The 57,671-nt window shown below is 68.4% G+C and carries 46 protein-coding genes and 1 pseudogene; 23 read left to right on the top strand and 24 right to left on the bottom strand.

What is annotated here, in order from left to right:
• Window positions 1-6: 6 nt before the first annotated feature.
• Window positions 7-1,101: a glycosyltransferase gene (locus GWG54_RS03825; protein WP_167936515.1), complete on the top strand. Its 1,095-nt coding sequence runs from the start codon at window positions 7-9 to the stop codon at window positions 1,099-1,101.
• A 53-nt stretch (window positions 1,102-1,154) separates the two neighbouring features.
• Window positions 1,155-1,868, top strand: a complete 714-nt coding sequence (locus GWG54_RS03820; protein WP_167936514.1) for an AAA family ATPase — start codon at window positions 1,155-1,157, stop codon at window positions 1,866-1,868.
• Window positions 1,869-1,893: 25 nt separating this feature from the next.
• Here the strand turns inward: GWG54_RS03820 and GWG54_RS03815 are convergent, their stop codons facing one another.
• Genes GWG54_RS03815 through GWG54_RS03805 form a run of 3 tightly spaced genes read right to left on the bottom strand, consistent with a single transcriptional unit; the run spans window position 1,894 to window position 5,416 of the window.
• A complete protein-coding gene (locus GWG54_RS03815; protein WP_167936623.1) occupies window positions 1,894-2,976 on the bottom strand; it encodes a glycosyltransferase family 4 protein in 1,083 nt (360 codons plus the stop codon).
• A gap of 41 nt (window positions 2,977-3,017) precedes the next feature.
• Window positions 3,018-3,950 carry an NAD-dependent epimerase/dehydratase family protein gene (locus GWG54_RS03810; protein ID WP_167936513.1) on the bottom strand — a complete coding sequence of 311 codons (933 nt, stop codon included), beginning with the start codon at window positions 3,948-3,950 and terminating at the stop codon, window positions 3,018-3,020.
• Window positions 3,950-5,416, bottom strand: a complete 1,467-nt coding sequence (locus GWG54_RS03805; protein WP_167936512.1) for a sugar transferase — start codon at window positions 5,414-5,416, stop codon at window positions 3,950-3,952. Before GWG54_RS03805 ends, GWG54_RS03810 begins: the two co-directional genes overlap by 1 nt.
• A 333-nt stretch (window positions 5,417-5,749) precedes the next feature.
• On the opposite strand from GWG54_RS03805, the gene GWG54_RS03800 reads away from it, so the two are divergent.
• The 3 genes from GWG54_RS03800 to glyA all read left to right on the top strand — a co-directional run bounded on the left by GWG54_RS03800 (window position 5,750) and on the right by glyA (window position 9,190).
• Window positions 5,750-6,346, top strand: a complete 597-nt coding sequence (locus GWG54_RS03800; protein WP_167936511.1) for a hypothetical protein — start codon at window positions 5,750-5,752, stop codon at window positions 6,344-6,346.
• 448 nt (window positions 6,347-6,794) lie between these two features.
• A complete protein-coding gene (locus GWG54_RS03795; protein WP_312854252.1) occupies window positions 6,795-7,772 on the top strand; it encodes a formyltetrahydrofolate deformylase in 978 nt (325 codons plus the stop codon).
• A gap of 167 nt (window positions 7,773-7,939) precedes the next feature.
• Window positions 7,940-9,190: a serine hydroxymethyltransferase gene (gene glyA, locus GWG54_RS03790; protein ID WP_167936510.1), complete on the top strand. Its 1,251-nt coding sequence runs from the start codon at window positions 7,940-7,942 to the stop codon at window positions 9,188-9,190.
• 50 nt (window positions 9,191-9,240) lie between these two features.
• On the opposite strand, the pseudogene GWG54_RS03785 reads toward glyA, so the two are convergent.
• From GWG54_RS03785 to GWG54_RS03765, 5 genes and pseudogenes are all read right to left on the bottom strand, one after another.
• A pseudogene (locus tag GWG54_RS03785) lies at window positions 9,241-10,377 on the bottom strand (RNA-guided endonuclease InsQ/TnpB family protein); the annotation flags it as partial.
• A gap of 287 nt (window positions 10,378-10,664) precedes the next feature.
• Window positions 10,665-12,311 carry a BCCT family transporter gene (locus GWG54_RS03780; RefSeq protein ID WP_167936509.1) on the bottom strand — a complete coding sequence of 549 codons (1,647 nt, stop codon included), beginning with the start codon at window positions 12,309-12,311 and terminating at the stop codon, window positions 10,665-10,667.
• 186 nt (window positions 12,312-12,497) lie between these two features.
• A complete protein-coding gene (gene ilvA, locus GWG54_RS03775) occupies window positions 12,498-13,742 on the bottom strand; it encodes a threonine ammonia-lyase (protein ID WP_167936508.1) in 1,245 nt (414 codons plus the stop codon).
• Between the two features lie 17 nt (window positions 13,743-13,759).
• Entirely contained in the window at window positions 13,760-16,309 is a 2,550-nt protein-coding gene (locus GWG54_RS03770; protein ID WP_167936507.1) for an FAD-dependent oxidoreductase, read from the bottom strand.
• A 568-nt stretch (window positions 16,310-16,877) separates the two neighbouring features.
• Window positions 16,878-19,445 (bottom strand): FAD-dependent oxidoreductase, encoded by a 2,568-nt coding sequence (locus tag GWG54_RS03765; protein ID WP_167936506.1) that lies wholly within the window; start codon window positions 19,443-19,445, stop codon window positions 16,878-16,880.
• A gap of 286 nt (window positions 19,446-19,731) precedes the next feature.
• On the opposite strand from GWG54_RS03765, the gene GWG54_RS03760 reads away from it, so the two are divergent.
• The 10 genes from GWG54_RS03760 to GWG54_RS03715 all read left to right on the top strand — a co-directional run bounded on the left by GWG54_RS03760 (window position 19,732) and on the right by GWG54_RS03715 (window position 31,878).
• Window positions 19,732-20,796 carry a hypothetical protein gene (locus tag GWG54_RS03760; RefSeq protein WP_245242739.1) on the top strand — a complete coding sequence of 355 codons (1,065 nt, stop codon included), beginning with the start codon at window positions 19,732-19,734 and terminating at the stop codon, window positions 20,794-20,796.
• Between the two features lie 176 nt (window positions 20,797-20,972).
• Window positions 20,973-22,064 (top strand): aromatic ring-hydroxylating dioxygenase subunit alpha, encoded by a 1,092-nt coding sequence (locus GWG54_RS03755; protein ID WP_167936504.1) that lies wholly within the window; start codon window positions 20,973-20,975, stop codon window positions 22,062-22,064.
• Between the two features lie 2 nt (window positions 22,065-22,066).
• Window positions 22,067-22,444: a hypothetical protein gene (locus GWG54_RS03750; protein WP_008425060.1), complete on the top strand. Its 378-nt coding sequence runs from the start codon at window positions 22,067-22,069 to the stop codon at window positions 22,442-22,444.
• A gap of 222 nt (window positions 22,445-22,666) precedes the next feature.
• Window positions 22,667-23,677: an SRPBCC family protein gene (locus tag GWG54_RS03745; protein WP_167936503.1), complete on the top strand. Its 1,011-nt coding sequence runs from the start codon at window positions 22,667-22,669 to the stop codon at window positions 23,675-23,677.
• 98 nt (window positions 23,678-23,775) lie between these two features.
• Window positions 23,776-23,997 (top strand): hypothetical protein, encoded by a 222-nt coding sequence (locus tag GWG54_RS03740; protein ID WP_167936502.1) that lies wholly within the window; start codon window positions 23,776-23,778, stop codon window positions 23,995-23,997.
• 30 nt (window positions 23,998-24,027) lie between these two features.
• Window positions 24,028-26,019 (top strand): serine hydrolase, encoded by a 1,992-nt coding sequence (locus GWG54_RS03735; protein WP_167936501.1) that lies wholly within the window; start codon window positions 24,028-24,030, stop codon window positions 26,017-26,019.
• A 345-nt stretch (window positions 26,020-26,364) separates the two neighbouring features.
• Complete coding sequence (locus GWG54_RS03730) at window positions 26,365-27,165, top strand: IclR family transcriptional regulator (RefSeq protein ID WP_167936500.1); 801 nt, start codon at window positions 26,365-26,367, stop codon at window positions 27,163-27,165.
• 111 nt (window positions 27,166-27,276) lie between these two features.
• On the top strand, window positions 27,277-28,560 hold the full coding sequence (locus GWG54_RS03725; RefSeq protein ID WP_312854248.1) for an iron-containing alcohol dehydrogenase: 1,284 nt from the start codon (window positions 27,277-27,279) through the stop codon (window positions 28,558-28,560).
• A 99-nt stretch (window positions 28,561-28,659) separates the two neighbouring features.
• Complete coding sequence (locus GWG54_RS03720; protein WP_167936499.1) at window positions 28,660-30,171, top strand: aldehyde dehydrogenase; 1,512 nt, start codon at window positions 28,660-28,662, stop codon at window positions 30,169-30,171.
• Window positions 30,172-30,288: 117 nt separating this feature from the next.
• Complete coding sequence (locus GWG54_RS03715; protein WP_167936498.1) at window positions 30,289-31,878, top strand: BCCT family transporter; 1,590 nt, start codon at window positions 30,289-30,291, stop codon at window positions 31,876-31,878.
• 625 nt (window positions 31,879-32,503) lie between these two features.
• Here GWG54_RS03715 and GWG54_RS03710 read toward each other — a convergent pair.
• The 5 genes from GWG54_RS03710 to GWG54_RS03690 form a co-directional block, all read right to left on the bottom strand.
• Window positions 32,504-32,947, bottom strand: coding sequence for a hypothetical protein (locus tag GWG54_RS03710; protein ID WP_167936497.1), 444 nt, complete (start codon window positions 32,945-32,947; stop codon window positions 32,504-32,506).
• A gap of 233 nt (window positions 32,948-33,180) precedes the next feature.
• Complete coding sequence (locus GWG54_RS03705) at window positions 33,181-33,537, bottom strand: hypothetical protein (RefSeq protein ID WP_167936496.1); 357 nt, start codon at window positions 33,535-33,537, stop codon at window positions 33,181-33,183.
• 248 nt (window positions 33,538-33,785) lie between these two features.
• Window positions 33,786-33,977 (bottom strand): hypothetical protein, encoded by a 192-nt coding sequence (locus GWG54_RS03700; protein ID WP_167936495.1) that lies wholly within the window; start codon window positions 33,975-33,977, stop codon window positions 33,786-33,788.
• Window positions 33,978-34,064: 87 nt separating this feature from the next.
• A complete protein-coding gene (locus GWG54_RS03695; RefSeq protein ID WP_167936494.1) occupies window positions 34,065-35,261 on the bottom strand; it encodes an MFS transporter in 1,197 nt (398 codons plus the stop codon).
• A 168-nt stretch (window positions 35,262-35,429) separates the two neighbouring features.
• Window positions 35,430-35,582: a hypothetical protein gene (locus GWG54_RS03690; protein ID WP_167936493.1), complete on the bottom strand. Its 153-nt coding sequence runs from the start codon at window positions 35,580-35,582 to the stop codon at window positions 35,430-35,432.
• Between the two features lie 298 nt (window positions 35,583-35,880).
• On the opposite strand from GWG54_RS03690, the gene GWG54_RS03685 reads away from it, so the two are divergent.
• The gene (locus GWG54_RS03685) at window positions 35,881-36,399 is read left to right on the top strand and encodes a TrmB family transcriptional regulator (protein ID WP_167936492.1); all 519 of its coding nucleotides are present in this window, start codon (window positions 35,881-35,883) and stop codon (window positions 36,397-36,399) included.
• A gap of 67 nt (window positions 36,400-36,466) precedes the next feature.
• Here the strand turns inward: GWG54_RS03685 and GWG54_RS03680 are convergent, their stop codons facing one another.
• On the bottom strand, window positions 36,467-37,366 hold the full coding sequence (locus GWG54_RS03680) for a hypothetical protein (RefSeq protein WP_167936491.1): 900 nt from the start codon (window positions 37,364-37,366) through the stop codon (window positions 36,467-36,469).
• Window positions 37,367-37,560: 194 nt separating this feature from the next.
• Here GWG54_RS03680 and GWG54_RS03675 point away from each other — a divergent pair, with 194 nt between their 5' ends.
• Window positions 37,561-37,743, top strand: a complete 183-nt coding sequence (locus tag GWG54_RS03675; protein WP_167936490.1) for an HVO_0649 family zinc finger protein — start codon at window positions 37,561-37,563, stop codon at window positions 37,741-37,743.
• Window positions 37,744-37,848: 105 nt separating this feature from the next.
• On the top strand, window positions 37,849-38,727 hold the full coding sequence (locus tag GWG54_RS03670; protein ID WP_167936489.1) for a carboxypeptidase-like regulatory domain-containing protein: 879 nt from the start codon (window positions 37,849-37,851) through the stop codon (window positions 38,725-38,727).
• 53 nt (window positions 38,728-38,780) lie between these two features.
• Here GWG54_RS03670 and GWG54_RS03665 read toward each other — a convergent pair whose 3' ends face one another.
• Entirely contained in the window at window positions 38,781-39,140 is a 360-nt protein-coding gene (locus tag GWG54_RS03665) for a hypothetical protein (RefSeq protein ID WP_167936488.1), read from the bottom strand.
• A gap of 193 nt (window positions 39,141-39,333) precedes the next feature.
• On the opposite strand from GWG54_RS03665, the gene GWG54_RS20650 reads away from it, so the two are divergent.
• A complete protein-coding gene (locus GWG54_RS20650; RefSeq protein WP_209438251.1) occupies window positions 39,334-40,725 on the top strand; it encodes a hypothetical protein in 1,392 nt (463 codons plus the stop codon).
• A gap of 70 nt (window positions 40,726-40,795) precedes the next feature.
• On the opposite strand, the gene GWG54_RS03655 is transcribed toward GWG54_RS20650, so the two are convergent.
• Complete coding sequence (locus tag GWG54_RS03655; RefSeq protein WP_167936487.1) at window positions 40,796-42,688, bottom strand: N-acetylneuraminate synthase family protein; 1,893 nt, start codon at window positions 42,686-42,688, stop codon at window positions 40,796-40,798.
• Between the two features lie 51 nt (window positions 42,689-42,739).
• Window positions 42,740-43,675, bottom strand: a complete 936-nt coding sequence (locus GWG54_RS03650) for an NAD-dependent epimerase/dehydratase family protein (RefSeq protein ID WP_167936486.1) — start codon at window positions 43,673-43,675, stop codon at window positions 42,740-42,742.
• A 149-nt stretch (window positions 43,676-43,824) separates the two neighbouring features.
• On the opposite strand from GWG54_RS03650, the gene GWG54_RS03645 reads away from it, so the two are divergent.
• Both GWG54_RS03645 and GWG54_RS03640 read left to right on the top strand, forming a co-directional pair.
• The gene (locus tag GWG54_RS03645) at window positions 43,825-44,529 is read left to right on the top strand and encodes a cytidylyltransferase domain-containing protein (RefSeq protein WP_167936485.1); all 705 of its coding nucleotides are present in this window, start codon (window positions 43,825-43,827) and stop codon (window positions 44,527-44,529) included.
• A complete protein-coding gene (locus GWG54_RS03640) occupies window positions 44,526-45,845 on the top strand; it encodes a polysaccharide pyruvyl transferase family protein (RefSeq protein ID WP_167936484.1) in 1,320 nt (439 codons plus the stop codon). Before GWG54_RS03645 ends, GWG54_RS03640 begins: the two co-directional genes overlap by 4 nt.
• Here GWG54_RS03640 and GWG54_RS03635 read toward each other — a convergent pair.
• Window positions 45,833-46,816, bottom strand: coding sequence for a glycosyltransferase family 2 protein (locus GWG54_RS03635; RefSeq protein WP_167936483.1), 984 nt, complete (start codon window positions 46,814-46,816; stop codon window positions 45,833-45,835). The genes GWG54_RS03640 and GWG54_RS03635 overlap by 13 nt on opposite strands.
• Before the next feature lie 210 nt (window positions 46,817-47,026).
• On the opposite strand from GWG54_RS03635, the gene GWG54_RS03630 reads away from it, so the two are divergent.
• The gene (locus tag GWG54_RS03630) at window positions 47,027-47,926 is read left to right on the top strand and encodes a glycosyltransferase family 2 protein (protein WP_167936482.1); all 900 of its coding nucleotides are present in this window, start codon (window positions 47,027-47,029) and stop codon (window positions 47,924-47,926) included.
• A 49-nt stretch (window positions 47,927-47,975) separates the two neighbouring features.
• Here GWG54_RS03630 and GWG54_RS03625 read toward each other — a convergent pair whose 3' ends face one another.
• A complete protein-coding gene (locus GWG54_RS03625) occupies window positions 47,976-49,763 on the bottom strand; it encodes an ABC transporter ATP-binding protein (RefSeq protein WP_167936481.1) in 1,788 nt (595 codons plus the stop codon).
• Between the two features lie 982 nt (window positions 49,764-50,745).
• On the opposite strand from GWG54_RS03625, the gene GWG54_RS03620 reads away from it, so the two are divergent.
• The gene (locus GWG54_RS03620) at window positions 50,746-51,456 is read left to right on the top strand and encodes a DUF4013 domain-containing protein (RefSeq protein WP_167936480.1); all 711 of its coding nucleotides are present in this window, start codon (window positions 50,746-50,748) and stop codon (window positions 51,454-51,456) included.
• A gap of 56 nt (window positions 51,457-51,512) precedes the next feature.
• Here the strand turns inward: GWG54_RS03620 and GWG54_RS03615 are convergent, their stop codons facing one another.
• The 5 genes from GWG54_RS03615 to GWG54_RS03595 form a co-directional block, all read right to left on the bottom strand.
• Window positions 51,513-52,679, bottom strand: a complete 1,167-nt coding sequence (locus tag GWG54_RS03615; RefSeq protein ID WP_167936479.1) for an ABC transporter ATP-binding protein — start codon at window positions 52,677-52,679, stop codon at window positions 51,513-51,515.
• 40 nt (window positions 52,680-52,719) lie between these two features.
• Window positions 52,720-53,631: a carbohydrate ABC transporter permease gene (locus GWG54_RS03610; protein ID WP_167936478.1), complete on the bottom strand. Its 912-nt coding sequence runs from the start codon at window positions 53,629-53,631 to the stop codon at window positions 52,720-52,722.
• The gene (locus GWG54_RS03605; protein ID WP_167936477.1) at window positions 53,628-54,599 is read right to left on the bottom strand and encodes a carbohydrate ABC transporter permease; all 972 of its coding nucleotides are present in this window, start codon (window positions 54,597-54,599) and stop codon (window positions 53,628-53,630) included. The genes GWG54_RS03610 and GWG54_RS03605 overlap by 4 nt, the downstream gene beginning before the upstream one ends.
• A gap of 12 nt (window positions 54,600-54,611) precedes the next feature.
• Entirely contained in the window at window positions 54,612-55,817 is a 1,206-nt protein-coding gene (locus GWG54_RS03600) for an ABC transporter substrate-binding protein (protein WP_209438249.1), read from the bottom strand.
• 526 nt (window positions 55,818-56,343) lie between these two features.
• Window positions 56,344-57,671, bottom strand: a 1,328-nt coding sequence (locus tag GWG54_RS03595) for a LamG-like jellyroll fold domain-containing protein (protein WP_312854247.1), incomplete at its 5' end; no start/stop codon positions are given.

Raw genomic sequence — 57,671 nt, 5'->3', positions numbered from 1 at the left:
AGTCGTATGCCTCGTGTCCTCGCGGTCCTCGCACACGTCAGCGCGACGACCTTCTCCGCCGAACTCTCCGAGGCGCTGGCGGCGATCGACGACCTCGAGGTGACGATCGTCTCCTACTACGACGCCTCGAGCGCGGAGACGGCGATGGCGCCCGACACCGCCGTCGACCTCGTTCCGCTCGGCGCGTCCTCGCGGTTCGATCCGACCGCGATACGCCGGCTCCGGTGGGCGTTGCGGACGCGGTCGTACGACGTGGTTCACACCCACCACAACTTCATCGGCTCGCTGGCCCGGCTGCTCGCACCCCGCGGGACGCCGATCGTCGACACCGAGCACGCCGACCACGAGCACCACTACTCGCTGCCGCAGGTGCTGGTCAACGCCGCGACGCTCCCGCGGGCGACCCGCGTCGTGGCCAACTCCGAGCGAACCCTCGAGTCGCTGTCCCGGATCGAGCGGCTCGGACGGGACGACGACCGGTTCGCGGTGATCTACAACGGGATCGACACCGACCGCATCGACCGCGTCCTCGCGGAGTCGACGAACCCCTACGCGACCGACGGGCGACGGATCGCGACGGTCGGGCGGCTGAGCGAGACGAAGAACCAGGCGACGCTCCTCCGAGCGTTCGCGGCGATCGCGGACGACGCACCCGAGACGCGGCTGACGATCGTCGGCGACGGTCCCCTGCGCGAGGACCTCGAGTCGCTCGCGGGCTCGCTGGGGGTTCGGGACCGCGTCGAGTTCACGGGGTTCGTCGACCGCGAGGACGTCTACCGCATCCTGGCCGCGAGCGACCTCTACGCTCAGCCCTCGCTGTCGGAGGGGTTTTGCGTCGCCCTCGTTGAGGCGATGGCTTGCGGGCTTCCGGCCGTCGTCAGCGACTTACCCGTGCTTCACGAGGTCGCCGGCGACGCCGGCGTCTTCGTCCCGCCGACCGACGCCGAGGCCTTCGCCGAGCGGACGCTGGGGCTGCTCGCGGACGACGGCCGCCGCGCCGAGGTCGGACGGCGCGCGGCCGAACGCGCCCGCCGCGAGTTCCCGATCGAGGAGACCGCCCGAGCGTACGCCGAGCTGTACGCGGACCTGCTCGAGTCGTAGCCGACTCCGGTGCGACCGGAACCGCTTTCAGCGGGACCGAAAACTAGTCGACCGTGACGGGGGTCGACGACGGCGCGACGGTGGAGTTCTTCGGCGTCCCGGGCGTCGGCAAGTCGACGCTCGCCCGCCGGGCGAGCGAGCGCCTGGCGGCGACGCGGACGGTGACCGAACCGACCTACGAGTTGGCCCACGAGGTCTCGACGGCGTCGCGGTACCGCGGGAAAGGGAGGTACGCCGCCTCCGCCCTCGCCCGCCGTCCGCGGCGAGCCCTCGAGGCCGCACGACTGATCGCTGCCACCGACCAGCCCTCGCGGCGCGCGCTGGGGAAGCTGGCGTTCAACTGGCTGTACGTCGACGGTGCGGTCGGCTCGCGGCCCCAGGGGGAGCTGCGGGTGCTCGACCAGGGGCTGGTCCAGGCGGTCTGGTCCGTCGGGCTCGGCGCCGCGCGGGACCGCACTCCGGAGCTGTGTAGGCTGGCCGTCGAGGCGCTCTCGCGGTCGGGACCCGCGCTGGTCGTGCTCGTCGACGCCGACCCGGAGACGGTTCGCGACCGGCTCGCCGATCGATCGGGCGGGGACACCCGCCTCGAGCCCGACGAGGACTCGGTGCGCACGGCGTTCGCACTCGAGCGACGCATGGAGCGACGGCTTCGCGAAGAAGTCGCCGACGCGCCGACCGTCGACGTGCTCCGCGTCGAGAACGAGTCGCGGGCGGACCTCGAGGACGGCGTCGCCGACGTCTGCGACCGCGCGGCGTCGCTGCGGTGACCGGGCGCTCGCCTCGACCTTCGCGCTACTCCCGGAGCGACCGGAGCGCGCTCGTCGTCGCCTCGACGGTCGTCCGCCAGTCGGCGGCCGGTTCGACGACCCCGCCGTCGCCGCGTGCCGGCCGCGAGAGCTGGTCGCGGATCGCCGCCGCGAACCCGTCGACGTCGCCGACGGGGACGGTGGCGCCGGCGTCGCCGACGACTCCCGAGAGCTGCTCGAGGTCCGAGCAGACGACCCGGACGCCCGCGGCCATCGCCTCGAGAACCGTTCGGGGCACGCCCTCGGTGCGGCTCGGCAACACGAGCACGTCAGCGCTGCGGTAGACGCGGGGCATCTCCTCGTAGGGGAGGTGGCCGAGAAACGTGACGCCGTCGCCGGCTCGCTCCTCGAGGGAGTCACGCAGCGGCCCGTCGCCGCAGACGTACAGCGTCGCGTCCGGGCGGCTCTCGCGCACGCGCTCGACGGCCTCGAGGGCGTCCCCCGGTCGCTTCCCCTCGACGAGCCGGCCGACGAACAGTACGGTCGGCCCCTCGGCGTTGACGCGTTCGCTTTCGGAGCCGCGGGGTCCGAACCGCTCGGTGTCGACCCCGTTCGGGACGACCTCGACCGGGATCCGGACGCCGATCTCGCGCAGCCGCCGTCGGTCGGTGTCGGTGTAACAGAACGCGAGGTCGGCCCGGTTGAACGTCCACCGGCCGAGCGTTCGGAGGTACCACTCGAAGAGTTGCTCGGGCGCGGTCTGGGAGTAGAGCCCGTGGTTCGTGATCGCGAGCGGGGTCTCACCGAGTCGGCGCTTCAGGGCCGCCAGATTCGTCGAGAAGTACAGGTGCGAGTGGGCGTGGACGACGTTGAACCCGCTCTCCTCCCGGAGGTATCGCGCGAGCCCCGCCGAGAGTTCGTTGCCGAGCGGGCTGACTGTCGGCTCGTAGCGGACGACGGTGTAGCCGTCGCGCTCCTCGAGGTGGGGCGCCTCGGGGTCGCGCCGAACCGTCAGCACCGTCACGTCGTGGCCCATCGCCGTCTGATCCCGGCTCATCGCGTGCACGTGGTAGGCGCCGCCCCCGTTCACGTCCGGATAGGCCTTCTGGGCGACCCGCAGGATTCGCATCGGTCGATCAGTTTCTGGTAGGTCGAGCGCCATCCGAACCGTCAGTCGCTCCCCGCGAGTGTCGCGAGTCCCTGTTCGAGCGGTACCGTCGGCTCGTACCCGAGTTCGGTCCGGCCCCGCTCGACGTCGGCTCGACTGCGCTGGATGTCGCCGGGGCGGGGGTCGCAGTGGACGATCTCGGAGTTCGACCCGACGACCTCGCGGATCGTCTCGGCCAGTTCCCGGATCGTCACCGACGAGCCGGTACCGACGTTGAACGCCTCGCCGACCGCGTCGGTCGTCGCCGCCAGCAGGTTCGCCTGCACGACGTCCGAGACGTGGACGAAATCGCGGGTCTGGGTGCCGTCCCCGTCGATCGTGATCGGCTCGCCGGCCTGGGCCTGCTCGAGGAAGACGCCGATGACGGCGCTGTAGTCGCCGCCGACCTGTCCGGGACCGTAGACGTTGAAGTACCGCAGGGCGACCGTCTCGAGGCCGTACAGCTCGTGGTAGAGTCGCGCGTACTCGTCGACGGTCGCCTTCTCGAGGCCGTACGGCGAACTCGGCGCCGTCGGGTGGCCCTCGTCGATCGGCGTGTACTCGGGACGGCCGTAGATCGCCGCGCTCGAGGCGACCACGACGCGGGCGTCTTCGACCCGGGCGCGCTCGAGCAGCGCCAGCGTCCCGTCGACGTTGACCGCGTGGCTCTCGAGCGGAGCGGCGACCGATCGCTCGACGCTGACCAGCGCCGCCTCGTGGAAGATCAGGTCGACCCCGTCGGTCGCCCGCGCGAGAGCGTCGTCGTCTCGGAGGTCGCCCTCGATCAGGCTCGCGTCGGCGGGGACGCGGTCGCGTCGCCCGCTCGAGAGGTCGTCAAGTACTCGCACGTCGTTGTCGTCGACGAGGGCGTCGACGAGGTGGCTTCCGATGAACCCCGCGCCTCCCGTCACCAGAATCGTCTCTCCCGTCGGGGGATCCGGTATCTGACCTGACATTAGCTGCTACGTACCCCTTCGTCGCCCTCGTTATTTAATCGTTCAGACACGAGATCGACGACGTCGACCGCGACCGACCGTATCTGCCGGACGACGAGCTCGAGGTCCAGCCACAGCGACTGGCGGCGGACGTACTCGAGGTCGCACTCGAGTTTCTTCGCGGGTTCGAATCCGGTGACGTCGTTGATCTGTGCGATCCCCGTTAGTCCCGGCTTGACGAACCAGCGCTTCGACCAGTCGATGTCCTCGGTGTCGATCTCGCGGTCGATCTCCGGCCGCTCGGGTCGGGGGCCGACGACGCTCATCTCTCCGCGGAGGATCGCGAACAGCTGGGGAATCTCGTCGAGGTGGGTTTTCCGGAGGACCCGACCGACGCCAGTGACGCGGGGATCGACGCCGCCGGCGTCCTCCGCGCTGAGACGAGCGCCGTCGTCCTCGGCGTCGGTGACCATGCTCCGAAACTTCGAGACGGAGAACGTTCGGCCGAGCGTCCCCGTGCGGATCTGGCTGTAGAGGATCGGCCCTGGGGAGTCCAGCCGGACCGCGAACGCGACCAGCACGATCAGCGGCGCGAGCGCGACCAACCCGACCGCGGCGAAGGCGATATCGAACGCCCGCTTCGCGAGCCGACCGTACCAGGGCCAGGGTCGGAGCCGGACCCGTACCAGCGAGTCACCGACGGACCCGCACGCGAGGACGCAGTCGGCCAGCGAGTCGTGGACGAGCGCGTCGACGCCGTGGTGTCGACACGTCCGCAAAACGCCGAAACACTCCTCGCGATCCCCGCGCTCGAACGCGAGGACGACGGTGTCGACGTCGCGTTCCCGGAGGGTTCGCTCGAGTTGCGAGAGGCCACCGAGGCTGTCGGTGCCAGTGACCATCCCGATTCGGCCCGCGCGCCCGTCACTCGGGAGCCCCCCGTCGGTCGTGACGATCTGCTCGTCGTCCGAACGGCTGGCGACCGACGCTTCGGGATAGGCGGTCTCGATCGGTCGTTCGGTCATGACGGGCGAGAGAAAGCCGAGCGGTACCACGGGGAGCGAGAGAATCGAGGACTTGATCAGGGCGGGATCGTCGCCGACGATTAGCACCCGATCCGGCTCGTTTCGGCGTCGACAGCGTCCGTACCAGGCCGGGAGCGAAACCGCGAGCAGGAGTCCCGCAGCGACCGTCGTCGATACGGGCGGAGCGTTCGCGCCGACGGCCGCGAGTCCGATCAGCGCGAGGCAGGCGAGACAGAGCTGTCGCCAGGTGTTCGCGAGCACCGTCGCCGCCGAGCGCGGTCGGGTGGCGTACAGCGGGATCAGCGCGACGCCGACGATCCCGGCGATCAGCGCTGCCTCGAGGAGTCGTTCGCCGACCCCGATCGGCGTCTCGGTCGGGACGCTCGCGACGAACCCCGCCGTGAACGCGAGCAGCAGCGTCCCCGCCGCTGCAGCGTCTCTGTACCCCCGACCTAGTAACATTCGACATGACTACTCCCCCAGACATCATATTAAAGCTTGTGAGACTGTGTAATATATTATTACGTTACAGTCAAGACCTTCTACATATCGAAAACTGCGGCTTACGTATCAGCGGTCTTATGTCACCGTTAACGAGCGAACGAACCGATCCCGTTCGACACCCGACGACGAACGAGGACGCGACGCCGCCGTCTCGCACGGCTCGAGCAGCGCCGAGCCCCCGTTTCGAGGCCGCGCTGCGAGCGGCGCGAGTCGCGCTGTTTCGGCGGAGACAACTTTCAGTTGCCATGTTATGTGACCATTACTAACCACAGTGCCGACCGACGAGACGGTATGGATCGACGAACGTTCCTTCTCGGCGCCAGCGTCGCGTTCACGACGATCGCCGGCTGCGGGAGCGCCGACGACGCGGACGCCGACGAACCGAACCAGTCGGAGGAGATGGAGGAGTCGCTCGAGAACGAGGCGGAGAACGAGACTGCGGAATCGGCCGGGAACGAAAGCAATGCCCCGGTCGACGATAATTCGTCGGGCGACCGCAACCAGAGCGGGAACGAGAGCGCGACCGAATCGGCGGCGGAGATCCCCGGTTTCGACCCAGCGGCGTTCGCCGTCGACAGCGACGCGCTCACGATCGAGGAGATCACCCGCGACGGCGAGACGGTCACCGTGCGGGCGGAGGCGAACACTCTCGATCGCGAGGAACTCGAGCGCGAACTCGAGGCGGCCGGTCAGACGTTCGTCGACGCGATCGACGACGTCGCGGCGTTCACCGAGGCGGTATCGACCGTCGAGTGGGACGTCCGGTACGGCGGTAGCGAGCTCGCGGAGTTTTATATCGAGTCCGAGTGGATCGCGGCCTACGAGGCGGGGGAGCTCTCGGAGTCGGAACTGGCCGATCGGATCGCCGGAACGGTGTCGATGGCCTGATCGTTCCGGCGGAGCGAACAGTAATAAACCATATCCCGCGATATGAAATCGGAAGGCGTTTCCGATCGGATAGGCACGATCGGCTTCGGTTCCCTCCCGTCGCACTAGCGAGGCCGTTCCGGCTGTGTCCAGGGGGACGGTGGCGAAGTTCTTGCCGCCACCGGGGGCGCCGACGGGGTGGAACCCGAGCGAGCGTCGCGACGCGCACAACGGAGCTCGAGCGCGGTCTCTCCGAGAGCGACCGACGCCCGATCCGTAACCTCTCGGCAATCGGACGGGTCGAGGCCGCCGAAACGCGTCCCCTCTCCGGACCGGTAGGTGGATCAACGTTCATTACCGTCCGGGCTGAACCGTGCGAACGGATGCCACGATACGCCTGCGCCGAACGGCTCGAGAAGCGACCGCAGCGCCCGGAATCGACGACGACCGTCCGTCGGGGGTGGCGGCAGTGACCCGCGACACCACCGAGATCACCGTTGTCGGCGAGGACGTCTCAGGGGTGCTCGCGGAGCTGGCGACCGCCCTGCTCGAGCGCGGTGTCGAACTGCTCGAGCTGGATCGGACCGCCCGCGAGGGAACGTCCCGACTGACCGTCCGGGCCGACGCCGGGTCGATGTCGACCTCGCGGTCGACGCTTCGGTCGGAGCTGCGGGCACTCGGCGACGAACTCGACGTTGACGTGCGGGTACGCTTTCCCTCGAGCTGCGAGGATCGATCGATCGCCGTCCTGGTCACCAGGGAGAGCCACTGCCTCGAGGCGCTGCTCGAGGCCCGGGCCGAGGGCGAACTCGGCGCGGAGATCGGGGTCGTTATCGGCAACCACGACGATCTGCGTCCACTCGCGGCCGAGTACGGCGTGCCGTTTCACGACATCGGCGACGAGGGCGGTACTCCGGACGAGGACGAACTGCTGGAACTGCTCGAGGAGTACGGGATCGACCTGATCGCGCTGGCCCGGTACATCCAAATCCTCTCGCCGGAGGTCGTCTTCCGGTACGAGGATCGCATCATCAACGTCCACCCCTCGCTGCTGCCCGCCTTCCCCGGTGCGGCGGCCTACCGCCAGGCCCTCGAGGCGGGGGTCCGCGTCGCGGGCGTCACCGCCCACTACGTGACCACCGACCTCGATCAGGGACCGATCATCGCCCAGCGCGCCTTTAACGTGCCGCCCGGGGCGACCGAGGCCGACCTCAAGGCGCGCGGCCAGCCCCTCGAGGCCGACGCCTTGCTCGAGGCCGTCCGGCTCCACCTCGAGGACGAACTCGCCGTCGCGGACGGCCGGACGGCACTCGAGCGGCCGGAACGTTCGGGCGCGCAGCTCGGCGCGCCCGAGGAACTGGACCGCGCGAACCCCGACGCGCCGGTCGACGACGGCAAGACGTTCGCCGGCGACGAGCGGGACAGCGCGGCCGTTGCGGACGACTAGCGCCGGTACCGCCGTTCCGTTCTGCGACCGCGTTCGTCGGTCTCGAGCGAGCCGTCTCCCGTTCGGTTTCGGCACCGTCCGCTCCGCGTTCAGTCGGAAATCTTACGTATCGTGGACGAAAACTCACGCTCGCAAGATACTTACTCGGGGTTCCCGCTACTCGTCGTATGGCGTTCGACCAGCCACTCGACCGGACAGCGCCGAGCGTTTCCGACGCCATCGATCGCGAACGCGATCGTCAGGAGTCGACGCTCGGGATGATCGCATCGGAGAACCACGTCTCGGCGGCCGTCCTCGAGGCACAGGGCAGTGCGCTGACGAACAAGTACGCGGAGGGGTACCCCGGCGAACGGTACTACGGCGGCTGCGAACACGTCGACACCGTCGAGGAGGAGGCGATCGAGCGGGCGCGGGACCTGTTCGGCGCCGACCACGTCAACGTCCAGCCCCACAGCGGGACCCAGGCGAACATGAGCGTCTATTTCGCCGCCCTCGAGCCCGGCGATACCATCCTCTCGCTGTCGCTGTCACACGGCGGCCACCTCTCGCACGGCCACAGCGTCAACTTCTCGGGGCAGCTCTACGACGTCGAGCAGTACGAGGTCGACCCCGACACCGGGTACGTCGACTACGACGAGCTCGAACGGCAGGCCCGCGAGACCGAGCCCGCGATGATCGTCAGCGGCTCGTCGGCGTACCCCCGCGAGTTCGACTACGAGCGCATCGGCGAGATCGCCGAGGCCGTCGACGCCTCCCACCTCGCGGACATCGCCCACGTGACGGGGCTCGTCGCCGCCGGCGTCCACGCCTCGCCCGTCGAGCACGCCGACTTCGTCACCGGGAGCACCCACAAGACGATCCGCGCGGGGCGGGGCGGGATTGTCATGTGCGACGAGGAGTACGCCGACGCGGTCGACTCGGCGGTCTTCCCTGGCGCGCAGGGCGGGCCGCTGATGCACAACGTCGCCGGGAAGGCCGTCGGCTTCGCGGAGGCTCAACGCGACGCATTCGAGCGCTACGCCGAGCAGGTCGTCGCGAACGCGCAGCGACTCGCCGAGAGATTCCGCGAGCGCGGACTCGAGCTGGTTAGCGAGGGTACCGACAAACACCTCCTGCTCGTCGACCTCCGGGAGTCCCACCCCGAGCTCACCGGGAAGGAGGCCGAATCGCTGCTGAGCGACGTCGGGATCGTCGTCAACAAGAACAGCGTTCCCGGCGAGACCCGGTCGCCGATGGTCACGAGCGGGATCCGCGTCGGCACCCCCGGACTGACCACGCGCGGATTCGAAGCGCGGGAGATGGAGACCGTCGCCGACTGCATCGTCGACGTCCTCGACGCGCCCGAGGACGAGGCGGTCGCCGACCGCGTCGCCTCGCGGGTCGACGAACTCTGCGAGGCGCATCCGATCTACGGTTGACATCCTCCCCGCCCTGAAGGGCGAGGATTCCCACGTTGGGATATTGTGGTTTACGACGTGACCCGTTCTTGAGGTGCGAACGCACCAGTTTCCTTGTCAAACAGGAACGTCGATGGCTGTGCCAACCAGCCGTTACTCCTATCGCCGCCATCCGTGGCGGGACTCGGAGATACTTTCTGTCGAATGTTCTCCGCACCGTTCACATCTGCGTTCGCCACCATACCACACTCAACGCAGATGTACAGCCCACGTTCAACACGATTCGCGTCGCGCTTGCAACCACAACACGAACACGATTTCGAGGTATCTCGCTCGGATACCTCCTCAACCGAGATGCCTTCCATCTCTGCTTTGTATTCGAGGAGGTCGGTGAATCGCTCGAACGGCCACGAGTGCAGGTCGAGGTTGCCGTGCTTGCCCCAGCTCTTCGACTCACCGTTTTCCTCGTCTTCGCGGATACCGGAGAGGTCGCCAACCACAATCGTTCCAACACCCTCCTCAACACACCGCTGAACGATGTGTTTCGAGAGGGTATGGAAGTAGTGGGTGCGCCGTCGAGACTTCTTCTGGTTCAACCGCGTGGCCTGCTCGGAGTCGGAGTCGTCACAGCGAGCGATACGCTTACTGAAATAGTAGTCGTCCTGCTTCAAGCAATTCAACGGGTACAGCTCGCTGTGACCGTCTTCGTAGGCGAGTGCAGTGAAGTTGTTGATACCGAGGTCAACACTCACCGTCTTCTCACCGGGTGCTTCAGCCACCTCGATTTCAACTTTGCACACGAAGTGTAGTTCCCACTCGTCACCCGTCCAAACTGTCCGAACCTGTTGTATGCTCTCCACGGTAGAGAGGTCAACGTCGGGTCGGGTCTGGTATTCGCAGAGGACGAAATCCGACCAGTACTCTTTCAAGTTCGAACCTTTGGAGAGTCGGACTCGGTTGTACTGAGTATCGAGTTTGAAGCCTTTGTTCTTGAATGTGACCGTTGAACGCGGGTGTTCGTCTCCGTGTTTTCGGTAGCCGGGTGGGTTCGCTCTCGTGTCTTCGTTGCGTCGTTTACCGTACCAGCCGTTGAACGCCTCAGCGAGTTCTTGAAGGACTCGCTGACTTGACTGAGAATGAAGGTCATCGTAGCGTTCGTGCGACTTGAGGTACGCGGTGAGTTCGTCGTGTTCAGGGATGTAGTCGATTCTACTTGAGAGTATGGATTGCGCAGCGTGGAATATCCAGCCGTGCCATCGGGCAGTGGGTTGCGTAGTTTATTGTCGGATTCATCCCCGCCCTGAAGGGCGGGGCTTTCTCCTTGAACTCTCGTAACCGAGGCGATCGCCTCGAGGCACGGTCTCGAGGCGGTTCGCGAGTAGTCTCCGGGGAGCCGCCGAACTCCCGGCGAGTCGTCCACGTCGTCGATCCCGTTTTCGGACGCCGACTCCCGCGCGAAGCGACTGCGCCGGGGATCGTTCGTCCGGTTTCCGGCTCAGTCGTCGGACGGATCCATCGACTCCGTCTCGCTCTCGGGGGCCGTCGCCTCGAGGTCGGAGGTGCCGATCGAGAGGTCGTCCTCCTCGCGCAGGAACAGGGGTCGTCGGGCACCGCAGGCGGCGACCATCGAGACGGCCGCGAGCAGGGCGATGATCGAGAACGGGCCGCCGGTGATGATCGCGGCCTGCTGGAGGGCGTCGACGCCGCCAGTGACCATCAGCAGGGAGGCCAGCGCCCCGATGAGAGCGCCCCAGATGACGCGGTTGATCGTCGAAGGCTCCTCGGCGCCCCCCGTGGTCAGCATGCCGAGCGCGAGCGTCGAGGAGTCGGCCGAGGTGACCAGAAACGTCGTCACGAGCACCAGAAACAGCACGGTCAGGAGCCCGCCGAGCGGCAGCGCCTCGAACAGCGGGTACCCCGACCCCGCCTCGCCGAGCTCGCCGACGATAGTAAGGATGTCGGCGCGACCGCTGTCCTGGAGGAAGATCGCCGTTCCGCCCATCGTCGCGAACCACGGCACCGTAATCCCGGTCGAGGCGATCACGCCCGTCACGGCGACCTGGCGGACCGTCCGGCCCCGCGAGATCCGCGCGATGAAGAGGCCGACGAACGGCGTCCAGGAGAACCACCAGGCCCAGTAGAAGATCGTCCAGTCGCCGACCCACTGGGAGACGCCTGCGCCGCCCGCGGCTCCGGAGCCGGTGTAGAAGCTCATCGTGATGAAGTCGTTGACGTAGGCGCCAAGCGCCTGGGTCCCCATCGACATGATCTGGGTCGTCGGTCCGAGCAGGAACGTCGCGACGGTCACGAGCGCGAACAGCGCCATGTTGAAGTACGAGAGCCGCTGGATCCCCTTCCGGATGCCCAGCGAGACCGAGAGCGTGAACGCGACGGTGAGCCCCGTGATCACCGCCACGGTGCCGGCGTCGCCGACGCTCGCGCCCGTCGTCCACTCGATGCCGACGAGGAACTGGCTCCCGACCAGTCCGAGCGTCGTCGCCACGCCGCCGATCGTGGCGAACACCGCCAGGACGTCGATCGCCTTCGCGAGCGGCCCGTCGAGGTTCTCGAGGCCGACCCACGGCGCGATCACCGTCGAGATGCGAAGCGGCGCGTCGTACCGGTAGGCGTAGTACGCGATCGGCAGGGCCATCACCACGTAGGCGGTCCAGGCGGAGACGCCCCAGTGGAAGAAGGTGTACTGGATCGCGCCGACCGCGGCCTCCGAGGACCGAGCTTCGGCGCCGACGAACGGCGAGACGGTGTCGTAGTGGAAGACGGCCTCGGCGGGTCCCCAGAACACGATTCCGGCGGCGATTCCCGCCGAGTACAACATTGCGAAGTACGCGGGGAAGGAAAACTCCGGCCGCTCGTCGTCGCCGCCGAGTTTGATGTTCCCCCACGGGCCGAAGATCAGGAACCCGACGAACGCGACGAGGACGAACATCGCGACCAGGTACCACCACCCGGCGGTGGTCCAGAGGACGTCGTTTACCGCGGCCATTCGCTCCGACGCGGCGTCGGGCCGCAACACGAACGCCAGCACGGCCGCGGCCGCGATGGCGAATCCGACGACGAACACCGCGACGTCGAGTTCGTCGACGAACCGCTTCAGCGGTCCGGTCGAATCAGCTCCCGCCACGGGCTCTCACCTCCGCCCCCCGGAGCGGTCGGGGTGGTCGGTCGATCGGATCGTTCGTCGTTCGGTGCTCCGCGTCGTCAGCTCGGTGCGTTGGTCTGTCATGCTCGCTGTGTTCTCGTGTTCGTTCGACAGTCGTCCGCGACGCGTCGGTTCCTTCGGACTCGAGGGCCTCGAGGGCGGTCGGGACTACTCCCGGTTGACGTCCTCGACGTCGTACCCCTCGGCCTCGATGCTGTCGATGATCGCCGCGGCGTGTTCGATCCCGCTGGTCTCGATCTGGAAGACGAGGTAGGCCTCGCCGACGTTGAGGTCCTCGACGGCCCGGTCGTGGCGGACGGTCTGGATGTTCGCGCCGTAGTCGGCGATGATCCCCGAGAGCTCGGTCATCTTGCCCGGCATGTCGTCGATCTTCACGCGCAGGCGCAGGATCTGGCCCCGCCCGGTGAGCGCGTGGATCAACACGGTCTGGAGCATCGTCATGTCGAGGTTGCCGCCACACAGCAGGGGCATGACGGTCTCGCCCGCGACGTCCAGATCGTCGCTCAAAAGCGCCGCGACCGACGCCGCGGCCGCGCCCTCGACGACCTGCTTCGCCCGCTCGAGCAACAGGAGGATCGCGTCGGCGATCTGGGAGTCGGTGACGGTGACGACCTCGTCGACGTGAGCCTCGATGAGCCCCAGCGTCAGCTCGGAGATCCCCCCGGTGGCGATCCCGTCGGCGATCGTGTCCACCTCCTCGAGCGTGACGGGGACGCCCTTGTCGAGGCTCTCGTGGACGGTCTCGGCGCCCGTGGCCTGGACGCCGACGACCCGCGTCTCGGGGGAGAGGCGATCGAGCGCCGTCGAAATCCCGCTTATCAGCCCGCCCCCGCCGATCGGCACGATGACGGTGTCGACCTCGGGCAGGTCCTCGTGCATCTCGATTCCCAGGGTGCCCTGCCCGGCGACGATCGCGGGATCGTCGTAGGCGTGGACGAACTCGCCGCCGTTGTCCGCCGCGTAGGACGTGGCGTACTCCATGGCCTCCTGGAAGTCCCGGCCGACGAGTTCGACCGTCGCGCCGTAGCTCCGGGTCGCGTCGATCTTCGCCTGGGGGGCGTGTCTGGGCATGACGATCGTCGAGTCGGCGCCGCACCTCGTCGCCGCCAGCGCGACGCCCTGGGCGTGGTTGCCCGCGCTGGCGGCGACGAACTCGTCGGCGCCCTCGGCGACCGCCTGACTGATCTTGTTGTACGCCCCGCGGGTCTTGAACGAGCCCGTCCACTGGAGGTGTTCCATCTTCAGGTACACCTCGGCGTCGACCAGCTCCTCGAGGGACGTGGATCGCTCGATCGGCGTGCGCTTGACGACCGTCTCGTCGGTCAGGCGCTCGCGCGCCCGCTCGATGTCCTCGTACTCTACTTCGGGTTCGCGTTTCCGTGATTCAGTCATGGTCTGGTATCGACGGTCTACCGGATAATCTTGTCCCGGCCGGGGTCGAACAGCGGCTCGTCGCGAACCGTCGCGTCGTAACTCCTGCCCTCGCAGTCGATCCGGACCGACGTCCCGGCGTCGGCGTACTCGTCGGGCAGGTAGGTGTAGGCGATCGACTCGCCGACGCTGTAGCCGTAGTCGCCGGCCTGGACGTAGCCGAGGGTTTCGCCGTCCTTGGAGACGGGGCGGCCGCCGAGCATCACGTCGCTCGAGTCGTCGAGGGTGAGGGCGGCGACCCGGTTGTCGATCCCCGATTCTTTGGCCTCGAGCAGCGCCTCCTTCCCGACGAAGTCGGTGTCGAGATCGACCGCGAACGGGAGTCCCGCCTCGTAGGGGTTGACGTCCGTGTCGACGTCGGTCCCCCACAGCCGGAACCCCTTCTCGAGGCGCATCGATTCGACCGCCCCGGCGCCCATGGGACGCACCCCGAGATCCTGGCCGGCCTCCCAGAGAGTGTCCCAGAGTTTTTGTCCGTACTCCGTGGGCGCCCACAGCTCCCAGCCGAGTTCCCCGACGTAGGAGAGACGCAGGGCGATGACAGGCACATCGCCGACGTAGATGCGCTTCCCGCTGAAGTACGAGAAGTCGTCGTTCGAGAGGTCCGCGTCGGTCGTCCGCTGGAGGAGCAATCGCGCGTTTGGCCCCCAAAGACCGATCGTACTCCGCGCGGACTCCTCGACGGTGACCGACACCGTCTCGGGGGCGTGGCGCTCGAGCCAGGAGCCGTGGATCCCCGGCGAGTTCCCCCCGCCAGTGGTCACCACGAACTCCTCGTCGTCGAGGCGGACGACCGTGAGGTCCGCGAGGATCGTACCCCCCCCGTTCAACATGGTGGTGTAGCGGACCTGGCCGATCGAGAGGTCCATGTCGTTGCTACAGACCCGCTGGAGGAACTCGTCGGCGCCGCTGCCCTCGACCACGATCGAGCTGAACGTCGTCATATCGAACATCGACACCTTCTCGCGGGTGTGGAGGTGTTCGGCGCCCTCGATCGGGGAGCGGTTGACCCCCTGCCAGCCGTCCTGTTCGGGAATGCGGTCCTCGTACCTCGAGACGAGGTCGGCGTTGGACTCGTACCACTGGGGAACTTCCCAGCCGCCGCTCTGGTAGAACTCCGCGCCCAGTTCCCGCTGGCGGTGATAGAACGGGCTCGTCCGGAGCCCGCGTCGATCGGCGGGCTGCCAGCGGGGCTCGACGATGCTGTAGACCTGCTGGTAGCGCATCCCGCCCCGGTCCGTGAAGTACCCCTTGTTGCCCGCGTGGGGTTCGAACCGGTTGACGTGGATCCCGCTCGTGTCGACGGGCCCCGACGGGAGCCGCGGCACGCCCGTCTCCATCCACTCGGCGAGGATCTTCCCGTAGCCGCCCGAGTGGGTCCACCAGATCGCGAGCCCGGTCCAGAGCCCGTCGACCCCCGCGGTCTCGCCCAGCACGGGCATCCCGTCGGGCGTGTAGACGAAGATCCCGTTCTCGGTGGCGTCGAACTCCCTGCCCGCGGTCGCGGGCAGCAGTTCGTCGAACGCCTGTTTCGGCGACTTCTCGCGGTCCGGGTGGGTCGCCTTCGTCCAGTGTTTCTCCGTGAAGCTGTGGACGGAGGCCTGGCTCTCCGCCGAGTTCGACCCCATCTCGTCGGGGTCGACGACCAGCGGCTCGTGGTTGTACGAGCCCAGCCCGTACCCCTCGCCGTGGGTCCGGAAGTACAGCGAGTTATCCTGGTCCCGGCCGACCGGGCGGTCCGGCGGCTGGGCCATCGACTCGGTGATCTCCCGGTCGCCCGGGATCTCGAGGCCCGTCACCGCGTCGTCGGCCCGTTCGTTGCCCCGCAGCTCCTCGAGGGGTTCGGTGACGACGTACTGGTGTTCGACCGGGGCGATCGGCAGGTCGACCCCAGCCAGCTGTCCGGTCTGGTAGGCCCAGTTGTTCGTCGCGAGCACGCAGCGGTCACAGTCGATGCGACCGCGGTCGGTGACGACCGCCTGCACTTCGCCGCCCTCGACCTCGATGTCGGTCACCTCGGTGTGGCCGAAAAACGACGCCGGGGTCGTCTCGAGGTACCACTGGAGCGCGTCGGTGCCGGCGACCTGGCCGTCGGTCGGGGAGTAGTAGCCGCCGAGGATCTCCTCGGTGTCGACCAGCGGCAGGTAGTCCGCGACTTCGGCGGGCTCGAGCAGCTCCGGCTCGGGCAGGCCGTACGATCTCGCCCACTCGACCCGACGCCGGAGGAAGTCCATCCGTTCCTCCGAGCGGGCGAGCTCGATCCCGCCGGTCTCGTTGTAGACGCCCGCGTCGCTCAACAGCCGGGTCGTGTAGTGGGCGGTCTTCGTCTGGAGCTTCGACGGCGAGGTCTGGAACATGATTCCGGGCGCGTGCGTCGAGGACCCGCCCGTCACCGGCAGCGGCCCCTTGTCGAGGACGACCACGTCCTCGGCGCCCAGCTCGGTCAGGTGGTAGGCGACGCTGCACCCGACGGCCCCGGCGCCGACGATCACCGTCTCGGCGCTCGACGGCAAGGTGTCTGTGCTCATATGCCACACTGTGTGCGGGTCGGTCCCATAAGTGCATCGGTCGCCCGTCGGAAACGCGACGAGCGGGCGGAGCCCGGGGTTCGAACGACCGACGTCCCACAACAGATCAGATATTATATGTATTGCGATCGAGGGGGCGACGCGCGGGTACGACAGCCACGCGGGGCCCGTCTCGAGAACTCGCCGCTGCAACGACGGAAAGCGGCGCGCTCGTCGTCGAACCGGCGTCGCCGGAAGAAGTCGGTGTCTCCCGCGCGTTCCCGGCCTCGAGGCCGCCCGCCGCTTCGAGGTGGAGCCGTGTACCGGCGCAGTTCGCCGATCGCGCAACCGGAGATAAAACCCACCATAATTCCTCGTGAACCTACTTTACGCACGTTCCCCAACAGTCGGCCGGCGCCTGGCGATAGGTGCTCTGCCACGCAGAGGGGATGCGCTCCCATCGCCTCTCACCCATAGCACGGTTCTTGGTCCCGTCCGTTCGGAGCGGCCGCCACCGAACTCGAGCGCATCGATGCACTCGGTAGCGCCGCTACTCGTCGGCGCAGGTCGAAAAGCGTCGGCCGCCGAGTTACAACAGCGGTTCCTCCCGCACCGTCGCCGCGTAGCGCTCGCCCTCGTGGAGGATCTCGACGTCGGTGCCCGGCTCGGCGTACTCCGGGGGGAGGTAGGCGTAGGCGACGCAGGCGCCGACGGTGTAGCCGTACTCGGCGCTGTGGACGTACCCCAGCGACTCGTCGCCGTCGAGGACGGGTCGGTCCTCGAAGACGACCGCGTCCTCGTCGTCCAGCGTCAGGCAGGCCACCTCGTGGTCGATCCGTTCGCCCTCGGCGGCCTCGACGACCGCCTCCTTGCCGATGAAGTCGGTCTCGAGGTCGACGGCGAAGCTCAACCCGGCCTCGTAGGGGTTGTGTTCGGTGTGCAGATCCGCCCCCCACAGCCGGAACCCCTTCTCGAGGCGCAGGGAGTCGAGCGCGCCGTTGCCGTACGGCCGGAGGTCGTGGTCCTGGCCGGCCTCCCAGAGGTGCTCCCAGAGCTGCTCGCCGTACTCGCTCGGCGTGTACAGCTCCCAGCCGAGCTCGCCCGCGTAGGAGAGCCGCAGCGCCCGCACCGGGACGTTCTTCACGAACAGCTCCTGGGTGGTGTAGAACGGGAACGCCTCGTCGGAGAGGTCCGCCCGCGTCACCTCGCTCAACACGTCGCGGGCGTTCGGCCCCGTGAGGACGAACGAGGTGAGCTCGGAAGTGACCTCCCGGACCGTGACGTCCTCGGGAGCGTGGTTCTCGACCCAGGCGACGTGGTTCTGGCCGACCTCTCGACCGGTGGTGAGAACGAGGTAGCGGTCCTCGTCGGTCCGGGTGACGGTGACGTCGGCGCGGACGCCGCCCTCCTCGTTGCACAGGAGGGTGTACCGGATCTGACCGACGTCGATGTCCATGTCGTTGGTACACAGGTACTGGAGGAACTCGTCGGCGCCCTGTCCGCTGACCTCCAGCTTGTTGAACGAGGTCATGTCGTGGATGCCGACCTCGTTGCGCACGTGCAGGGACTCGGCGCCCTCGATCGGCGACCAGTACTTCGCCTCCCAGCCGTCCCGCTCGGGGATATCCTCGCCGTAGCGCGCCAGCAGGTCGGCGTTGGAGTCGAACCACTGGGCCTCCTCCCAGCCGGCCTCGGCCCACAGCTCGGCGTCGAGCTCCTGCAGTTTGTGGTAGACCGAGCTGCGGCGGATGTCCCGCTGGTGGTCCGTCCAGGTCCACTTGGGGTGGACGATGTTGTAGACGATCCGGTACTCCTCGCCGCCGATGTCGCGGGCGAAGTCCCAGCTCCCCTCGTGGCGCTGGAACCGGTTGACGTTGCAGTGCGAGAGGTCGATCGGCCCGTCGGGGAGCTTCGGCGCCCCGGTCTCCATCCACTCGGCCAGCGCCCGCCCCGCGCCGCCGGCGTGGGTGACCCAGATGGCCGCGGCGGTCCAGAGCCCGTCGTACTCTTTGACGGGCCCCATCACCGGGAGCCCGTTGGGCGACTCCGCGAACATCCCGTTGTACTTGTGCTCGAGTTCCTTCCCCGCCGTGGCGGGCAACAGCTCGTCGCTGGCCTGGCGGGGCGCCTTGTCCGGGCGGTCGGGGTGGGTCGGGTTGTTCAGGTGGTAGTCGGAGAACTCGTGGACCGACCCCTGGTCGCCATCCTCGTCGTTGCCGCCCAGCTCCTGGGGGTCGGGGACGAGCGGTTCGTGGTTGTACGAGCCGATCCCGTAGGCGTCGCCGTGGGTCCGGAAGTACAGCGCGTTGTCCTGGTCCCGGAGGATCGGCCGATCCGGGTTCGCGAGCAGGCGGTCGGCCCGCTCGCCGGAGACCTCGCGGTAGTTCTCGTACACCGGGTCCTCGGTGACGTCCCGATCGATCGAGAGCTCCTCGAGGGGTTCGGTGATCGTGTACTGGTGTTCGACCGGGGTCACGGGCAGGTGAACGCCGAGCTGTTCACCCAGCTGACGGGCCCAGATGTTCGTCGCGATCACGACCTCGTCGCAGTCGATCTCGCCGTGCTCGGTGACGACCGCCTGCACCTCGCCGTCCTCGACCGCGACGTCCTCGGTCCGGGTGTGGGGGACGAACCTCGCGCCCCGGTCCATCGAGGCCTTCGCCAGCGCGGCGCAGGCCTTGACCCCCGAGACCTGGCCGTCGGTCGGCGAGTAATACCCGCCCTGGATGACGTCGCTGTCGACCAGGGGGAGCTTCTCCTCGACCTCCTCCGGCGAGAGGAGCTGGGGGTCCGGAGTCCCCCACGCGGTGCCGTGTTCGACCCGGCGCTGGAGGAAGTCCATCCGCTCGTCGGTTCGGGCAACCTCGATCCCGCCCGTCTCGCTGTAGAGCTGGTTGCCGTCCTCGTCCTCGAGCCGGGAGTACAGCTTGCGGCTGTAGTTCGCGAACTTGGTCAGCACCTTCTCCTCGGCGGTCTGGAACATGATCCCCGGCGCGTGACTCGAGGACCCGCCCGTGGTCGGGAGCGGTCCCTGATCGACGACGACGACGTCCTCGCGCCCGAACTCGGTCAGGTGGTACGCCGCGCTGCAGCCGACGATGCCGGCGCCGACGATGACGGTGTCGGCCTCGGCCGGTAGACTATCGTGGGTGTCCATCTCTCGCATCGATATGCCGTCGGGGGTCAAATATAGTTATCGCCCCGCCGCAGTATTCCACCGACTGATACGTCAGTTGATACGTGGAGGTTCGCCGTGCGGTCTCCCGACGCGCCGCGGCGTCGCTCGTCCGCGGCGGAGCCGCCCGTTCCGACGGTGGAGACGTCCGTTCCTCGGCGAACGAGTCGGGCACTTCCTGACGGTCTATATGAAGGGAGGGAGTATTCCCCACTCAATCTTACCCCAAATCGCGTCGAAGCGTAACCAAATCATGAGGGTAAGTGACTTGATTGATATCCTCTCTCAAGTAACCGACCGGTACGAGTCGGATGGCGGATCGATCCGGGAAGTCGACGCGACGGTCTCCGGGGGCGACGACGGGCCGAGCGCCACGATCGACGTCGTCGTTCCTCCCCGCGGATCCGAACCGCGACCCGACGCGGCTCCCGAAGCCGCGCGCCTCGAGGACGACGGAACGCTGCGACTCGAGTTCGCCCCGTCGGCCCTGCCCGCGATGGAGGAGTACGCCCCCGACGGCGTCGCCGTCGCCGCAGACGGCGTCCGCGTAACCGACGACGGCGACGTCGTCGCGACGTTCGCCGTCGGGTTCGAGGACGGAGCGCCGACGGCGAGCGAGGCCGCGCCGTCGGCGGAGCTCGCGACGGCCGACGCCGGGAGCGAGGTCGGGTCCGAGGCCGATTCCGAGACGGACCTCGATCCCGAGGTCGCGCGGGCGCTCGAGAGCGCCCGCGACGAGGACCTGCCGCCCTACGAGGACGTCGCGTACCTCGAGCGGCTGTACGAGTCCTTCGACACGTTCGCCGAGATGGCCGCCGTCCTCGAGATGGACGTCGCCGTCGAGACCGTCCGCCGGTACATGATCGACGCCGGGGTCCACGATCCCGTTTCCTACGACGTCGACGCCGCGGACGAGAGGACGGACCCGACCGAGACCGACCGACCGTCGGCGTCCGCGGGCGACCCGGAGTCCGACCCGAGCCGCGAACCCGACGAGCCCGCCGATCCGATCGAGCGCCTTTCGACGGAGCGACTCGTCGCGGACGGGCTCGGGCTCCCGGAGGGGGTCGACCTCGAGGAGCTGATCGAGGCCGTCGAGTCCGCGATGACGCTGCGCGACGTCTGTCGACGGCTCGAGCTCGAGCGCGAGCCCGCCCGCGAGCTGCTGGCGCAGCTCGATCTGCTCGATCTGGTCGTCAGGCGGGTCTACGCGTCCAGCGAACCCGAGGCGGGGCCGTCCCGGGAGGCGATCGCCGAGCGTATCCGCGGCAGCGCCGACCAACCGCAGACGCGATCGGAGCGACGCGGCGACGCTCGGCCCGCGCTCTCGTAGCGCCGTCCGTGGGCGGATTCGGCCCGAACGGTTCGAATCCCGAAATCCTCCGTCTAGAGCACTCTCCGGACGCTTTTGCCGGTCTCAGTGTCTTTCGGCTGCGGAAGGGGGATACTTATTGATGTTCAGTAGCACGGGTGAACGACTTTCAGTAGTCGTTGTGTTGGTGATACCGTATGTCACAGCGGGACGACTCGCAACCCCCAGCGGCGAGTAAGGACGGCACGGAGCGGTCGAACGCGGTATCGGCACGACGACTCACCGGTCCCGGATCCCTCGAGCGCGAGAAGGAGGCGGTCTTCGGGCGGTACTGGGTGTACGTCGGCCACGCCGACAGCATCCCGGAGCCGGGGCAGTTCTTCACCCGGAACGTCGGCGACCGACAGCTGATCGTCGTCCGCGGCCACGACGGCGCGGTGAAGGCGTTCGACAACGTCTGCGCTCACCGCGGGTCCAAGATGGTCGAGGACACGCCGATGACCGACCCCGGCGGTGGCGGACGGATCCAGTGTCCGTACCACCTCTGGACCTACGACCTGGACGGCGACCTCCGGAGTACGCCCAAGAGCTTCGAGGACGCGAGCCTGAATCCCGACCTCGACAGCGACGAGGTACAGGAGTTCGACTGCGAGGCCAACGGGCTGAACGACGTTCGCGTCGACACGGTCGGCCCGCTCGTGTTCGCGAACCTCGGCGACGATCCGCCGTCGCTGGCCGAGCAGGTCGGCGCCGCCGCGGATCGCCTCGAGGAACTGCCCCTCGAGGAGTACGAGCACGGCCGCCGGATCGTCTCGGAGGTCGCGTGCAATTGGAAGCTGTTCGCCGCCGTCCACTTCGACGGGAGCGAGGAAAGCGACGCCGAGGGCACGCTCGCGGTCGACGATTACGGCTGGACGGTCGAGCGCGCCGCCGACGGGGACGGGAGCGAGGATCGACGCCCGGACGGGCTGGAGGCGCAGTTTCACTACTGCTGGCCGAACGTCGCGATCGACGTCTACGAGGACGTCGACGGCTACGGCACCGTCGTCCTCGATCCGGTCGGCCCAGACCGGGTGCAGCTGATCGCGGACTACTACTTCCGGGACAGCGACCTCTCGGAAGCCGAGCGCGAACTGGTTCGGACGACCCGCCAGCGCCGGGCCGAGGACGCCGAGCGCGCCGAGCACCGGCGGGCGGGTCTCGAGGGCGGCGCGTCGGACCGACTCGGATCGAACGAACGTACCGGCGCCGAGCTCCGACGGCTCGCCCAGGAGGCCGACGAGGCGTAACCATGAGCGAGCAACGACACCCGCCCTACGCCGCGAGCTGTCCGGACTGCGACGTCGACCTCGAGAGCGACGCGCCCAACGAGATCGTCGACTTCTACCGGCGCCACCACCGGGTGACGGGCCACGACGTGGCGTTTACGCGGATCGATCCCGCGCTCGGCGAGGCGGTCGACGAGGACGACCTCGACGAGGTCTACACCCTCGCGGACGTCGTCGCCCAGCTCGAGGGCGAGTACGACGACGGCGCGCCGATCGGCGCCGTCGCGGCGGCGATGAGCGAGCGGGGGACGTCCCTCGGGGAGACCCTCGAGGAGGTCCACGAGATCCGCATGAACGGCGCGCTGTACGAACCGCGAGACGACCACCTGCGCGCGTTCTGATCGTCCCCCGCGTCGGCTCCGCCGTCCTCCCTCGCGGACCGCTTCTCTCGACGACCGTCGATCGCCCCGCGAGCCGCGGGAACGGCGTTCCGACGGCGCGGAGGCGGCGCGGTGAGCGGTTCCAACGTCGGGCCGACCGCCGGTCTCGCGGCGCCCGCCATATAAGGGTACGATATATATCAGGTGAACTTCTTTGGTGGACTCTCCCGATCGTGTGAGTATATGACGCAGTGGGAGCAGGCCAGAACGGAGACGGTAAGCCCGGACATCACCGAACCGACGAACGCCCTGCCGGCGCGGTACTTCACCGATCCCGAGATCTTCGAGCTGGAGAAAGAGAAGATCTTCGGGCGGTACTGGGTGTACGCCGGCCACGCGAACAGCATCGCCGACCCGGGACGGTACTTCACCCGGACCGTCGGCGACCGTGAGCTCGTCGTCCGACGCGGCGAGGACGGCGACGTCCGCGCGTTCGAGAACTTCTCGGCGCGGACGGGCGAACCCGTCGTCGACGAAACCCCGATGACCGATCCCGGACGCGTCGACGCGACCGAACTCGAGGGCGCCGAGGAGGTCCGCGTCGACAGCATCGGCCCCCTGTTCTTCGTGAACCTCGGCGACGACCCGATGCCGCTGGCCGAGCAGGCCGGCGTGATGAAGGAGCGACTCGAGGCGTTGCCCCTCGGGGAGTACGAGCACGGCTGCCGGATCGCCTCGGAGGTCGAGTGCAACTGGAAGGTGTTCGCGGGCAACTACTCCGAGTGCGATCACTGCCAGGCCAACCACCAGGACTGGATCAAAGGGATCGAGCTCAACGACTCCGAGCTCGAGGTCAACGACTACCACTGGGTGCTCCACTACACCCACGACGCCGAGGTCGAGGACGAGCTTCGGATCCACGACGCCCGCGAGGCGCAGTTTCACTACCTCTGGCCGAACTTCACGGTCAACATGTACGGCACCGCCGACGGCTACGGCACCTACATCATCGACCCGATCGACACCGGTCGCTTCCGGCTGATCGCGGACTACTACTTCCGGGACGGCGACCTCTCCGAGGAGGAACGGGAGTTCGTCCGCACGAGCCGCCAGCTCCAGGAGGAGGACTTCGAGCTCGTCGAGCGCCAGTGGGCGGGGCTGAAAACCGGCGCGCTCGCGCAGGCCCAGCTCGGCCCGAACGAACACACCGTCCACAGGCTCCACCAGCTCGCACAGGAGGCCTACGACGCGTAGGGTGGCACGCCGTCGGGGACGGTGACGTACCGCCCCGGTGCTCTCCACCGTGTCGGACGCGTGACATCCCGTGTTTCAGCGAACGGGGTTACGAACGTATGGGTGTAAATAGCAGCGGCAGCCACCGCCCTCGCCCGACCGGTCGGACGGAGCGACCGCGCGCACCGAGGAGTGCCGACGGTCAGAAACGCTGCGGTCGCGTCTGCGAGTGCGGCTGGTATCTGGATCCGAACTGCAGCGAGAACCGCGAGCCGTGCTGCCCGATCCGCGGCGAGGACCGGTGGATCGGCGCGCTCGAGCCGTCGTCCGGGCTCCCCTAGCCTTATTTTCCGGGCCGGTGTTCGTCGGGTATGGTTCGGAGGGTGGTGCTGGTCGGAATCGTCTGCCTGGTACTGGTACACGGCGCCGTCGCTCCGGGCGTCGCGGCGGCCGCGGCCCAGCCCGGCGACCCCGCGACGATCGAGCGATTCGGCGACGCCGAGCGCGCGGCGCCGACGCACGACGCCGTCGGATCGCCCGCGAGCCCGCAGCTCGAGGGCGACGAGATCGACCGACTGATCGAGGACGCGATGGCCGATCACGACGTCGCCGGCGCCTCCGTCGCGGTCGTCGAGGACGGCGCGGTCGTCCACGCCGAGGGGTACGGCACCGCCGACGCCGCGGCCGGGACGCCCGTCGAACCGAACGAGACCTCGTTCATGGTCGGCTCCGTCGCGAAGCTGACGGTCTGGACCGCGGTGATGCAAGGCGTCGAGGACGGCGAGCTCGAGCTCGACGAGCCGATCGGGACCTACCTCGAGAACTACTCCGTCGAGGGCGAAGACGAGATCACGCTCGCGCACCTCGGCACCCACACGCCGGGGTACGAGGATCGGCTCCAGGGGCTGTTCGTCGACGACGCCGACGCGGCCGACGACTGGGAGGCGAAACTCGAGCGCGAGCTGCCGGCGCAGGTGCGGCCTCCGGGGGAGACGGTGGCGTACTCGAACCACGGCGCCGGGCTCGCGGCGCTGGTCGTCCAGGAGGCCGTCGGCGAGCCCTTCGAGGAGTACGTCGAGCGCGAGGTCTTCGACCCGCTGGCGATGGACGGGGCGACGTTCGAACAGCCCGTCCCCGACGACCGGGGGCCGGTTTCGCAGGGTCACGCCGCGACCGACGACGGGTTCGAGACCGACGATCCGACGATCGTCGGCGTTCCGCCCGCGGGTTCGATGAGCGCGACCGCGACCGACATGGGGAACTTCGCGGCCGCGATGCTCGGCGACGGCGCCCTCGAGGACGAACGGGTCCTCGAGGCCGAGTCGGTCGACGCGATGCTCGAGCAGCGGGCCACGAACCACCCCGCCGTCGACGGCGTCGGCTACGGCTACATGCTCGGCGAGCGCGGCGGCGAGCGCCTGGCCTGGCACACCGGCGGCACCGAGTACTTCAACACGCTGTTCGCGCTGTTTCCCGAAAGGGACGTCGCGCTGTACGTCAGCTTCAACACCGCCGGGACCACGACCGCGCTGGCCGACGTCATCGACGGCTTCGTCGAGCAACGCTTCGGCGGCGAGGAGCCGTCCCTCGAGCCCGATCCCGCCACCGTCGACCGCGCCGACGCGTACGAGGGCGAGTACCGCACCACGGCGTTCCGAACGACCCCCGAGAAGCTCGTCGGACTGGCGGAGTCGATGACCGTTGCCGTGACCGACGAGGGCTACCTCGAGGTCGGCTCGCCCCTCGGCGGCGGAGAGACGCGCTGGGTCGAGGTCGAACCGGGCGTCTTCGAGCCCGCCCCCGAGGAGGACGCGGGGATGTCGCTCTCGACGCTGGCGATCGAGGGCGACGCCCTCTACGTGGACGCCCCGACGGCGCCCTACGAGCGCGTCTCGTGGTACGAGACCGCGACGTTCCAGCTCGGAATCGGCGCCGTCGCAGTCGCGGCGGTGCTGTCGGCGCTGGTCGTCTGGCCGATCAGCGCCTACCGGAGCCGCGGCTGGGGTCGAATGCGAACCCACCTCACCCGCCCGCGGCTGGCGGTACTCGGCGGCGCCGCGGCGGTGCTCGCGGCCGTCGTCGGCCTGCTCGCGAACGCTCTCGCGGATCCGATGCAGTTCGTCTACGGCTACTCGCCGTGGCTGCGGCTCGCGCTCGGGTTCTTCCTCGTCGTTCCGCTCGCGGCCGTCGCCGCGCTGGCGCTCGTCGGCCTCGAGTGGCGCCGAGTCCTCGCGGCCCGCGATCTCGAGGGGGGATCGACCGCGCCGCTCGGGTTGGCGTACCTGACCGCGCTCGCGCTCGCGCTGGCGGTCCTCGCCTGGCAGCTGTGGTACTGGAACCTGCTGACGGCGGTCGGATTCTGAGGCGGACGTCTCGCTCGCCCGCGGTTCCGTTCGCCTCGGGGCGCGGGACGCTTGAGCGATCGGCGATCGCCGTCCCCTCGAACTGTCAGCCGGCGCAGCACTCGCCCGACGTCTTGAAGGCGTCGCGGAGCCTCCGCCGGTATAACATTCGTATGTCTGTAATTCCAACCGACAGCGCCGGTTCGGACGCCCGGTGCAGTTCCCGTTCGCCCTTCGAAAACCGCGGGGCGAACGCCCGTCCGTTTCCGGTCCATCGGTCGGCTCAGGTCTCGCCGAGCGCGAAGCGACGCGAGCCGTTTTCGCAGCCGTGAAATAGTTAAGTGAATCGACGGTCTCGTTCGAGATATGCTACGTGATACCCCGAAACACGCGCTCGAGACCACCGAGCGCTCGCTCGAGATTCTGGAGACGATCGAACGGCTCGAGGGCGCGACAGTCACGGAGCTGGCAACGGAGTGCTCGCTCGCCCCGAGCACGGTGTACAAACACCTCGTGACGCTGCGGTCGAGGGGGTACCTCAACGAGCGGGACGGCACCTACCACGTCGGGTTCCGGTTTCTCAACCTCGGGGAGCACGCCCGGCGACGGATCGTGGGGCGACAGCTCATCGAGGAGACGGTCCGGGAGCTGACCGCCGAAACCGACGAGGAGGTCGATTTCACTGTCGAGGACCACGGGCGAGTGATGACGATCATGGAGTCGTACCACAAGTGGGTCAAGTACGGCGACGACGGCGGAGCCGAACGGTACCGCGCGCGGATCGGATCGTACTACCGCATGCACTCGACAGCGACCGGGAAGGCGATTCTGGCGTCGTACCCCCGCGAGCGCGTCGAGGCGATCGTCGACGCGTGGGGCCTGCCCGCGCGAACGGAACGGACCATCACCGATCGGGGCGAGCTGCTCGAGGAGCTCGGCCGAATCGCCGAGCGCGGGTACGCGGTCGACGATCGGGAGTACGCCGACGGGCTTCGAAGCGTCGGTGTCGCCGTCAACGGTCCCGACGGCGGCGTCGTCGGCGCGATCAGCGTTTCCGGCCCGAGCTACCGTCTCCACGGCGAGGTCCTCCGGACGACGATCCCCGACGCGGTCCGCGACGCGGTGGCCGACCTCCAGCGCGGACTGGTCGACGCGCGCTCCGGATAACCCTCTCCGAACCGATCGTTTTCGGAGATCGAAAGCGACGCTCGATCGGACCCTCGGGCCTCGATCCGGCCTCGGAACCTAGTTTTATGTGATCGCTCGAGGTAGACCGGTGTGTATGGTATTAGCAAGCACGACTGCGGTTCGTGCGGGAGCGACGGCACCGGATCCCAGGACGCGCTCGAACGGAGGGAGACGATGAGCGGTCGGGAGTACGCGCTCGCGTTCCCGATCTGGGTCGAGTTCGGCGCCGGCTCGAGCGAGGCCCTCGGCGACCTCGTGGCGTCGCAGGGCTGGGAGAAACCGCTGGTCGTCACCGACCGGGGAATCGTCGACGCCGGGCTGCTCGAGGACGTCACGTCGTCGCTCGCGGCCGCGGGAATCGACCGCGCGGTCTACGACGGCGTCGAGCCGAACCCGACGACGGCGATGGTCGACGAGGCCACGGCGGCGCTCGAGGCCGAAGGCTGCGACGCGATCGTCGCCGTCGGCGGCGGGAGCTCGATCGACGTCGGGAAGGGGGCATCCCTGATGGCGACGAACCCCGGGGAGGTCGCCGACTACGAGGTCAGCTCCCCGTCGGAGGTGGCCGACGCGCCGATCGAGAACCGGCCGCTTCCGCTCGCGACGGTGCCGACGACCGCCGGAACCGGGAGCGAAGTCGACTATTGGGCGGTCATCACGGACGAGGACCGGGAGTTCAAGATGGCGCTCGGCCAGTCGCCGCAGTACCCCGGCGGGCCCTACCTCGGCGCCGAACTCTCGGTCGTCGACCCAGTCCTGACCGAGTCCCTGCCGCCGCGACAGACGGCCGCGACCGGGTTCGACGCGTTCTCCCACGCCCTCGAGAACCGCGTTTCGGCGACGTGCCCCCCGATCGTCGAACCGATGGCCGAGCGCGTACTGGGACTCGTCCCGGAGCACCTTCCGCGGGCCTACGAGGACGGCGACTCCGAGGCCAGGGAGCGGATGCTGTTCGGCTCCCACGTCGCGGGCTTTTGCGAGAACTTCGCCGGATTCGGCGCGATCCACTCGCTGGCGGAGACGACCGGCGGGATGTATCCCTCGATCCCCCACGGGGAGGCGATCGCCGCCTGCACCCCCGCCGTGATGCGGTACAACCTCGAGGCGGTTCCCGAGCGGTACGCCGAGGTCGCCGCGGCGATGGGCGTCGACACCGCGGGCCTCTCGACGAGGGAAGCCGCGCTCGAGTCGGTCGCCGCGGTCGAACGGCTCGTCGACCGACTCGACCTGCCGTCCGGGCTGGGGGAGCTCGGCGTCGCGGAGTCGGACCTGCCGGAGATCGCGACGAAGTCCCTCGACACGATCGAGATCCACGACAACCCCCGCCCCGCAGACGCGGACGACCTCCTCGAGATCGCGACCGCCGCCTACTGATCGATCGCCTCCGAGGCCCGCCTCGGGCCGATAGCGCCGCCCGCGGAGCGACACGCGTTCCCAAAGGTCTAAGTTCTACGGTATCGAATGTCACGAGCGATGGGAAGCGCGTTCAGCGGACAGCTACGGGAGGCGCACGCGACCGCGCGAGAGCGGGCGAACGAACTGAGCGACTGGGACGCCTGGATCGACGGGCGGTCCGTCGAGAGCGATGCGACCCTCGAGACGATCGATCCCGCGGTGAACGAGCCGATCGCGACGGTGGCGCGCTGTGACGCCGCCGACGTCGAGACTGCGGTCGGAGCCGCGGAAAACGCGTTCGACGCCGAGTGGTCCGGGTCGACGCCCCGGGAGCGATCCCGGGCGCTGTCGGAGTGGGCAGATCGGCTCCGCGATCACGTCGAGGAACTCGCCTTCCTCGAGTGTCTCGACACGGGCAAGCCCCGCTCCCAGGCTCGCGGCGAAGTCGAGGGCGCGATCGACACGCTCGAGTACTACGCGTCGCTGTGTCGGGTCCAGGACGGCCGTCAGATCGCGACCGGCGACGACCTCCACCTGTACACGCGCACGGAACCGTACGGTGTCGTCGGACAGATCGTGCCCTGGAACTTCCCAATCTGGGCCGCCGCCTGGAAGCTCGGCCCCGCGCTCGCGACCGGGAACGCGACGGTGATCAAGCCTGCGGCGGACTGTCCGCTCACGACGATCCGGATCGCCGAACTCTCCGAGGGGATCCTTCCCGACGGCGCGCTCAACGTCGTCCCCGGCACCGGGTCGGAGGTCGGCGCCGCGATCACCGCACACGAGGACGTCCGGAAGCTGTCGTTCACCGGGAGCGTCGGCGTCGGCACCGAGGTGATGAAGACCGCCGCCGACACCCTGACGCCGGTAACGCTGGAGTTAGGCGGCAAGTCGCCGTTTCTGGTCTTTCCCGACGCCGACCTCGAGTCGGCGGTCGAAGCGGTCGCGAACGGGATCTTCTACAGCACGGGGGAGATCTGCGACGCGTTCTCCCGCGCGCTGGTTCACGAGGACGTCCACGCGGAGTTCGTCGACCGGTTCGTCGAGGCCGCCGAGTCGCACGTCCTCGGCGACCCGCTCGCCGAGGAGACGACGATGGGGCCGCTGACCTCGCGGGCACAGTACGAGACGGTCTCCGACTACGTCGAGCGCGGGACCGACGAAGGGGCGACGCTGCTGACCGGCGGCGGCCCGCCCGACGAGGAGGCGCTTCGGGACGGCTGGTTCTTCGAGCCGACCGTCTTCGGCGACGTCGACAACGGGATGACGATCGCCCGGGAGGAGATCTTCGGCCCGGTCCAGACGATCGACACGTTCTCGAGCTACGAGGAGGCGATCGAACTCGCGAACGACACCCGGTTCGGACTGGCGGCCGGGATCGGCACCGAGCGAACCGACATCGCCCACGGCGCCGCGGCGGATCTCGAGGCCGGGGTCGTCTACGTCAACGAGTACGGTCCGATCCTGCCGGAAGCGCCCTACGGCGGGTTCAAGGCGTCGGGAATCGGCACGGATCTCGGGACGGAGGTGCTCGAGCACTACCAGCGCACGAAGTCGGTCTACGTCAACCTCGACGAACCCGACTGCTGACGCCGTCGAAAGCTATAACTCTCAATGTGTGTTTGTGACAATCACGTTGGTTGATACCATGATACACATCGGAGTCGATTCTTCGACGGTAGCATCGGCGCTCGCCCGGGCGCGACCATGAACCCGTGGTACCTCTTCGGGCTGGAGGATGCCCGTCGCGGAGAGCGCGGGCTCTTCGTCGTCACCGCGGCGTCGCTCGCGGCGCTTGCGGTCGTCGGCCTTCGGAACCCCCGCGGCCTCAACGAGACGATGAACGCGGCCTTCGAGTGGGTGCTGACCTACTTCGGCTGGTGGTTCATGCTCCTGGGAGTCGTGTTGCTCGTCTTCTCGGCGTTCGTCGTCTTCTCGAGGTACGGGCGGATCCGAATCGGCGGACGGGACGCCAAGCCGGAGTTCGGTTTGCTCTCCTGGCTCGCGATGGTTTTCACCGTCGGGTACAGCGGCTCGATCATCATCTGGGGCGTCGGCGAACCGATATCGATCGTCGCGAACCCCCCGCCGGACCCGGCACCGGTCGCGGGAGCACCGATCGAGTCGCTCGCGCTCGCGTTCATGTACGTCCACGAGGTCTTCCCCGGGCTCGCCATGTGGTACCCGCCGTTCGCGCTGGCGTTCGGACTGATCCTCTACACGCGGGGCATCGAGGAGTACAAGTTCAGCGCGATGCTCGGGGTGGTGCTCGGTGAGGACGGCCACCGCACGCTCTACTGGATCGTCGACCTGGCCGCGCTGATTGCGATCGTCGGCGGCGTCGCCGCGGCCATCGGGTTCTCTGCGCAGGTGTTCTCCGCCCTGCTCGGTTCCGTCTTCGGGCTGCCGGCGACGGCCGTCACCTACGCCCTGTTCGCGCTCCTCGGGCTCGTCTTTCTCGCCGACGTCTGGCTCGGGCTCCACAAGGGAATCCAGAACGCGGCGCGGGCGACGGTCGTCCTGATGCTCGTCTCGTTCGCCTTCCTCTTCGTCGTCGGACCGACGCTGTTTACCGTCGATCTCGGACTCGACGCGGCCGGGGTCTGGCTGGACAACCTGTTCCGACTGTCGCTGTACACCGCCCCGACCGCCGACGGCAACTGGGCCCACGGGTGGACGAGCTTCTGGTGGGCGTGGTGGGCCGCCTGGGGGCTGTTCGTCGGGAGCTTCGTCGCCCGCGTCTCGAAGGGGCGAACGATCCGGGAGACGTTCGTCAGTCTGGTGTTCATCCCGGCCGGGCTCCTCTGGGTGCAACACTCGATCATCGGCGGCTGGGTGCTCGCGCCCGGCTACGTCGGGCCGGCGACGGAGGCGCTGAACAGCGGCGGGATTCCCGCCGCGATCGCGACCGCCGTGACGATCACGCCGTACGGCTCGGTGCTCGGCGTCCTCTTTATTCTCGTCATCGCGGGGTACGTGCTCACCTCGCTCGACTCGGCGGTGTACATCCTCTCGTCGATCACGCTCGGCGACGAAGACCCCAACGCTCGCAACCGGGCGTGGTGGGGCGTACTGCTCTCGCTCCTCGGCGTGATGACGCTCGAGCTCCCCGTCTTCGACGCGATGCAGGCGTTCCCGACGGTGCTCGCGCTCCCGTTTACGCTGTTCCTGCTGGCGATCGCGTACGCGAGTTACGTCGCCGCGCGCGAGTACTACCACGGCGAACTGGACCGCGAACGAGGGGAGGCGTTCATCACGAACTACGATCCGGAGCCGTCGGACGGGGACGACGACTGAAGGGAGTTCGACCCCAACCGTCTCCGAACTCGCCCCACGTCCGCCGCGGCTCGACGGGCGAATCTCGATCTGAATAGCTACCTCATTCACCTATTATACCTCTGTAGAGATAGCTGCCTATTCCAATTGACGAATCGTAATTCGTGTGAGTGTACTCGAGTTCTCCCGTACTGATATAGCTCTAAGAACGAAATACTGGTCCGGATAACACCGGATCGAATGTCCGCGGGCTCCGCTCTCTCGTCTCTCGTTCGCAGGCCCAAATAGGCCCAAACACCTGACTATTGACTACTTCCTATCGTCGCCGAGAACGGCGAAAACGTCACGGCTCGACAGCTGTAGAGTCGATAGTAGTTCTAATTAGGAGCAAAATCGATGCCGTGAAGAAATCATCAGAAATAGTGGACGAGAGGGGATTCGGTCGTCCCCTGTATCGGGCTCGCGTTCGGAACACCGGAGCTGCGCTCGAGGAGTTTCGACTCCACGGGGAGCGAGGTGACTCTCGCCCGCGCTCTCGGACGGCGGGTACCGAACTCGAGCGGTCAGACGGTTTACTGGAAGTCAGTTCCGGCGCAACCGCCAGACGGGTCGCGGTTGCGTCGGAACACCGGTACAGCAATCCGTATCAGAAGGGAATCCCGACCGTTGCGGCGACGAACAACAACCCGGGAATCGACGCGGTCGCGAGCGCCAGCAGGTGGGGCGCGGGCGTCTCGCCGACGGCGGTCCTGGCGTTCGCGACGCCGGCGATCGTAAACAGAGCGCTGGCGACGAGAAACAGCGCGATCGACCAGAAGACGCTCGCGTCGTGACGGGCGCGAACCGCCGGGGCGTCGAGCGTGTAGTGGAAGGCGAACAGGTCGGCCCACTGGGTGTTGTGAAACGCGTACAGCTGCGATTCCGACAGCGGCGCGACGTGGTGGACGTCGGGAACCAGCCCCCAAATCCCGCCGATCGCGACGATCCACAGCGGCACCCACGCGGGGAGTCGGAACCGGAGTGCGATCGGCGTCGCGACCAGGAGCGCGAGCGACGCGCCGAGCAGGAAGTGTGCGATTGCGGGAGCCATCGGAATCGACCGACCGGGGGGCCGGACGAAACGAGGTTCCACGCTCCGAGGCTTCAGTAATCGGCGAGTACAGCGACCGGTCAGACGGCGTACCGAGCGTACCGATCGGTTTCCGATCGGCGCTCGAGGCGACCGATGCGGGGGGCCCTCTCGATCGATCCCTTCTCCGGGCGAGCCGCCGCCCAGTTTCGACCACCGGTAATCGGACCTTGCTCGAGGGCGGGACCGACGAGCTATCGGCGTCGGGACGGACGTTCCAGGGAGTCGTCGGGCGGGAAGCAGTCCAGCTCCTCCGCAACGCCGAACACCCGGTCGGCGTTCGTCCCGTCGGCCAGAGAGACGGTCTCGCTCCAGTCGGAGCCGATCACCTGTCGCTCCGCGAGCTTCGGCAGGTGGATCCGGGTCAGCCGGAACCGGGCGCGCTCGACCGCTCGCTCGTCGAGCTCGGCGGGCTCGAGCTGGTGGCGACGGGCGGCGACGCTCCGCGAGAGCTCCTCGAGCCCGATCGCCCCGTCCAGCCGCAACAGTTCGTGAAGGACGAGCTGGCGGTCGGCGCTGGCAAGTACCTCGAGCGCCTCTGTTCGGTCCATCGCTACGCGAATCCAGCGGCGGTACCCGCAAAACGCCTCGGTCAAATCACGTTGGGTCGGTCTGCAGTCGCAACCCACGGACCGCCGACGCGACGGGACCGGACGCCGGCGTTCTCGAGGAGCCGTCCGGGAACCGCCCTGACCGCGCCGCGTGTCGATCCCTCGAGAAGCGTTCGCGGCGTCCGTACGAGTCGAGCGATCCTGAGCGAGCGGCTCTCCGTCCCTCGAGCCCGGCGCCGCGACGGCGATCAGACTCCGTCCGCCGAGCGATCGTCGTCCTCGTCCCCGACGATCTCGAACGACGTCGATCCGCACCGGCAGCCGTCCCTGGCGCCGATCGGCTGGACGGTCCCGTCGGCTTCGATCCTGGCGGCGTAGGCGGACTCGCAGGACGTGCAGACGGCCATCCGTCGCCGGTTCCCCTCCTCGCCATCCACCATGGGTCGCTCGTACGATCCGCGGCGTAATGGTTGTACTGTCAGCCGAACGACTCGTTCTCGGTCGTCCCGACCGCTACGGGGCTCGAGTCACCCTCCCGCCGGGCTCGCCGTACCGACGGCGGTCGACCAGAGTCCGGCGAGGGCGGCCCCGAACGTGAGGACGATCGCGATCGTGAAGCTCCCGGTGTAGGCGACGGTCGCGGTTCCGAGCGGCGGCATCGCCAGCGCGGCGACGCCGATCGCGACGTTGAAGACGCCGACGACGGCGGTGTCCTTCTCGGGGGAGTAGACGGTCATCACCAGCGGGATGTACAGCGTCGCGGAGCCGCCGAGTCCGAGCCCGATCAGGAAGATCGCGACCGGCAGCGTCGGTGCCCCGGAGACGAACAGCACGGCGATGCCCGCGGCGGCGGAGACCAGCGACGCGAGGAAGGCCCGCCGGGAACCCACGACGTCGGCGAGGTAGCCCCCGCCGATCCGAGAGATGATGCTGACGCCGCCGATCAGGCCAAATGCGGCCGACGCGCCCGCCTGGGTCAGCCCGCGGTCGGCGAACAGGTCGACGGCGTACGCCGCCAGCAGCTGGTACCACGCGAACGACAGCGCGATCCCGACGAACAGCAGCCGAAAGGTGCGAGTGGCGCCGAGTCGGGCGAGCCACGCCAGGAGTTCGTCGGCGCTCGCGGTCGATCGCTCGGCCCACGGAGGACGCCGACAGACCAGCCCCGCGAGCAGGAACGCGGCCGTCGTCAGGGACATGACGAGCAGGAAGCCGGCGCGAACCCCGAGCTCCGCGAGGACGAACTGCCAGACCGGCGGGAGGACGGCCAGCCCGAGCCCGTTTCCGACGAATATCAGCCCCGTCGCGGCGCCCCGGCGAGTCTCGAACCACCGCGGGACGACCGACGCGAGAACCACGAACGCCGTCCCGAGGGCGAGTCCGAGGGTGGCGAAGACGGCGACCAGTCCGACGACCGACTCCGCGACGTACAGCGCCGGCGCCAGCAGCCCCGTCGCGAGCGAGCAGGCCAGCAACAGCGAGCGAGTGCCGAGTCGAGTGCCGAAGACGCCGACGAGCCCGGAGCCGATGAAAAAGGTGAACAGCATGATGGCGAACACGCCCGACAGCGCGAGCGGGGCGACGCCGAACGCGTCGCTGAACGGTTCGCGGAAGATGCCGTACGACAGCGGCGTGCCGAAGGTAAAGACCATCGCGACGGCGCCGGCGATCGCGACCAGCCAGCTGTGGCGTCCGTCGGGGCGCTCGACGCGTTCGGTGTTCACGACATCCCGTCGACCGCGCTCGGTCGAAAGGATTCTGATCCGCGGCCGGGTCGTCGGAGCCGCCTCGAGGGAGAGCGACTCACGCGGGCTCGAGGCGCGGGCCTCGGGACCGGCCCGGCGACTCGACGGCGTTTCCCGCCGCGGGCGAATCGACGCCGGGACCCCGTCTCACTCGTACCACTCCGTGTACTCGGAGCAAGACTCGCACGAGACGTGGGTGACCCACTCCTCGCCCCGCTCGTGTTCGGCCGGCGCGACGCGGGAGAGCTTCAGGTTCGAGGAATCGCACTCGGGACACTGCGGCGGGATCGACTCACTCATTCGAAAACATGTCCAACACAAACAATAATAAACATTGTCATTACCCGGGCGGAACCGTTCGGTCGCGAACGGACCCCGCTCCGACGGCCCCGCCCTCCTCGAGATCGGGCGATCTCGGTCGGTCGGGACCGCGTCGGAAGCGTCCCGAGTAGGCGATCCCCGACGCCCGGGTTTCCCCACCCTACGCCGTCGACGATCGCGGACGGATCCGGTAGCCGAGAGCTACGGCGCGCCGTAGCCCGGGGAAAACGATCGCATCCGGCAATTACCCATATTCCGTGCGGGTGACGGTAGCACGATGACACGCCGTTCGAAGGACGAGGTACGGGTGGTCGAGAACCCGTTCGTCGCCGGCTCCGTCGCCGAAGCGCTGTACGACCTCCTCGGCCGAACCGGGGCGCCGCTGACCGCCGCGGAGTTCGCCGCGCGCGTCGATCGCGACCGCGCCGCGGTCGCCGAGACGCTCGAGTCGTTCGCCGCCCTCGGCATCGTGACCGAGCGAGCCGGGTCCCCGCCGACCTACGCGCGCAACGACGATCACTTCCCCCGGGACCCCGCGGCGGCGCTCGCCCGGGAGCGATCGTTCGCGGATCTCGAGGCCCGCATGGACGAGCTCGTCGACCGCGTGTGGCGCTACCAGCGGCGCTACGACGCCGAGACTCCGCTGGGCGTCGACGTCTCGAGCGCGGACGTAACCGAGGCCGACCTCGCCGACTGGGAGGCCGCCCGCGCGGAGCTTCGCTGCCACGAGCGCGCGCGTCGGATCCGACTGCACGACGCGGTGTCAAACCCACCCGAGCCCGCGGAGCGGTTCTGATCCCGTCGGACAGCGGTACGAACGGGCCGCCACCGGAAGGGGAGGCGACTCGAGGCGGCAGGCGACGTCACGGCTCGTAGGCGTCGCGGTGGATCACGAGCTCCTCGCCGTCGACCGCCACGGCGACGACGATCTCGTCGCCGTCGGCGTCGAACGGGACGGCGAGAAACCGCGTCGGCGGCAGCGTCTCGGCGTCGGCCGACCAGATCCGGCTGCCCTCGCCCAGGCGCTCCGAGTAGGCGACCAGCTCCGCGGCCTCGACGGCCGACGCGTCCGAGACACGGATCGTCGCCATCTCCGTCTCCGAGTCGTACTCGACGCCGTCGACGATCCGGTAGCGCTCGTCGTCGATCGGGTCTCCGTCGGGCACCGCCGCCGTCGGCTCTTCGTAGGGAAGAAATACCGTCCAGTCGCCGCCCTCGGTGAGGACGACGAACCGCTCGGCGATCCGGCCCCCGTCGCCCGCGGTCGGCTCGTAGCTCGCCTCGACGAGCGCGGCCGCCTCGCCCTCGAGGAGCGCCTCGAGCGACGCGGCGTCGAACCAGGACTCGATCCCGGGAACGTCGCGAACGTCGTCGGCGTCGAACTCCCCGTCGACGAGCTCGCGGTCGTAGCTCTCGAACTCGACCGACTCGTACGGCAGCCCCCGCTCGCCGATCTCGTCGATCGCCTCGGGACCGAACGGACTGGCGCTGTGGGTGCGGGTCGCCACCGCCTCGAGATCGCCCTCGATCGCCGCCGCGACGTAGGCGTCGAGGACCTCGAGGGCGGGGTGGTCTTCGCCCGCATCGTCGTTCGCGTCGCGTTCCCCGTTCGTCTCCTCGCCCGTCTCGCCCTCCTCGGTCGCGCTCTCGACGGACGGATCGGCGCCGCGCGCTCCGTCCCGATCGTTCCCGTCACCGAGACAACCCGCGAGCGCGGCCGCGGCCGTCGCAGCCACCCTCGCGACGTATCGTCGCCGTCTCATGCTCGAGGTAGTGAAAATCAGGATATAAATATCTTCTACTCTACCGGTCGGGGCGGGCGTCGATTGCCGTTCGGCTGTCCCCCCGACGCCCGGTTCGGTCGCGACGCGGCGGGACGATCGGTCGTCGCGTCGAACAGTGTCGCGCTCGGAACGGTCGAGCAGCGCTTTTCTACGGCGACGACGTACTGTGTTACATGCCAACACCGCTCGAGAATCTCCGACGGCGGTACGAGACGACCGAGACGAAGTGCCCGGACTGCGGGTACGTCGACGAGGGCCGCAACTGGGAGAGTCGAACGGACGGGAAGCGGGTGGTCTACCGCCACGTCTGTCCCAGCTGCTCGGCGAGCCGCGAGCACACGTTTCGACTAGGGTGAGCGTGTGAGCGAACGCCCCGCGGCGATATAAAGCGTTATGCGCTCGAGGACGCTCTCTAGAGCGTGAATGTACCGGGGCGAGGCCGACGACCGACGGGGGATACGATGGAGCTGAATCGTCGCGAGTTCGCCGCCGCGGGCGTCTCGCTGTCGACGCTGCTGGCGGGCTGTGCCGACGACTCGAGCGCGGAGGACGGAAACTCGAGCGGTAGCGACGGAAACGAGACGGAAGACAGCGGAAGCGAGGGCGACGGAAACGAGTCGGAAGGCGACGGAAACGAGTCGGAGCCCGAACTCGACGACGACGAGAGCGCGGCGTCGGGGGAGGCCAACGAGTCCGACGGAAGCGCCGACGAGAGCGAGGCCGAGATCTACGAGGACGAGTCGATCTCCGGCGAAATCTCGCTCTCGGAGGCCGCGGCACGTCACCTCGAGGTCGAGCGCCACACCTTCACCTGGGCCGACGAGCCGCCCAGCGAGTTCTGCCAGGTTCACGCGATGCTCGGGAACGTCGGCGGCGCGGAGTTCACGGCCACCGCGACCGCCCGCGTCTTCGACGCCGACGGCAACGAGCTCTCCTCGACGACTGACCCCGGGATGGAGGGGCCCGAGCCGGGCGTCGACGACGCGGTCCACTCCTTCGAGCTGAACAACTGCGCGGACGCCGCCGCCTACGAGCTCGAAATCGGCGACGTCAAGGCCAACGGCGACGGGGTCGAGCCCGTGGAGCGACACCTGTTGCGCGTGATCGTCCAGGATGGACTCGGCGACCCGATCGATAACGCAACCGTCAGCGTCGAGGAGCGCGGGCTCGGCGGCTGGGGGGAGACCCGGACGGTCGACGAGCACGGCCAGGCCGAGTTCGAGTTCCAGCCGGGAGCGTACACGCTCACCGCGACCGCCGAGGGGTACCCCACGCTGGAGGACGTCGTCGAACTCACCGGGAACATGCAGTACACGGCGACGCTCCGGGCCAACGGCTGAGAGCGGGCGCCGTAGCGAGCACCGCGAGTCGGCCCCCGTCTCGAGGGAGTGTGTCAATCGCGTCCGGCGACCCTCGTTCGGTCGGCGCCCGCGTCGGTCGCCGGCGCGGGCAGGGACCGTCGGAGTTTCTCGCCGACCCGTTCCGCGATCGGACGGTCGCGCTCGGGGGTGGCCGTCGCCGCCGCGTACCGACACACCTCGTCGCGCAGCCGGCGGCGCTCGCGCCGCGTGAAGCGGGTGCAGCCGTCGTCGAGCTTCTCGAACGCGCGGCGCGCCGCGGGCGGAAGCGGCCCGGTCGCCGCGGGCGCGGCGGCTTCTAGTTCGATCCGATCGAGCAGGACGTGGTGGAGCACCCACCGCTGCGCTCTCGACAGCTCGAGGGTGGCCTCCTGGCGTTCGGTTGCGGCGGTCATGTGGCGTGCTCGGACCGTCGACGGGGACCCCCGAAACGGTGTTTCCAAACCGATTTGGCGGTGGTTGTGCGTGCAAGTCCCGCGTTCGTGACGGTCTCGCGGACGGACTCGACGACCGCGAGCGCCGGGTTCGCCCGGCCGTCCGACCACGAGGCCAAGCTATTTTGTCGCCGGCGCGCCCCCGTCGAGACGAATGGAGTACGACACGGTTCACGAGCGGTTCCTCGAGCTGGAGGCCGAACTCGACCTGTTCGATCGTCGGATCGACGGCGTCCCGTTCTGGGAGCGGGCCCGGTTCGAGATCCACAAGGAGGTCGTCCGGAAGACGACCGCGTTCGGACGGGCTCGCTCCGAACCCGACGTCCGCCGCGGTCGGCTCCGGCAGCTCTCCGGGCTCGCTCGGAACCTCGTCGTCCGCAACCCGTACCTCTCGCCGTCCAGCGAGATCGCCGTTTTCGGACACGCCCGCCGGAAGCGCCTCGCGGACGGCTACTGGTGGGACATCTACACCGATCCGATCCTCGAGGCGCTCGAACTCGACGCCGTCTCCCTCGAGAAACCCCGGAACTACGCCCACCACACCCCGGCGAAGACGGACGACCTCCGGTACCTCGACCTCGTCAAGTACGGCGGCAACCTCCGTCGGAAGCTCGCCCCGCCCGAGGTGTTGACCGCCACCAACGAGCGCGAGCTCGCGTCGGTCGAGGCCGCCTTCGAGGACGCGTTCGACGCCCCGATCGACGTCGTCGACCGCGTTCGGACCGATCTGGTCACGCGGCGCTGCCGACGCCCGCTCTACCGACGCCTGCTCGAGCGGATCAACCCGGAGCTCGTCGTCGTCGTCGTCGGCTACGTCAGGGGGACGGCGATCGACGTCTGTCGGGAGCTGTCGATCCCGGTCGTCGAGCTCCAACACGGCGTGATCAGTCCGTACCACGCCGGCTACGCCTACCCGGGCGAGGGTCCCGAGCGGACCTTTCCCGACTACCTCTTCACCTTCGGCGAGTTCTGGGGACGGTCCGTCGAACTGCCGATCCCCGAGGACCGCGTTTACCCCGTCGGCTACCCCCACCTCGAGGCCGAGGCGGCCGCGTACGACTCGGGGGCGAGCGAGGGGGTGCTGTTCGTCTCCCAGGGGACGATCGGCGCGGAGCTGTCGCGCCTGGCCGTCGAGCTCGCGGAGCTGATCGACGCCGAGATCGTCTACAAGCTCCACCCCGGCGAGTACGACGGGTGGCGCGAGCGCTACCCGTGGCTTGTCGGCTCGGACGTCGAGGTGGTCGCCGACGCCGACCTCTACGCACTGTTCGCCGACGCCGGCGCCCAGGTCGGCGTCTACTCGACGGCGCTCTACGAGGGGCTGTACTTCGACCTCGAGACGTACCTGCTGGACTGTCCCGGCGTCAGCCAGTTACGACCGCTGGTCGACGAGGGGGCCGCGACGGTCGTCGGCTCCGCGCCCGAGCTCGCGGACCGCCTCGGCTCGCCGTCGTCGGGAGGGGTCGACAACGTCGAACGGTTCTTCAGACCGGGCGCGATCGACAACGTCGCCGACGCGCTCGAGCGAGTCCGCGAGCGGAGCTGATTCCGTCGGCTGCGGTCGGCGAACGCCCGATCGCGCCTCGAGAGCCGTCGCCGGAGCCTCCCGCTGGCGGCTACCGAACGTGCTGGCGAACGTCGCTCAACCGCTCGGCGGCCTCCTTGAACCCGGCGCCGCGGCGCTCGTGGCCCCGCCAGATCTCCGTGATGATCGGCCCGTCGAAGTCCTCGTATATCGGCATGAGCCGATCGAAGTCGATCTCGCCGTCGCCGATCTGGAGCCCCTCGCCGTCGACGCCCGCCGCGTCGGCGACGTGGAGGTAGGCGGTGTACGGGCGAAGGGTTCGCGCGTGCTCGAGGAGGTCCTCGCCGGCGTAGTTACACCACAGCTTCGCGTGGGCGGTGTCGTAACAGATCCGGCGCCCGGTGCGCTCGCAGAAGTCCGCGATCTCCTCGGCGCCCATGAAGTTGTTGTGGTACTGCTGGCCGCCGTAGAGCCACGGCAGCGGCGGCATGTTCTCGATCAGCACCTCGACGCCGGCCTCCTCGAGTTCGGCGACGCTTCGCTCGAGGGCGGCGTTGAGCTCGGGGACGGCCTCGCGGTCCATCGCGTCGGCCGTCACCCCGCCGGGATGGACGACGATCGGCGGCCGGTCGGTCGCGGGAAACCGCGGCGCGATCTCCTCGCGGGTCAGATCGATCGTTCGCTGGATCACGTCGACCGCCCGTTCCCGGGCCGCCTCGTCGGTCGCGCTGGGGTTGACGATCTCGTGGCCGACCTGCTCGGGAGCGTGGATCCCCAGCTCCTGTTCGTAGGCGTCGAGCTCGAAGTCGGCCTCGAGGTCCGCGCCGTTGACGCGGAACTCGAAGAGGTCGGGATCGCCCCAGTCGTGGTCGTCGATGTCGGAAAAGCGGACGACGACGCCCCACCCCTCGAGGGAGGGATCGTACGTCTCGGCGACGCCGCTCTCGAGGTCCGTCCACCGGAGGGTCTCGTCGGCGCCGATCGCCCGCGCGACCGAGGCTCCGACGACCGCCTCGTACTCCTGTGGGGAGATCCCCTTCGCGGGGCTCTTCGCGGTCAGGTCCTCGCGGGCGATGGTCTCCCCGGGCTCGATCGCCCGGGTGGTCACGAGGCTCTTCGCGAGCGAGACCCGATTGTTGTACTCCCCGCGGGTCAGGTACCGGCGGTGACTCCCCAGGCTCTCCTCGACGGCCCGCACGTCGTCGACGAGCTCATCGAACTCGTCGGGCTCGAGGCTCGCGTCGTGGTCAGGGCCCTCGAGCTCGCGGTCGAGCGTGATGTGGCGCTCGAGGATCGCCGCGCCCATCCCGACGGCCGCCGTCGAGACGGCGGTGCCGCGCTCGTGGCCCGAGTAGCCCACGGGGACGTCGTAGCGCTCGTCGAGCTCCTCCATGAACCGCAGGTCGAGGTTGTGGTACGGCGCGGGGTAGGTGCTCCGGCAGTGCAACAGCGCGTACTCGGCGCCGCGGTCCTCGAGGAACTCGACGGTTCGCCGGATCTCGCCCTCCTCGGCCATCCCGGTCGAGAGCGCGAGCGGCTTGCCAGTCTCGAGGACTCGCTCGAGGAGAAACCGGTTGGTCAGGTCGGGCGAACCGATCTTGTAGGCGGGCACGTCGAGCGTCTCGAGGAAGTCGACGCTGGCCTCGTCCCACGGCGAACAGAGGAACTCGAGGCCGGCCTCGCGCGCGTACGTCGCGAGCTCCCGGAACGCGGCGTCCGACAGCGAGACGCGCTTGAGGTTCGAGACGGTGTACTCGACGCCCAGCTCGGCCGTCGAGGGGCGGTCGACGACGGCCTCCCGGTAGGTGTCCTCGAGCCGTCGTTTCTGGAACTTGACGGCGTCGACGCCGGCCGCGGCGCTCGCGTCGACGAGCCGCTTGGCCCGCTCGAGACTTCCGTTGTGGTTGACCCCGGCCTCGGCGATCACGTACGCGGGTTCGCCCTCGCCGATCGCCCGGCCGTCGATCGACACCTGGACAGACATGTATTCACCCAGTTATTCAGCCTACAAAACAGTTCTTGGATCCAATGCCGGTCACGGCTCCGCCGCGGTGTCGAGGTAGGGCGCGCAGACCCGCCGGATCCCCTCCCGGAGATCGATCCCGGGTTCCCACCCGGTTTCGGCGGTCATCTTCGAGGCGTCCGCACAGGTGTCGTGGACGTAGACCGATTCGGGAATCGGGTTCTCGACGTACTCGGGGTCGATCTCGGTGCCGAGCTCGTCGTTGAGCAGCTCGACGACCGTCTCGAAGTCGTGGGCGGTCCCGGTCCCGAGGTTGTAGACGCCCGTGAGCTCGTGGTCGGCCGCCAGCTCGAGGCCGCGGACGATGTCGTCGACGTGGGTGAAATCCCGCGTCTGGGAGCCGTCGCCGTAGAGCTTCGGCCGACGGTCGTGGGCGAGGTCGTCGGCGAACTGGGCGATCACGTTGGCGTACTCCTCCTTGTGGGCCTCGCCGCCGCCGTACCCCTGGTAGACCGAGAACAGTCGCATCCCGGCCGTGTTCATGTCGTAGTGGTTGGCGAAGTACTCGGCGTAGCGCTCGCGGGCGAGCTTCGAGGCCTCGTAGCCGGTGTTGGCCGCGATCGACATGTCCTCCGGCGAGGGCTCGGTCCGGCTGCCGTAGATCGAGGAGGTTGAGGCGTAGACGACGGTGTCGCAGCCGTCCTCGCGGGCCTGCTCGACCGTGTTGACGAAGCCCTCGACGTTGACGCGGGCCCCGCGGGCGGGTTCGTCCTCGTGCATCGCGTACGAGGACAGCGCCGCGAGGTGAAACACGACGTCGACGTCGGTCGGGAGGTCGTCCTCGAGCACGCTGCGGTCGCGGAAGTCGACGCTCGCATCGAGATTCTCGGGGGTCCCGAGCGAGCGGTCGTCGACGACGACGACCTCGTTGTCGCTGGCGAGACGGTTCGCGAGGTTCGACCCGATGAACCCGGCGCCGCCGGTTATGAGGACGCGTTGATCGTTCACGATCGTTCTTGTCGGGCGTCGTCGCATAAGCTTCTCGCTCTCGCCCGACGCGTGGGCCCGTCCCGTCGGTCGCGATCCCGCGGTCGTTCGCCGCTGCGAGACCGTTCTGCTGGGGTTTATGTCGCCCCTCGGACAACCGCCTGCAACGCATGATCACCGCCATCGTTCCCGCCCGCGGCGGCAGCAAGGGGATCCCCAGGAAAAACGTCGCGTCCTTCCTCGGCGCGCCGCTGATCGCACACACCATCGAGCAGTCCCTCGAGAGCGACCGCGTCGACGCCACGTACGTCTCGACCGACGACGACGAGATCGCCGCGACGAGCCGCGAGGCCGGCGCCGACGTGATCGAGCGTCCGGCCGAGATCGCGGGCGATCGCTCCCCGACCGAGGCGGCGCTGCTCCACGCCGTCGAGGAGCTCCGGACGAGGGGTGAGGCGCCCGAGATCGTCGTGTTGCTCCAGTGCACCTCGCCGCTGCGGCGCCCGGGCGACATCGACGAGGCGGTGTCGCTGCTCACCGAGGCGGGGTACGACTCGGCGCTGAGCGCCTGCGAGGATCACGCTTTCTTCTGGCGGGAGGGCGACGACGGCGCGGCGCCGATCAACTACGACCCCGCCGATCGGCCGATGCGCCAGGAGATGGAGACGCGGTACCGCGAGAACGGCTCGATCTACGCGGTCCGGACCGACCTGCTCGAGCGCGAGGGCTGTCGGCTCGGCGGCGAGATCGGAATCCACGAGATGCCCCGCCACCGCAGCGGGGAGATCGATACGCCCGAAGACCTCGAACGGCTCGAGGCGATCGCCCGGGCCCGCGAGTTCGAACACCTCGCCGGGGGGATCGCGCCCCGATGAACGTCTTCTTTGTCAACGACACGACGACGAGTTCGAACTGGGGGTGTCGGGGGACGACCCGTGCACTTCGGGGACTGGTCGACGACGCCGGCGGCGAGATCACGCACACGCTGTTCCTGGAGTCGATGGACGACCCGCGCCGCCTCGGCGAGGCCGTCTTCGAACCGGGATCGTTCCCGGCGCGACTGAGCAAGTTCGCGTTCCAGCAGGCCGATGTCAGGGAGCGGGCGCTGCGGGCGCTGCGGGCGCTCCCGTCGACCGACCGCCGCGGCGCCTACAAGCGCTACGAGTCGCTCACCGGTCGGTGGGACGACCTGCCGGTGACGTTCGCGGAGTACCCCGAGGCGGCCGACGCGGTCGAACGGGGCGAGCGCTTCGCGTTCGAGCGGGAGGCGATCGCCTCGAGCGACGTCGTCCTGATCAACGGCGAGGGCAGCGTGTACGACCGCCAGCGCAAGGGGCGGATGATGTTTTTCATCGCCTACCTCGCGACCCGCCGGTACGACACGCCCTGCCTGCTGGTCAACCACACCGCCGACCTCCACGACCCCGTGATGAACACGCTTGCCGAGAACGTCTACCCGCTGCTCGAGGACGTGGTCTTCCGTGAGCCGTACTCGGCTCGGGCGGCCGAACACGCCGTCCCGGGGACGGCCGCGGACCACCTGGGCGCCGACGCCGCGTTCACCTACGACCCGGTCGACGACCGGGAGCGGTGGGCGTCGGTCGCCGGCCGCGACGGCTACTTCGACGTCTGGCCCGACTCGGCGGCGGGGTTCGACCCGGACGAGCCCTACGTCTGCGTCGGCGGGAGCTCGATCTTCAATCGCCCCGATCGACCGCCGTACGATCCCGAGCCCGCCTACGAGCAGCTTTGCGCCCGCCTCGAGGAGGAGGTCGCGCCGGTCGTCCTGACGGCCTCCTGCTCGAGCGACGCCGAGCTGTTCCGCCCGCTGGCCGAGCGCGAGGGGTACCCGCTGATCGGACCGCACACGCCGGTTCGACAGGCGATCGACGTGCTCTCGGCCGCCGAGGTCTACGTCAGCGGGCGCTGGCACCCGAGCATCTACGCGCTGGTCGGCGGGACGCCGATCGTCACGCTGACCGCGAACACCCACAAGACGCGGGGGATCGTCGAGCAGGCGGGGCTGGACGCCCCGACGTTCGACGCGCTCTCGTTGCACGAGGCAGTCGAGCCGATCGTCGAGCTCGCGGGCTCGTACGCCGACCGCGGCGAGGCGCTTCGCGAGCGCCTGCGTGAGCGCAGCGCGGAACTCGCCGACGACGCGGGCCGAAACGTGCGCTACCTCGAGTGAGTGCCCTCGAGGCGCCGTTTCAGCGCGTCCGTGATCGTCGGCGGTAACAGCCGGGCCGCGAGTTGCTTGCCGCGTCTGGTCCCGTACTCGAGGGCCTTCTCCCGTCGGCTCGTCCGCTCGAAGCGCTCGAAGTAGGTCCGCTGGTAGCGCCGATCGGGCGCGACGGCGTCGGGCCCCTCGTAGGGCGCCGAGAGCTCGTAGCGGGGAATCTCGGCGAGGTCGGACTCGGGGTCGGTCGTGTGGATCCCCCGCTCGTCGAACCCGATATTCGAGACGAGATTTCGTGCGGGGACGACCGAGAGCCCGTTGTTGATCGTGATCGCGAACCGCCAGGGCTTGCTCCAGGCGACCGACTCGCCCTCGTAGCGCTTCCGGAAGCGTTCGAACTGGTAGGCGACCTGCTCGTCGTCGCAGATGACGTCCCGAACGCGGTTGCGCACCTCCGGGTCGGCCCACTCGCGCATCTCCGGATCGTAGTGCTCCCAGGCGCGGCGCCAGGTCGCCCACCCCCAGACGCCCTGGTAGGTCACGAAGTGGTAATCTTGGCGGTCGGCCTTCCAGGTCTCGTGGCGGTTCGTCCCGTTGACCGACATGATCCGTTCGTCGTCGCGGTAGCGCTCGAGCATCGCCTCGCAGAACTCGAAGAAGGACTCGTTGGGCACGCAGTCGTCCTCGACGAAGATCGCCTCCCGCTCGCGCTCGAACACCCAGTCGATCCCCTCGTGGACGCTCGCGACGCCGTGGTTGCGCTCGCGGTACGTGCGACGGACGTCGCAGTCCCAGTCGATCCGGTCCTCGACGGCGGCGCGGGCGGCCGCGCAGCGCTCGGCGTCGCGCTCGTCGACCGGGCCGTCGGCGACGACGTACAGCGTCTCGGGCTCGACCGCCGCGACCGCCTCGATCATCCGCGCGGTGGTGTCCGGACGGTTGTAGAGAAACACCGCGACGGGCGTCTCGCAGTTCGCTCCCATCCCTCAGCGTCCCCCGTCGGGCGCCCGCTCCTGGCTCGAGTGCTCGTCGCTTCCCATACGGACGACAGCCCGTCACCGCAACTAAACAATTGTGCTGGCGGCCCGCCCGACGGCCCTGCACCCGCCCGCAGGGCGCGCCGAGCGTAACCTTATTGCACGGATGGTCGGGAATCCGTGTATGATCGTTCCCGCCCTCGAGGGTGGTCCCGAATGAGCGAGCCGCGGGTGTCGGTGATCGTCCCCGTCTACGACGATCCCGAGGGCCTTCGCCGGACGCTTTCGTCGCTGGTCGACCAGACCGTCGACGACTACGAGGTCGTCGTCGCCGACAACGGCTCGACCGACGAGACGCCCCTCGTCGCGCGCTCGTACCGGGACTCCCGTCCGGAGCTGCTCACCCTCGTCACCGAGTCGGAGGTCCAGGGCTCCTACGCCGCGAGAAACGCGGGCATCCGGGCCGCCAGCGACGACGCCGAGATCCTCGCCTTCCTCGACGCCGACTCGACGGTCGAAGCCGACTGGCTCGAGCGGGCGGTCGCCGCGATGGACGCCGCCGGATGCGACTACATGGGGTGTCGGGTCGAGATCCTCGAGGCCCCCGACGAGGGACTCGTCGGGCGGTACAACCGGCTCTCGGGGTTCCCGGTCGAACGCTACGTTCGCGAACAGGGGTACGCCCCCACGACCTGCCTGCTGATTCGACGCGAGGTCGTCGACGACGTCGGGACGTTCGACGACCGCCTCGTCTCGGGGGGCGACCTCGAGTTCGGCCGTCGGGTCCGGCGGGCCGGCTGGGAGCTCCGTTACGAACCCGACGCCGTCGTCTTCCACCCGCCCCGATCGACGCTGCGCGAACTCGTCGGCAAGTACGTCCGGATCGGTCGCGGGATCGAGCAGAAACGCCGCCTCCACCCCGAACTCGAGCACGGTCGGGGGCTCGCCGACCCGCGCCAGTACCTCCCGCCGCGACCCTCGTCCGTCCGGGGGGAGCTCGAGGCGGTCTGGGACGGGCTCGGCGCCTCCGAGAAGCTGCTGTTCTACGGGCTGCGGTACGTCCTGAACCTCGCGAAACGGCTGGGGCAGTTCCGGGAGCTCCGGAGCCGGAGGTAGGCGCCGGGAGCGCGACGCGCCCGCGAGCGAGCCGTCGCCCCCGCGCCGATCACTGCATCGCGTAGAGGTCAGCGTACCGGCCGCCCTCGTCGAGCAGTTCCCCGTGGTCGCCCCGCTCGACGATCCGACCGTCCTCGACGGTGTGGATCCGATCCGCCCCGCGGACCGTCGAGAGGCGGTGCGCGATCGCGAGGATGGCGTAGTCGCGGTCCATCTCCTCGATGGCGGTGTGGACCCGGTCCTCGATCCCCGAGTCGAGGTCGCTGGTCGCCTCGTCGAGGATGAGGACATCGGCGTCTTTCAACAGCGCGCGGGCGAGCGCGACGCGCTGGCGCTGGCCGCCGGAGAGCCGGACGCCGTCGTCGCCGAGTTCGGTATCGTACCCCTTCGGCAGGTCGTCGAGGAACTCGGTGACGTGGGCGATCTCGCAGGCCCGCTCGATCTCGCGCTGGCTCGCGTCGCGGTTCCCGACGGTCACGTTGTGCCGGAGCGTGTCGTTGAACAGGAACGGGTTCTGGCGGACGACCGCGACCCGCGATCGCCAGTCGGTGACGTCGTACGCCGACAGCGGTCTGCCGGCGACCGTGATCCCCCCGCCGTCGGGATCGTACAGGCGGGCCAGCAGGACCGCGATCGTCGACTTGCCGGCGCCGGAGGGGCCGACGAACGCGACGAACTCGTTGGAGTCGATCCGAAAGGAGACGTTCCGAAGCACCGGTTCGTCGTCGTAGGCGAAGGAGACGTCGTCGAACGAGATCGGGAACGGGCTCTCCGGAACCGGACGGTCGCCGCCGGCCGGTTCCTCGCGGCGACGGAGTTCGCCGATGAAGTTCTGGGTTCGGATCAGGTGGGGGAACGTGCCCTCGACCCGGTAGAAGTAGTTGTTCGCCTGGCTCAGCCGCGGCGCGAGCTGGAACATCGCGAACAGGAACATCCCGAGCGCGGCCAGCGACAGGCCCGTAAATCCGATCGCGACGTAGATGAGTCCGAATACCATCGACGCCGCCGCGAAGTTGTACACGTTGTCGATGAGCGCCTCGTTGCGGCCGAGCTTGATCGACGACCGCGTGTAGGTGTCGATGTGGGTCGAGAACCGGTCGAAGAGCTCGTCGGTCAGCGTGAACAGCTTGACGTCCCGGATCCCCTGAGTGCCCGCCTGAACCGAGCGTTGAATCTCCTCGTTCGCGTCTGCGACCCGGTCCCCGATCGTGTACCCGGGCTCGACGATCTTTCGCACGAACAGCGTCAGCCCGCCGAGCATCACGCCCGCGGCCAGCGTCAGCCTCGGCGCGAGGTAGAGCGCGATTCCGAGGTAGACGCCACAGAGCAACAGCTCCTTGACGAACTTGATGACGTCGCGGATGACCTTCCCCGCGATCTCGGCCTGCGTGACGATCGCGTTTAAAATGTCGTCGGACCCCTCCTCGTCGAAGTACGAGACCTCCGCGCGGAGGGCGCTTCCGAACGCGTCGGTCTGGAGGTGCCGAACGTACCGGGTCTGCAGGGCGATCCGGAGCCACTCGACGAGAAACGTCGTCGCGAACCGCACCGCCATGATCGCAATGACTCCGAGAACGACCGTTCCGAGCGAGAAGGGGATCCCCAGCGTGTCGTAGATCGCAACGAAGACGGCCACCTCGCCGCTGGCGTCGGCTGTCGGGTCGCCGGGCTGCTGGACGATCTCGACGATCGGGATGATGAAACTGATCCCGATCCCCTCGAGCAGCGCGGTCACGACGCTGGCGGCGACGATGGCGGCAGTAAGGACGGGGCGAAACGTCGCGACCTTGTAGAGCCCGCGAAGCTTCTCCCGGCGAGAGATATCTTGCGTATCCATCTACTGAACCCGACTTCATAGCCGAACCACTATAAGATTATTACTCTCTATCGCGGCGAAGATTTACCCGCTCGTCGCCGACGAACGGGTTTTCGCGACGAAGTCGCCCACCGCCTTCCCGCGCCGTCGAACGTCGCCGAGCTGCTCGAGCCGATCCTCGACGATCGGGTTCTCGAGGATCTCGCATCGCTCGGGTGCCGGTTCCGGCGGGACAGTGCCACGCGGCCGCGATTTCGCGGTCGCTAGATCGGCTCCGTAACTAGTATCCGAGACGAGTTGTACCTACTCTCCTCGAGAATACTAAATATCTGTCGGGCCTCAGATTCGCGACTTTCGACCCGAAATCGACGCCCTCGGCAGCGGGCGCGGGCTCGAGTCGCGGCCCGATCGACGGGAACCGCAGCGCCGTTCCGTGCGGCGCTCGCGACGGATTCGCGGACGAACCGCGGTCCGTCGGTGCCGCCGTCAACGCCGAATCGGGCGCCGTGCGGAAATCGGTCGATCGCGTCTCGGCGCCGGCGTCGTCAGCGCCGCTCGCGGCGGTGACCGCGGTTCGATCGACCGACAACCGAGCGGACCGGTCGCCGTTCGCCGATCGGCGGTCGATCGCGGCGAGCCGGACTACCTCTCCGATACTAATATAATTACTATAACTGATATAATGGGTCGGTGTCGGTTCGCGCGGCGTCGCCTCGAGTCCCCTTCGAACGTCGGTCCCGGTGCAGCGGGAGGCGGCTCGAGGTCGGGCGCCTCGAAGAGGACCGACTCGGCGCGGACGGGGAACAGTCGGTCCGCCGCCTCCGGACGGCGACGCTTCCGACGACCGCAGCGCACTTACTCCGAGAGTTCGTACCGAACCGACATGGATACGACGAGCACGGAACGCGGTGGGAACGCGTGAGGTGGAGCCGTAGCCGGAGGCCCGCGACGCGCGGACGACGCGCCCGTCCGAACGGAACCGCGCTCGACTCCCGGCGACGCGATGCTCGCTGACGCGCTCGAGTACCCGAGCAGGGGAGCGCCGACGGTCGGCGTCGCGGGAATCGTCGTCGCCATCGCGGTCGGCTGCCGGTACGTCGTCGAGTTCGTCCCGTCGATCGTCGCGGTGCTTCCCGGCGCGGCGACGGCGCTCGCGCTCGCCGTCCTGGTCGGCTACCTGTCCCGGGTCCTCGTCGACGAGGGTCGAGCGCCGCCGCGGCTCGAGGTCGGCCCGTCGGCGCTGTCGGGGATCAGATCGCTGGGGATCGCTGCGGTCTTTCTCGCGGGACCCGTCGCGCTGTTGCTCGCGACGGCGTCGTCGTTCGCCGAAGCGGGAGCCGGCGGAAGCGGCGAGATCCCGGCCGCGTTTCTGGTGAGTTCGACGGCGACGCTATTTCTCTTCCTCGCGTGCGCGTACGCGCTTCCGGCCGCGGCCGCCGCCGCGACGAAGACGGGGTCGGTGCGCGCGGCCTTCGACCGCGAGCGGGTGGCTCCCGCCCTCGGTCGGCTCCCCTACGTCACCGCGTGGACGACCGGATTCGCGCTGCTCGGCATCGGACTCGTGCCGATTTCGATCGCGATCCGGTCGGGGGACATCGCCGGACTGCTCGCGGCGCTGTTCGGCGCGTACCTCGTTCTCGCGGGGAGTCGCGTCGTCGCCACCGGATACCGGCGCGCGACGACGGCGGGTAACACGACGCCTATCGACGCCTGATCGGACCTGTGACGGCGAAACCGAGAAAACGGCGAGGCGACGGGCCCCGACGGCGCTCAGAGGCGCGGTACCTGGGAGTCGGCCGCTTCGAGGCGTCGGTTGTGTAACGCCTCGCCGGACGCCCCGTCGAAGAGGTGGATCGCGGATTCGGGAACGTGAGCGGTCACCGTCTCGCCGCTCTCGAAGCGGCGCATCCCGTCGATCGTCGCGATGATCGACGTCCCGCGGACCGACGAGTCGTCGCCGAACTGCAGGTAGACGATGTTCTCGTCGCCCATCGGTTCGATCACGTCGATCGTCGCCGCGATATCGTGCTCGCCGGAGGGCGCCCCCTCGGAGATCTCGATATCCTCCGGGCGAATGCCGAGCACCGGGTTCGACGACTCGGGAAGTTCGGCCGCGATCTTGTCCGCGATCGGATAGTCGAACGAGTCCGCCTCCAGGACCGCCCCGTCGGGTTCGTCCCGGAGCGTCGTCTCGACGAAGTTCATCGACGGCTCCCCGACGAACCCCGCGACGAACCGGTTCGCCGGCCGGTGGTAGCACTCGAGGGGCGTCCCGACCTGCTGGAGCCGTCCGTCGTCGAGGATCGCGACGCGGTCGCCCATCGTCATCGCCTCGGTCTGGTCGTGGGTCACGTAGACCGTCGTCGTGTCGAGTTCCTCCTGGAGGCGCTGGAGTTCGGTTCGCATCTCCGCCCGGAGCTTCGCGTCGAGGTTCGAGAGCGGCTCGTCCATCAGGAACACCGACGGGTCGCGGACGATGGCCCGACCGAGCGCGACGCGCTGTTGTTGGCCGCCGGAGAGCTCGCCCGGCTTTCGGTCCAGCAGCTCCGCGATCCCCATCATCTCCGCCGTCTCCTCGACGCGTCGTGCGATCTCGTCGTCGGCCATGTCGGTCGATTCCTCGAGCCCGAACGACATGTTCTCCCGGACGGTCATGTGCGGGTACAGCGCGTAGGACTGAAACACCATCGCGATGTCCCGGCTTTTCGCGGGGACGTCGTTTATCACCCGGTCTCCGAGGCGGATCTCGCCCGAGCTGATCGACTCGAGTCCGGCGATCATGCGCAGGGTCGTCGATTTGCCACAGCCGGACGGGCCGACGAGGACGAGGAACTCGCCGTCGTCGATATCGATCGATACCTCGTCGACGGCAACGATCTCGTTCCCGTCGTCTTCGGTGAAGATTTTCGTGATGTTGTCGAGTTTGGTTTGTGCCATAGTCAGAACCTCGTTGCGGGTCGAATCGGTCGTCGGGCGGTCATACGCGAACCCCCTCCGCGAACTTGTCGGCGAACAGGAGGTACACGATCAGGGTCGGCAGCGCCGTGATCAGCGCGCCCGCCATCCGGAGCGGGTAATCGACGCCCTCGAGGGCCTCGCCGAGCCCCGACAGGATCAGCGTCGTCGAGGCGGCGGGATCGTTGACGCTCCCGATGAGCGTCAGCGAGAACAGGAACTCGTTCCAGATCTGCGTGAACTGGAAGATGAACACGACCGCGAACATCGGGATCGACAGGGGCAACACGATCCGCCTGTAGATCCGCGAGACGGATGCGCCGTCGAGTCGCGCGGCCTCGATCATCTCCCACGACATCGTCTTGTACTGGGACCGGAACAGCATCGTACAGATCGGGATCCCGTACGCGGTGTGGGTGACGATGAGCTCGAGGAGCGTCGCCTGGTGGGACGACAGGACGAGTCCCAGCCGGTGATCGAGCATCGCGTACTGCGACCAGAACTGGGTGAGGGGGATGACGACCGACTGGTAGGGGATGAAGATCCCCGCGATGAACAGGACGAAAACCGCGACCTGTCCGCGCCAGTCGACGAGCGTCAGTCCGTACGCGGCCATGCTCCCCAGCACCGCACAGAGGATCGTCGCGGGGACGGTGAAAACGAGGCTGTTCACCAGCCCCCGCGAGAGGGCGTCGAACGCGAACGCCCACTTCTCGATCGTCGCACCATCGGGACCCGGGGGAGCGAACGGCTGCGTGTTGATCAGGGCCTCGGAGGTCTTGATCGAGGTGACGAACCCGGACTGAACCGGTATCAGGTAAAAGATCGTCAACCCGACCAACGCCGCGTACAGCCCGACCCGGGTGAGGTCGAGCCGATCGTACAGGCGTTCGTCCGCGACGGTTCGCTCGGCCGAAACTGTCTCGTCTGTCATAGGTTACCTCGCTTGTACTGGGTGTACAGGTACGGCGCGATCACGGCCAGCGAGAGGACGAACAGGGTCAGCCCGATCGCGGAACTGTAGGCCCACTCGGAGTTGTTGAACCCCTCGCGCATCATCTTGGTCGCGAGGATGTCCGACCCCTGGCGCGGCCGGTAGCCGTCGAAGACCGCGTACAGGAAGTCGAACGCCTTCAGCGCGAACAACACCAGCACGACCGTCGCGCTGACGATCGCGGGACGCAGCTGGGGGACGATCACGCGCCGGTACATCCGGAACGTTCCCGCGCCGTCGACTCTGGCGGCCTCGTACTGCGCGGTCGGGATCGACCGGAGCGCAGCGAGGTAGATGACCATCGTGTACCCGCTGAACTGCCAGACCAGCGCGAAGATGACCGCCCCGAGGACGATTCGCGGGTCGCCGAGCCAGTTGTACGGACCCAGGCCGAACAGCCCGAAGAACTGGTTGATGATCCCGTCGTTGACGTTGTACATCCACCGCCAGAACTGGGCGGTGACGATAAACGACAGGGCGAACGGGAGGAGATACACCGTTCGAAACGTCCGACCGAATCGGATCTCGCGGTCGAGCAGGATCGCCAGCACGAGCCCCACCGCCAGACACGCGAGAGTGAAGACGACGAGCAGGACCACGGTGTTCCGGGTCGCCTCCCAGATCGACGGATCCTGGACCATCGCCCAGTAGTTCTGCAGTCCGAGGTCGGTGTAGTCCGGACGACCGAACCCGGAGTGGTCGGTCAGCGACAGGAGGAAGTTCCACCCGATGGCGCCGTAGACGAACAGCCCCATCAGGATAAACGGCGGACCCCAGAACGGCGCCGACTGGAGGAAGTCGCTGTCGCGCCAGCGGCCGGCGGTCGAGCGCTCGTCGGCCGTGCCGCCGTCCGTCCGGACGCGTCGCTCGGTTCGCACGGTCCGTAAAAACGCTACGAGACGTTTCATGTGAACTGTCAGTTAGATCGCGTCCATGAACCCGGTGGTCGCCGCGTCGACGTCGAAGGGGTCCGCGAAGTTGTTGTTGAGAACGTCCTCGAGCGACGACTGGGTGCTCTGGTCGACGGCGAGTCCGTGCGCGAGCGTCGGCGGCTTCTCGGAGGCCGCCTCGAAGTCCTCGATCGTCTCCGTGAGGTAGTCGTTGAACTCCTCGGTCGAGACGTCGGATCTGGTCGGGATCGACCCCTTGTACTGGTTGAACGCGACCTGGGCCGTTTCCCCGCCAGCGAACCGCAGGAACGTCGCCGTCGCCTCGGGGCTCGGGTTGTCGCCCGGATAGATAAAGGAGTCGATGTGGAGGCCGTACATGTCCTCGGTGCCCGGGTATCGGATGGCGCCCCACTCCTCGCCGTACTCGAGATCCTCGTTGATGTACGCGCCGGCGACCCAGTTCCCCTCGTGGATGAACGCGGCGTCGCCGCTCATGATGTCCTGGTTGACCTCGGTGAAGCCGACCGAGGCGGCGTCGTCGTTGATGTAGTTCGAGAGGAGCTCCTCGAGCGTCTCGAACGTGTCGCGGACGGCGGACTCGTCGCCGTCGCCCTCGATGAAGCTCATGTAGGCGTCGTACCCCTGCGTGCTGAGCATGACGACCGCCCAGGTCTGCAGGATCGCCCACGCCTCGAGGGACATCGCCAGCGGCGTCGCGTCCGTTTCGGAGTCGATCGTCTCGAGGGCGTCGATCAGCGCGTCGACGTCGTCGAGCGACTCGGGGTCGACGCCGGCGTCCTCGAGGACGCCGACGTTGTAGAAGAGGTCGTTCATCCGGTGGGAGCCGATCGGCACGGCCGAGTACCCGTCGTCGAACTGGCAGGCCTCGACCGCCTCCTCGACGTGTGCGTCCTCGAGGCCGGCTTCCTCCCAGACGTCCGACTGGATGTCCCCGAGGACGCCGTCGTACTGCTCCAGGTTCGAACCGGGCCACCCGGCGAACGCGCTCGGCGGGTCCCCGCTGTTGAGCCGGGTCGAGACCGTCTGGTCGAGGTTCTCGTTTCCGCCCCCGCCGATCGGCTTGTTATTGAGGTCGACGTCCGAGTGTTCCTCCTCGAACGCGCTGAAAAGTGCGTCCGCGGCTTCCGCACCGTCGCCGCCGGTCCAGCCGTGGAGGACCTCCAGCGTGTTCTCGCTTTCCTCCTCTCCGGTGAGACAGCCCGCGAGCGACGCCATTCCCGCCGCACTCGCTGCTCCTACCCCTTTCAGCACCCGTCGCCTCGAATGCGAGTTATTATTGGACATAGTCCACTCGATTACCTCGAAGAATTAATCTCACTTAATGTTTGTGGTGATGGCTGGCACTCCCCGTGCGGGAGGAACAGGGTACGGCGTCGTTTGCTCGCTCTCGGCGACGACGATCGAACGACGACCTCGAGAACGATCCGACGGACGCGGCGATCCCCCGTTCGTTTCGTTCGCCGTCGCCGTACATTTTCTGACAACTCGAAACGCCACGACAATTTAAACATGTCAGGGTTTTTCCGACGGCAGAATCGTGGTCCCGATCGGTTCCGAAACGAGGAGTGTCGGTATCGCCCCCGTCGAGGCGATTCCGGGTTCTCGGGGCGACGCTGCAGCCGACGATCGACCGAGCGACGGCGATCGATCGAGGTGCCGACCCGAAACCGCTCGGTGGTTGCACTCGATATCGAAATCCGGTACCCGCGGTGACCGCGTAGTGGCCGAGTCGGGCCCGCGACTACTCGGCGTCGGGGAGCCGCCGCTTCGCCAGCGCCATCGGATCCTCGTCGGCGAACGGCCGAAGGGAGACGGTAAACGCCATCGACTCGGGTCGGACCTGGTACTCCGGAAGCGGCGTGGTCGGCGTCCCGCCGACGCCGGTGACCGCGTGGTCGAGGTCGAGTCCGACGGAGTCGCGCTCTTCGAGTTCGTACCCGTGGTCGGCCTCGTCGAGGTTCGCGTACTGCTCGAGATTGACGTGCATCTCGGGGTGGGCGACGGCCGCGAGGCCGACCCCGTCGTCGTTCGTGACGGCGGCCCAGCGAGTTTCGGCCTTGTTCCCGTTGTCCTGTGGCGGCAGGTAGGGAACGTGCTGCTCGTCTACCGACCCCGAGTAGCGCCCGACGCGGACGCCCCACTTGCGGTCGGGCATCGTCTCCTGGGGACCGCGGCCGTACCACTCGAACTCGCCGAACGAGTCGGGGAGCTCGAGCCGGACGCCGACCTTCGGCAGCCAGTCGCCGATCGCGCTCCGGAGTCGATCGTTGGGGTCCGACTCGACGTCGAGGACGACCTCGCCGGTCCCGAAGAACCGGTACGCGTACCGCGTCGCGAAGCCGGGGCCGTACCCCTCGTCGTCGGCCTCCTCGAACTCGTCGAGGTCGTACCACAGCACTGCGCTCTCCGGCGGTTCGTCGAACCCGTCCGCGAGCGCCTCGTCGTCGAGCGCGGCGTCGTAGACGGCCGCGGCGTCGACCGTTGTCTCGGTGTAGCGGTCCTGGTCAGCGTTCTGCCCGATCCGAACCGGTGCGCCGCTCGAGTCAATGCTCCCGACCGAGTGGTCCTCGGCGGCCAGTCGCTCGCCGTCGAGGTACAGCCGGAGCTCGTCGTCGTCGCAGACGCCCGCGAGCGTGTGCCACCCCTCGCGGGCCGTCTCGGGGATCGGCGCCTGCAGCGTGACCCAGTCGCCGTCGTAGACGAAGAACTCGAACGCGTCGCCGCCGGACGTCTTCAGCGCGTACTGGTAGTCGCCCTTGGCGAGCAGCGGGCCGTGGTTGGCGTCGTCGATCCCCTCGAAGGTCACCTCGACGGTGAAGCCGGTCTCGGTGAAATCGAGGGCGTCGGGGGTGCCGACCTCGAGGTAGTCGTCCTCGCCGTCGAGCGCGACCGCGTCGCCGGCGGCGCCGTCGACGATCTCAGGATCACCCCGGAGCGCACCGTCGGCCCCCGTCGGGGACGCGTCTGGCGTGGCCAGTCCGCCGTCCTCGGCGGCTCCCCCCCCCGACCCCTCCCCGGCGGCGCGGGGGGCCGGGTCCCTCCCGGCGCGGGGGCCCCCCGCGGCCGCCC

The organism is Natronococcus sp. JC468 (assembly GCF_012163165.1).
GTDB classification, from domain to species: domain Archaea; phylum Halobacteriota; class Halobacteria; order Halobacteriales; family Natrialbaceae; genus Natronococcus; species Natronococcus jeotgali.
Note: the sequence above shows the minus strand (reverse complement) of the source record. Positions and strands in the feature narration are given on the sequence as shown.

What these genes read in the sequence shown, in the direction of transcription:
- GWG54_RS03745 (WP_167936503.1), top strand. Translation starts at nt 22,667, where the DNA reads ATGACGCAGTGGGAGCAGGCCAGAACGGAGACGGTAAGCCCGGACATC.
- GWG54_RS03805 (WP_167936512.1), bottom strand. Translation starts at nt 5,416, where the DNA reads ATGTTACTAGGTCGGGGGTACAGAGACGCTGCAGCGGCGGGGACGCTG.
- GWG54_RS03720 (WP_167936499.1), top strand. Translation starts at nt 28,660, where the DNA reads ATGGGAAGCGCGTTCAGCGGACAGCTACGGGAGGCGCACGCGACCGCG.
- GWG54_RS03750 (WP_008425060.1), top strand. Translation starts at nt 22,067, where the DNA reads ATGAGCGAGCAACGACACCCGCCCTACGCCGCGAGCTGTCCGGACTGC.
- GWG54_RS03765 (WP_167936506.1), bottom strand. Translation starts at nt 19,445, where the DNA reads ATGGACACCCACGATAGTCTACCGGCCGAGGCCGACACCGTCATCGTC.
- ilvA (WP_167936508.1), bottom strand. Translation starts at nt 13,742, where the DNA reads ATGACTGAATCACGGAAACGCGAACCCGAAGTAGAGTACGAGGACATC.
- GWG54_RS03715 (WP_167936498.1), top strand. Translation starts at nt 30,289, where the DNA reads ATGAACCCGTGGTACCTCTTCGGGCTGGAGGATGCCCGTCGCGGAGAG.
- GWG54_RS03655 (WP_167936487.1), bottom strand. Translation starts at nt 42,688, where the DNA reads ATGTCTGTCCAGGTGTCGATCGACGGCCGGGCGATCGGCGAGGGCGAA.
- GWG54_RS03800 (WP_167936511.1), top strand. Translation starts at nt 5,750, where the DNA reads ATGGATCGACGAACGTTCCTTCTCGGCGCCAGCGTCGCGTTCACGACG.
- GWG54_RS03770 (WP_167936507.1), bottom strand. Translation starts at nt 16,309, where the DNA reads ATGAGCACAGACACCTTGCCGTCGAGCGCCGAGACGGTGATCGTCGGC.
- GWG54_RS03635 (WP_167936483.1), bottom strand. Translation starts at nt 46,816, where the DNA reads ATGGGAGCGAACTGCGAGACGCCCGTCGCGGTGTTTCTCTACAACCGT.
- GWG54_RS03710 (WP_167936497.1), bottom strand. Translation starts at nt 32,947, where the DNA reads ATGGCTCCCGCAATCGCACACTTCCTGCTCGGCGCGTCGCTCGCGCTC.
- GWG54_RS03735 (WP_167936501.1), top strand. Translation starts at nt 24,028, where the DNA reads ATGGTTCGGAGGGTGGTGCTGGTCGGAATCGTCTGCCTGGTACTGGTA.
- GWG54_RS03685 (WP_167936492.1), top strand. Translation starts at nt 35,881, where the DNA reads ATGACACGCCGTTCGAAGGACGAGGTACGGGTGGTCGAGAACCCGTTC.
- GWG54_RS03600 (WP_209438249.1), bottom strand. Translation starts at nt 55,817, where the DNA reads ATGGCGTCGCTCGCGGGCTGTCTCACCGGAGAGGAGGAAAGCGAGAAC.
- GWG54_RS03700 (WP_167936495.1), bottom strand. Translation starts at nt 33,977, where the DNA reads ATGGTGGATGGCGAGGAGGGGAACCGGCGACGGATGGCCGTCTGCACG.
- GWG54_RS03705 (WP_167936496.1), bottom strand. Translation starts at nt 33,537, where the DNA reads ATGGACCGAACAGAGGCGCTCGAGGTACTTGCCAGCGCCGACCGCCAG.
- GWG54_RS03680 (WP_167936491.1), bottom strand. Translation starts at nt 37,366, where the DNA reads ATGAGACGGCGACGATACGTCGCGAGGGTGGCTGCGACGGCCGCGGCC.
- GWG54_RS03740 (WP_167936502.1), top strand. Translation starts at nt 23,776, where the DNA reads ATGGGTGTAAATAGCAGCGGCAGCCACCGCCCTCGCCCGACCGGTCGG.
- GWG54_RS03815 (WP_167936623.1), bottom strand. Translation starts at nt 2,976, where the DNA reads ATGCGAATCCTGCGGGTCGCCCAGAAGGCCTATCCGGACGTGAACGGG.
- GWG54_RS03640 (WP_167936484.1), top strand. Translation starts at nt 44,526, where the DNA reads ATGAACGTCTTCTTTGTCAACGACACGACGACGAGTTCGAACTGGGGG.
- GWG54_RS03690 (WP_167936493.1), bottom strand. Translation starts at nt 35,582, where the DNA reads ATGAGTGAGTCGATCCCGCCGCAGTGTCCCGAGTGCGATTCCTCGAAC.
- GWG54_RS03825 (WP_167936515.1), top strand. Translation starts at nt 7, where the DNA reads ATGCCTCGTGTCCTCGCGGTCCTCGCACACGTCAGCGCGACGACCTTC.
- GWG54_RS03645 (WP_167936485.1), top strand. Translation starts at nt 43,825, where the DNA reads ATGATCACCGCCATCGTTCCCGCCCGCGGCGGCAGCAAGGGGATCCCC.
- GWG54_RS03615 (WP_167936479.1), bottom strand. Translation starts at nt 52,679, where the DNA reads ATGGCACAAACCAAACTCGACAACATCACGAAAATCTTCACCGAAGAC.
- GWG54_RS03670 (WP_167936489.1), top strand. Translation starts at nt 37,849, where the DNA reads ATGGAGCTGAATCGTCGCGAGTTCGCCGCCGCGGGCGTCTCGCTGTCG.
- GWG54_RS03665 (WP_167936488.1), bottom strand. Translation starts at nt 39,140, where the DNA reads ATGACCGCCGCAACCGAACGCCAGGAGGCCACCCTCGAGCTGTCGAGA.
- GWG54_RS03620 (WP_167936480.1), top strand. Translation starts at nt 50,746, where the DNA reads ATGCTCGCTGACGCGCTCGAGTACCCGAGCAGGGGAGCGCCGACGGTC.
- GWG54_RS20650 (WP_209438251.1), top strand. Translation starts at nt 39,334, where the DNA reads ATGGAGTACGACACGGTTCACGAGCGGTTCCTCGAGCTGGAGGCCGAA.
- GWG54_RS03630 (WP_167936482.1), top strand. Translation starts at nt 47,027, where the DNA reads ATGAGCGAGCCGCGGGTGTCGGTGATCGTCCCCGTCTACGACGATCCC.
- glyA (WP_167936510.1), top strand. Translation starts at nt 7,940, where the DNA reads ATGGCGTTCGACCAGCCACTCGACCGGACAGCGCCGAGCGTTTCCGAC.
- GWG54_RS03810 (WP_167936513.1), bottom strand. Translation starts at nt 3,950, where the DNA reads ATGTCAGGTCAGATACCGGATCCCCCGACGGGAGAGACGATTCTGGTG.
- GWG54_RS03675 (WP_167936490.1), top strand. Translation starts at nt 37,561, where the DNA reads ATGCCAACACCGCTCGAGAATCTCCGACGGCGGTACGAGACGACCGAG.
- GWG54_RS03730 (WP_167936500.1), top strand. Translation starts at nt 26,365, where the DNA reads ATGCTACGTGATACCCCGAAACACGCGCTCGAGACCACCGAGCGCTCG.
- GWG54_RS03625 (WP_167936481.1), bottom strand. Translation starts at nt 49,763, where the DNA reads ATGGATACGCAAGATATCTCTCGCCGGGAGAAGCTTCGCGGGCTCTAC.
- GWG54_RS03610 (WP_167936478.1), bottom strand. Translation starts at nt 53,631, where the DNA reads ATGACAGACGAGACAGTTTCGGCCGAGCGAACCGTCGCGGACGAACGC.
- GWG54_RS03755 (WP_167936504.1), top strand. Translation starts at nt 20,973, where the DNA reads ATGTCACAGCGGGACGACTCGCAACCCCCAGCGGCGAGTAAGGACGGC.
- GWG54_RS03605 (WP_167936477.1), bottom strand. Translation starts at nt 54,599, where the DNA reads ATGAAACGTCTCGTAGCGTTTTTACGGACCGTGCGAACCGAGCGACGC.